This is a genomic window from Arthrobacter sp. NPDC093128 (assembly GCF_040683875.1).
GTDB lineage: Bacteria > Actinomycetota > Actinomycetes > Actinomycetales > Micrococcaceae > Arthrobacter.
This window is the reverse complement of the sequence record NZ_JBFBEY010000002.1, coordinates 288,358-344,958: the sequence shown is the minus strand read 5'-3', so window position 1 is coordinate 344,958 and position 56,601 is coordinate 288,358. Positions and strand designations below refer to the sequence as shown.

The 56,601-nt window shown below is 67.2% G+C and carries 48 protein-coding genes, 1 pseudogene and 2 riboswitches (2 of these 51 cut by a window edge); of the genes and pseudogenes, 15 read left to right on the top strand and 34 right to left on the bottom strand.

The window, feature by feature from the left end; genetic code table 11:
• On the bottom strand, positions 1–882 hold the 5' portion of the coding sequence (locus AB0N24_RS03410) for a YibE/F family protein (protein WP_364120417.1). Its footprint begins 696 nt before the window's first position; the window shows 882 of its 1,578 coding nt (coding positions 1–882); it begins with the start codon at positions 880–882; its stop codon lies beyond the left edge, outside the window.
• Positions 883–908: 26 nt separating this feature from the next.
• Entirely contained in the window at positions 909–2,282 is a 1,374-nt protein-coding gene (locus tag AB0N24_RS03405; protein WP_364120414.1) for an FAD-dependent oxidoreductase, read from the bottom strand.
• A 282-nt stretch (positions 2,283–2,564) separates the two neighbouring features.
• Here AB0N24_RS03405 and AB0N24_RS03400 point away from each other — a divergent pair, with 282 nt between their 5' ends.
• The 4 genes from AB0N24_RS03400 (at position 2,565) to AB0N24_RS03385 (ending at position 6,495) form a co-directional block, all read left to right on the top strand.
• Complete coding sequence (locus tag AB0N24_RS03400; protein ID WP_364120411.1) at positions 2,565–3,296, top strand: alpha/beta fold hydrolase; 732 nt, start codon at positions 2,565–2,567, stop codon at positions 3,294–3,296.
• Between the two features lie 2 nt (positions 3,297–3,298).
• Entirely contained in the window at positions 3,299–4,111 is an 813-nt protein-coding gene (locus AB0N24_RS03395) for a DUF1295 domain-containing protein (RefSeq protein ID WP_364120408.1), read from the top strand.
• Between the two features lies 1 nt (position 4,112).
• Positions 4,113–4,985 carry a lysophospholipid acyltransferase family protein gene (locus AB0N24_RS03390; RefSeq protein ID WP_364120405.1) on the top strand — a complete coding sequence of 291 codons (873 nt, stop codon included), beginning with the start codon at positions 4,113–4,115 and terminating at the stop codon, positions 4,983–4,985.
• A gap of 73 nt (positions 4,986–5,058) precedes the next feature.
• On the top strand, positions 5,059–6,495 hold the full coding sequence (locus AB0N24_RS03385) for a TIGR00366 family protein (RefSeq protein WP_364120403.1): 1,437 nt from the start codon (positions 5,059–5,061) through the stop codon (positions 6,493–6,495).
• A gap of 64 nt (positions 6,496–6,559) precedes the next feature.
• Here the strand turns inward: AB0N24_RS03385 and AB0N24_RS03380 are convergent, their stop codons facing one another.
• From AB0N24_RS03380 to AB0N24_RS03370, 3 genes are all read right to left on the bottom strand, one after another.
• Positions 6,560–7,567, bottom strand: a complete 1,008-nt coding sequence (locus tag AB0N24_RS03380) for a GNAT family N-acetyltransferase (RefSeq protein WP_364120400.1) — start codon at positions 7,565–7,567, stop codon at positions 6,560–6,562.
• Positions 7,568–7,569: 2 nt separating this feature from the next.
• Positions 7,570–8,955, bottom strand: coding sequence for a glycine--tRNA ligase (locus tag AB0N24_RS03375; RefSeq protein ID WP_214953395.1), 1,386 nt, complete (start codon positions 8,953–8,955; stop codon positions 7,570–7,572).
• Positions 8,956–9,079: 124 nt separating this feature from the next.
• Positions 9,080–10,084, bottom strand: a complete 1,005-nt coding sequence (locus AB0N24_RS03370; RefSeq protein ID WP_364120397.1) for a DMT family transporter — start codon at positions 10,082–10,084, stop codon at positions 9,080–9,082.
• A gap of 33 nt (positions 10,085–10,117) precedes the next feature.
• Between AB0N24_RS03370 and AB0N24_RS03365 the strand changes: the two genes are divergently transcribed.
• Positions 10,118–10,354: an RNA-binding S4 domain-containing protein gene (locus tag AB0N24_RS03365; RefSeq protein ID WP_104172593.1), complete on the top strand. Its 237-nt coding sequence runs from the start codon at positions 10,118–10,120 to the stop codon at positions 10,352–10,354.
• A gap of 40 nt (positions 10,355–10,394) precedes the next feature.
• Here the strand turns inward: AB0N24_RS03365 and AB0N24_RS03360 are convergent, their stop codons facing one another.
• Positions 10,395–11,045 (bottom strand): alpha/beta fold hydrolase, encoded by a 651-nt coding sequence (locus AB0N24_RS03360; protein WP_364120393.1) that lies wholly within the window; start codon positions 11,043–11,045, stop codon positions 10,395–10,397.
• 148 nt (positions 11,046–11,193) lie between these two features.
• Between AB0N24_RS03360 and AB0N24_RS03355 the strand changes: the two genes are divergently transcribed.
• The 3 genes from AB0N24_RS03355 to AB0N24_RS03345 all read left to right on the top strand — a co-directional run bounded on the left by AB0N24_RS03355 (position 11,194) and on the right by AB0N24_RS03345 (position 13,757).
• Positions 11,194–11,985, top strand: coding sequence for an SGNH/GDSL hydrolase family protein (locus AB0N24_RS03355; RefSeq protein ID WP_364120648.1), 792 nt, complete (start codon positions 11,194–11,196; stop codon positions 11,983–11,985).
• Positions 11,986–11,992: 7 nt separating this feature from the next.
• A complete protein-coding gene (locus AB0N24_RS03350) occupies positions 11,993–13,111 on the top strand; it encodes a winged helix DNA-binding domain-containing protein (protein ID WP_364120390.1) in 1,119 nt (372 codons plus the stop codon).
• A gap of 112 nt (positions 13,112–13,223) precedes the next feature.
• The gene (locus AB0N24_RS03345; RefSeq protein WP_364120645.1) at positions 13,224–13,757 is read left to right on the top strand and encodes a hypothetical protein; all 534 of its coding nucleotides are present in this window, start codon (positions 13,224–13,226) and stop codon (positions 13,755–13,757) included.
• A gap of 19 nt (positions 13,758–13,776) precedes the next feature.
• Here the strand turns inward: AB0N24_RS03345 and AB0N24_RS03340 are convergent, their stop codons facing one another.
• The 4 genes and pseudogenes from AB0N24_RS03340 to mmsB form a co-directional block, all read right to left on the bottom strand.
• Positions 13,777–14,115 (bottom strand): transcription initiation protein, encoded by a 339-nt coding sequence (locus tag AB0N24_RS03340; protein WP_364120387.1) that lies wholly within the window; start codon positions 14,113–14,115, stop codon positions 13,777–13,779.
• A gap of 64 nt (positions 14,116–14,179) precedes the next feature.
• Positions 14,180–15,511: pseudogene (locus AB0N24_RS03335) on the bottom strand (DUF222 domain-containing protein).
• Positions 15,512–15,580: 69 nt separating this feature from the next.
• Positions 15,581–17,065 carry a CoA-acylating methylmalonate-semialdehyde dehydrogenase gene (locus tag AB0N24_RS03330; protein WP_364120384.1) on the bottom strand — a complete coding sequence of 495 codons (1,485 nt, stop codon included), beginning with the start codon at positions 17,063–17,065 and terminating at the stop codon, positions 15,581–15,583.
• A 31-nt stretch (positions 17,066–17,096) separates the two neighbouring features.
• Complete coding sequence (gene mmsB, locus AB0N24_RS03325) at positions 17,097–17,999, bottom strand: 3-hydroxyisobutyrate dehydrogenase (protein WP_364120381.1); 903 nt, start codon at positions 17,997–17,999, stop codon at positions 17,097–17,099.
• 141 nt (positions 18,000–18,140) lie between these two features.
• Here mmsB and AB0N24_RS03320 point away from each other — a divergent pair, with 141 nt between their 5' ends.
• Positions 18,141–19,046 carry a LysR family transcriptional regulator gene (locus AB0N24_RS03320; protein WP_364120378.1) on the top strand — a complete coding sequence of 302 codons (906 nt, stop codon included), beginning with the start codon at positions 18,141–18,143 and terminating at the stop codon, positions 19,044–19,046.
• Between the two features lie 2 nt (positions 19,047–19,048).
• On the opposite strand, the gene AB0N24_RS03315 is transcribed toward AB0N24_RS03320, so the two are convergent.
• The 4 genes from AB0N24_RS03315 to AB0N24_RS03300 all read right to left on the bottom strand — a co-directional run bounded on the left by AB0N24_RS03315 (position 19,049) and on the right by AB0N24_RS03300 (position 24,473).
• On the bottom strand, positions 19,049–20,167 hold the full coding sequence (locus AB0N24_RS03315; protein WP_364120375.1) for a zinc-dependent alcohol dehydrogenase family protein: 1,119 nt from the start codon (positions 20,165–20,167) through the stop codon (positions 19,049–19,051).
• A 19-nt stretch (positions 20,168–20,186) separates the two neighbouring features.
• Positions 20,187–21,569: an MFS transporter gene (locus AB0N24_RS03310; RefSeq protein WP_364120372.1), complete on the bottom strand. Its 1,383-nt coding sequence runs from the start codon at positions 21,567–21,569 to the stop codon at positions 20,187–20,189.
• Positions 21,570–21,739: 170 nt separating this feature from the next.
• On the bottom strand, positions 21,740–22,891 hold the full coding sequence (locus AB0N24_RS03305) for a homoserine O-acetyltransferase (protein WP_364120369.1): 1,152 nt from the start codon (positions 22,889–22,891) through the stop codon (positions 21,740–21,742).
• 12 nt (positions 22,892–22,903) lie between these two features.
• A riboswitch (SAM riboswitch) is annotated at positions 22,904–23,019 on the bottom strand.
• 137 nt (positions 23,020–23,156) lie between these two features.
• Complete coding sequence (locus AB0N24_RS03300; RefSeq protein ID WP_364120366.1) at positions 23,157–24,473, bottom strand: bifunctional o-acetylhomoserine/o-acetylserine sulfhydrylase; 1,317 nt, start codon at positions 24,471–24,473, stop codon at positions 23,157–23,159.
• A gap of 62 nt (positions 24,474–24,535) precedes the next feature.
• Positions 24,536–24,651, bottom strand: a riboswitch (SAM riboswitch).
• Positions 24,652–24,812: 161 nt separating this feature from the next.
• Between AB0N24_RS03300 and AB0N24_RS03295 the strand changes: the two genes are divergently transcribed.
• On the top strand, positions 24,813–25,451 hold the full coding sequence (locus tag AB0N24_RS03295) for a VOC family protein (RefSeq protein ID WP_364120363.1): 639 nt from the start codon (positions 24,813–24,815) through the stop codon (positions 25,449–25,451).
• Between the two features lie 122 nt (positions 25,452–25,573).
• On the opposite strand, the gene AB0N24_RS03290 is transcribed toward AB0N24_RS03295, so the two are convergent.
• Entirely contained in the window at positions 25,574–26,341 is a 768-nt protein-coding gene (locus AB0N24_RS03290) for a CPBP family intramembrane glutamic endopeptidase (protein ID WP_364120360.1), read from the bottom strand.
• A 118-nt stretch (positions 26,342–26,459) separates the two neighbouring features.
• On the opposite strand from AB0N24_RS03290, the gene AB0N24_RS03285 reads away from it, so the two are divergent.
• Positions 26,460–27,116: a histidine phosphatase family protein gene (locus AB0N24_RS03285; protein ID WP_364120357.1), complete on the top strand. Its 657-nt coding sequence runs from the start codon at positions 26,460–26,462 to the stop codon at positions 27,114–27,116.
• Positions 27,117–27,142: 26 nt separating this feature from the next.
• On the opposite strand, the gene hutI is transcribed toward AB0N24_RS03285, so the two are convergent.
• From hutI to tdh, 4 genes are all read right to left on the bottom strand, one after another.
• Positions 27,143–28,345, bottom strand: a complete 1,203-nt coding sequence (gene hutI / locus AB0N24_RS03280) for an imidazolonepropionase (protein WP_364120354.1) — start codon at positions 28,343–28,345, stop codon at positions 27,143–27,145.
• 11 nt (positions 28,346–28,356) lie between these two features.
• Positions 28,357–29,484, bottom strand: a complete 1,128-nt coding sequence (locus tag AB0N24_RS03275; RefSeq protein ID WP_214953427.1) for an FAD-dependent oxidoreductase — start codon at positions 29,482–29,484, stop codon at positions 28,357–28,359.
• Between the two features lie 40 nt (positions 29,485–29,524).
• Entirely contained in the window at positions 29,525–30,733 is a 1,209-nt protein-coding gene (locus AB0N24_RS03270) for a glycine C-acetyltransferase (protein ID WP_364120351.1), read from the bottom strand.
• Between the two features lie 68 nt (positions 30,734–30,801).
• Positions 30,802–31,848 carry an L-threonine 3-dehydrogenase gene (gene tdh, locus AB0N24_RS03265; RefSeq protein ID WP_364120348.1) on the bottom strand — a complete coding sequence of 349 codons (1,047 nt, stop codon included), beginning with the start codon at positions 31,846–31,848 and terminating at the stop codon, positions 30,802–30,804.
• 120 nt (positions 31,849–31,968) lie between these two features.
• On the opposite strand from tdh, the gene AB0N24_RS03260 reads away from it, so the two are divergent.
• Entirely contained in the window at positions 31,969–32,877 is a 909-nt protein-coding gene (locus AB0N24_RS03260; RefSeq protein ID WP_214953433.1) for a LysR family transcriptional regulator, read from the top strand.
• A gap of 80 nt (positions 32,878–32,957) precedes the next feature.
• Here the strand turns inward: AB0N24_RS03260 and AB0N24_RS03255 are convergent, their stop codons facing one another.
• The 5 genes from AB0N24_RS03255 to AB0N24_RS03235 all read right to left on the bottom strand — a co-directional run bounded on the left by AB0N24_RS03255 (position 32,958) and on the right by AB0N24_RS03235 (position 38,758).
• Positions 32,958–33,554 (bottom strand): hypothetical protein, encoded by a 597-nt coding sequence (locus tag AB0N24_RS03255; protein ID WP_364120345.1) that lies wholly within the window; start codon positions 33,552–33,554, stop codon positions 32,958–32,960.
• Positions 33,555–33,747: 193 nt separating this feature from the next.
• Complete coding sequence (gene gatB / locus AB0N24_RS03250; protein WP_364120342.1) at positions 33,748–35,256, bottom strand: Asp-tRNA(Asn)/Glu-tRNA(Gln) amidotransferase subunit GatB; 1,509 nt, start codon at positions 35,254–35,256, stop codon at positions 33,748–33,750.
• Positions 35,256–36,836: an Asp-tRNA(Asn)/Glu-tRNA(Gln) amidotransferase subunit GatA gene (gene gatA / locus AB0N24_RS03245; RefSeq protein ID WP_364120340.1), complete on the bottom strand. Its 1,581-nt coding sequence runs from the start codon at positions 36,834–36,836 to the stop codon at positions 35,256–35,258. Before gatA ends, gatB begins: the two co-directional genes overlap by 1 nt.
• Positions 36,837–36,839: 3 nt before the next feature.
• Positions 36,840–37,136, bottom strand: coding sequence for an Asp-tRNA(Asn)/Glu-tRNA(Gln) amidotransferase subunit GatC (gene gatC / locus AB0N24_RS03240; protein ID WP_028272567.1), 297 nt, complete (start codon positions 37,134–37,136; stop codon positions 36,840–36,842).
• Between the two features lie 128 nt (positions 37,137–37,264).
• Complete coding sequence (locus AB0N24_RS03235; RefSeq protein ID WP_364120337.1) at positions 37,265–38,758, bottom strand: CitMHS family transporter; 1,494 nt, start codon at positions 38,756–38,758, stop codon at positions 37,265–37,267.
• Between the two features lie 168 nt (positions 38,759–38,926).
• Between AB0N24_RS03235 and AB0N24_RS03230 the strand changes: the two genes are divergently transcribed.
• Together AB0N24_RS03230 and AB0N24_RS03225 are read left to right on the top strand one after the other, a co-directional pair.
• Positions 38,927–40,669, top strand: coding sequence for an ATP-binding protein (locus AB0N24_RS03230; protein WP_364120334.1), 1,743 nt, complete (start codon positions 38,927–38,929; stop codon positions 40,667–40,669).
• The gene (locus tag AB0N24_RS03225) at positions 40,662–41,324 is read left to right on the top strand and encodes a response regulator (RefSeq protein WP_364120331.1); all 663 of its coding nucleotides are present in this window, start codon (positions 40,662–40,664) and stop codon (positions 41,322–41,324) included. Before AB0N24_RS03230 ends, AB0N24_RS03225 begins: the two co-directional genes overlap by 8 nt.
• Here the strand turns inward: AB0N24_RS03225 and AB0N24_RS03220 are convergent.
• Entirely contained in the window at positions 41,321–41,704 is a 384-nt protein-coding gene (locus tag AB0N24_RS03220) for a RidA family protein (protein ID WP_104172618.1), read from the bottom strand. The two genes, AB0N24_RS03225 and AB0N24_RS03220, sit on opposite strands and share 4 nt — an antisense overlap.
• A gap of 46 nt (positions 41,705–41,750) precedes the next feature.
• Positions 41,751–42,254, bottom strand: a complete 504-nt coding sequence (locus AB0N24_RS03215; RefSeq protein ID WP_364120328.1) for a GNAT family N-acetyltransferase — start codon at positions 42,252–42,254, stop codon at positions 41,751–41,753.
• A gap of 271 nt (positions 42,255–42,525) precedes the next feature.
• Here AB0N24_RS03215 and AB0N24_RS03210 point away from each other — a divergent pair, with 271 nt between their 5' ends.
• Positions 42,526–43,881 (top strand): LLM class flavin-dependent oxidoreductase, encoded by a 1,356-nt coding sequence (locus AB0N24_RS03210; RefSeq protein ID WP_364120325.1) that lies wholly within the window; start codon positions 42,526–42,528, stop codon positions 43,879–43,881.
• 46 nt (positions 43,882–43,927) lie between these two features.
• On the opposite strand, the gene AB0N24_RS03205 is transcribed toward AB0N24_RS03210, so the two are convergent.
• The 8 genes from AB0N24_RS03205 to AB0N24_RS03170 form a co-directional block, all read right to left on the bottom strand.
• Positions 43,928–44,740, bottom strand: a complete 813-nt coding sequence (locus tag AB0N24_RS03205) for an inositol monophosphatase family protein (RefSeq protein WP_364120322.1) — start codon at positions 44,738–44,740, stop codon at positions 43,928–43,930.
• Entirely contained in the window at positions 44,737–47,091 is a 2,355-nt protein-coding gene (gene ligA, locus AB0N24_RS03200) for an NAD-dependent DNA ligase LigA (RefSeq protein ID WP_364120319.1), read from the bottom strand. Before ligA ends, AB0N24_RS03205 begins: the two co-directional genes overlap by 4 nt.
• Before the next feature lie 90 nt (positions 47,092–47,181).
• Positions 47,182–47,445 (bottom strand): hypothetical protein, encoded by a 264-nt coding sequence (locus tag AB0N24_RS03195; RefSeq protein ID WP_104172623.1) that lies wholly within the window; start codon positions 47,443–47,445, stop codon positions 47,182–47,184.
• A 134-nt stretch (positions 47,446–47,579) separates the two neighbouring features.
• Positions 47,580–52,061: an FtsK/SpoIIIE domain-containing protein gene (locus AB0N24_RS03190; RefSeq protein WP_364120316.1), complete on the bottom strand. Its 4,482-nt coding sequence runs from the start codon at positions 52,059–52,061 to the stop codon at positions 47,580–47,582.
• The gene (locus AB0N24_RS03185) at positions 52,058–52,762 is read right to left on the bottom strand and encodes a hypothetical protein (RefSeq protein ID WP_364120313.1); all 705 of its coding nucleotides are present in this window, start codon (positions 52,760–52,762) and stop codon (positions 52,058–52,060) included. Before AB0N24_RS03185 ends, AB0N24_RS03190 begins: the two co-directional genes overlap by 4 nt.
• 45 nt (positions 52,763–52,807) lie before the next feature.
• Positions 52,808–54,553: a serine/threonine-protein kinase gene (locus AB0N24_RS03180; protein WP_364120310.1), complete on the bottom strand. Its 1,746-nt coding sequence runs from the start codon at positions 54,551–54,553 to the stop codon at positions 52,808–52,810.
• Complete coding sequence (locus tag AB0N24_RS03175; RefSeq protein ID WP_364120307.1) at positions 54,550–56,427, bottom strand: FHA domain-containing protein; 1,878 nt, start codon at positions 56,425–56,427, stop codon at positions 54,550–54,552. The genes AB0N24_RS03180 and AB0N24_RS03175 overlap by 4 nt, the downstream gene beginning before the upstream one ends.
• Positions 56,414–56,601 carry the 3' portion of a protein phosphatase 2C domain-containing protein gene (locus tag AB0N24_RS03170; protein ID WP_364120305.1) on the bottom strand. It continues 808 nt past the right edge of the window, so the window shows 188 of its 996 coding nt (coding positions 809–996); the start codon falls outside the window, past its right edge; its stop codon occupies positions 56,414–56,416. The genes AB0N24_RS03175 and AB0N24_RS03170 overlap by 14 nt, the downstream gene beginning before the upstream one ends.

Below are 56,601 nucleotides of genomic sequence, written 5' to 3'. Positions count from 1 at the left end.
GGCCCATGCCGCCAGCAGCGCCGTGATGCCCAGACCGAACATCGTGCCGAGCAGCGCCGTGGAGGTGCGCGCCGAGAATCCGTGGGCGAAGTAGAGGACCCCGATCATGATCACCGTGGATCCCACCAGCGCCAGCAGTAACGGCGGTTTTCCCTCCACCAGCCCGGGCAGCATGAAGGACACCAGCACCGCATAGGCGCCGAGCAGGCCGATCAGTGCCCGCAGCCCGCGCCAGCGCGCCACGGCGATCACCACCACGGCGTAGAGGATGGCCAGCAGGATGATCGGCATGGTGCGGACGAAGTCCACGAAGATATAGCCCGGGGCGCCCTGGCCGGCGGACGCGCCCTGGGCGTTGGAGAGGTTCAGGTAGCGGATGTTGTCCCCGACCTTGACGCCGTGCGATTTCACCACGTCCGGGTTGATCACCACTTTGACGGGGTTGCCGCCCTTGTCCGGCTCGGTGAAGGCGAAGGTGCAGTTGCTCCCCTGCCCGGCGGCGCCTTCCTGGCCAGTGCCTTCCTGACCTGTGCCTTCCTGGCCCGTGCCTTCCTGGCCCGTGCCGGGCTGTGCGCCCTGCTGTGGTGTGGCGCCCTGCTGTGGTGTGGCGCCCTGGGCGGTCCCCTGGATGCAGCTTTCCACCACCACGCGCTGGATCTTGCCGGTATCGAAAGTCACACCCGGTGCCGCCGCATACGGGCTGGCCAGCTTCAGGTCCGCCTTGTTCCCGGACGGCCACAGCATGGCCATAGCCGCCAGGGTCAGGAGCGTCAGCGGAATCAGCACCGCCGCGAGAAGCCAGTTGGCCCGTTTGCGGGCGGCGAGAGCCCGGGGTGTCGGATCCGAATCGTCTGTGTGACCGTGGGAGTGTCCGGCACCCATCAGCAGTTAAACCTCATGCCTGCACTTTACTGGGGCTTGATGTTCTGGTTCACATGGAACAGGTTGCCCGGATCGTACTTGCCCTTGATCGAGGCGAGCCGTGCATAGTTCGGTCCGTAGTTCTCCGCGACCCTGGACAAATCATCGGTGTCCTGGAAGTTGATGTAGCCCGCGGTCTCCGAGTAAGGCTGCAGCGCCGCCGCGTAATCCCGCACCCAGGCGATGTTCGCCTCGGAATCCCCGGGGTCCTCCCAATGGCATGCGATGACCGGAGAGAATTTGGCGTTGCGGTTGGGGAACGCCGTGTCCGTGACGCCCACACGGTGCACTGCGCCGTCAATCGGGTAGATGTGCACTGCGGTCTGCACGGTGGGCACCCGTCTCCCGTACTCGAGGTGGGCGTTGATGGCACCGTCGCTGAGCTCGGACAGGAAGGCCGCCTTCCAGTAGGCCAGGAGCCCCTTGGGGTACATCCCGTCGAAGGCCGAATTCAGGGCCGGATAGGGCATCGGCCCCACCATGGACCCTGCCACCGGTGCGGCGTCGAGGAACGGCTGCCAGCGGGCCGGCCCTTCGGCGGGGTCGCCCGTCCACATTCCGACCACAATGCAGACCGGTTTCCCATGCCATTCCTCCGGAAGGAACGGAACCGGCGGCCCCTGGTGGAAGGCCAGGAAAGCGCCCAGCTCCTCGGGGGCTGACGCCAGGTGCTCGCGGTAGAACTTCGCGACGGTTTCTGCGTGCTCCAGCGGGTAGATGATGATGCCGGCGTGGACCATGTCCACGGGATGCAGGCGGTATTCCAGCGAGGTCACGACGCCGAAGTTCCCGCCACCGCCGCGCAGCGCCCAGAAAAGATCCTCGTTCTCGTTTTCGCTGGCGGTGAGGAATTTCCCGTCCGCGGTGACGACGTCGGCCGAGAGGAGGTTGTCGCAGCTGAGTCCGTATTTCCGGTCCAGGTAGCCAATACCACCGCCGAGGGTCAGCCCCGAAACACCGGTCGAACCTACGATGCCGCCGGTGGTCGCCAGCCCGAAAGCGTGCGTGGCGTGGTTGAAGTCGGCCCACGTTGCGCCGGCCTCGCTCCTGGCTGTCTGGCCGGCCGGATCGACCCGGACCCCGCGGGTGTTGGCAAAGTCGATGACCAGCGCATTATCCGCCGTCCCAAACCCCGGCCCGCTGTGTCCGCCTCCCCGGATCGCGAGGTCCATGGCGTTGTCCCTGGCGTAGTTGACCGCGGCGATGACGTCCGCCACCTGGGAAACCCGCAGCACCGCGGCAGGCCGCTTGTCAATCATTCCGTTGTGGACGGCGCGTGCAGAGTCGTAGTCCGTGTCATCAGGTGTGATCACTTGCCCGCGCACCTGTTCCCTTAGGGCGTCGTGCGTTTTTGCGTTCATATCCAGTACCGCCGATCCTTTTCGACTTCGGATCCGGACCGTCGCGTGCGCCTCCATCGGATCTAACGACCGGAGCTTACGGGTCAGGGATACACCCGCCCCGCGGGCACCGTCAAGGAGTTTCGGGGCCGGGCACGGCGCAGCAATCGGTGGGCGTCGCGGCTCCGAATGTCCTGTATGACCGCGGGAATGTCCGGCGCCTTGGCAGTCCCGGCTCCGCCCGGAACTAAACGCCGGCATCCCGGGGTTTATAACTGTAGGACGAGGAGTCTGGAGGCCCGCATGGGTAATCGCAGGAATGACGAAGTCAGCACCAGGCCTGTGCTGACCGTGAGGGAGCCTGCAGGCACCACCCGCGGCGTGGCCCTGGTGCTCCACGGCGGGCGCTCGCACAGCTACGAGCCTGTGGAAGCGCGCCACCTGAGCCCCGCCCGCATGGTGCCCTTCGCAAGGCACCTGCACCGCGCCGGCCGCAAGTACGGACTCGCGGTCTGGACGCTCCGGAACAGTGTCCGCGGCTGGAACGGCCCGGACATGTCACCGCTGCAGGATGCCCGGTGGGCGCTCGCCCGGATCCATGAACAGCACCCTGGGGTGCCCGTGTACCTGCTGGGGCATTCGATGGGCGGACTCACCGCCATTTGTGTGGCCGACGATCCGCTCGTTGACGCCGTGGTGTCACTGGCCCCGTGGCTGAGCGCCGGGACACCCGCCGGGACCGTTGCCGGCCGCAAAGTGCTCATTGTGCATGGCACCGCGGACCGATGGACGAGCCCGGCCGAATCGCTGAAATTTGCACAGCGCGCCGCTGCCCTGGCTGGCGAGCTGCGCTACGTGTCCCTGGCCGGGGCGGGCCATTTCATGTTCCGCAGGGTCCGCCTGTGGCACGCCCTGGCCACCGGCTTTGTCCTCAAGGCCTTCGGTGAAGCCGCGGGCGCGGAAATCGGGGGCGGTCCGGCACGCTTTGATGCCCTGCTGCCAGCGACAGCGCCGGGCATCCCGGTGGTGCTGTGACCATGGCCACATTTCCAATAAACGGCTTCCTGGCGGGCCTGCCGTGGACAGCCCTTGCCGTGGCCGGCGTCCTGGCGGTCACTTTCGCCGTGGCCGTCGCCCAGCGGCGGCACTCGGTCATGGACGTTGCATGGGGACCCGGCTTCGTGGCCGTTGCCGCAGTGTCGTGGCTGCTGTCCGCCGGAACGGGCGACGACGGCAGGCGCCTCCTGCTCCTGCTGCTGACGGGCGTGTGGGGCCTCCGCCTCGGTACGCACATCGGTTGGCGCGCCCGCGGCGGCCATGAGGACCCCCGCTACGAGGCAATGCTCAGTACGGCACCCGGCTCACGCAATGCCTACGCGCTGCGCCGTGTCTACCTGCCCCAGGGCATGGTGATGTTCTTCGTTTCGCTCACCGTGCAGGCCGGGATGTTCGCTACCGGTGCCTTGGGCTGGGTGGCGGTCCTCGGAGTGCTGCTGTGGGTCATCGGCTTCGTATTCGAAACGGTGGGTGACTGGCAGCTCGCACAGTTCAAGAAGGACCCCGCCAACAAGGGAACCGTACTGAACACGGGGCTGTGGCGTTACACCAGGCACCCCAACTACTTTGGCGACGCCGCCGCCTGGACCGGCCTGTTCCTGATTTCCGCAGACTCCTGGCCCGGAATCCTCACAGTCCTTTCCCCAGCCCTGATGGTGTGGGCCCTCGCAGGCAAAACCGGGAAGCCGCTGACGGAGAAGGCGATGTCCGCCCGGCCGGGCTACAAGGAATATGTGGAGTCGACGTCGGGCTTTATCCCCTTGCCGCCGCGCCGGCCGGCGGGCAGGCACTGAGATGGCGTGGCGGCCGCAGCCGAATGACCGCTTCTACCGCTTCATTGTCCGCACAGGACTCGCACTGCGGTGGCTCTTCCGGATCCGCGTCATCATCACGGGCAGGGAGCACCTCCCGCCATCCGGACGCCTCAACGGCCCGTCCCGGCAAGCGGTGCCGGGTGCGGGAGCCGTCGTCGCCATCACCCACTTCGGGTACCTCGATTTCGCCTTTGCCGAGCTGCTCCTGTGGCGGCACAGCCGGGCCCAGATGCGCTACCTGATCACCCAGGGCGCGGCCGACCACTGGTTTGCGGGTCCTGCCATCAGCGCTGCCGGGCAGGTTGTGGTGGGCTATGAGTCCGGTTCGGGCGCCTACGACGCCGCCGTCGCAAAACTCCGCGCGGGCGAATACATCGCCATCCTTCCGGAGGCGGGCGTCAGCCGCAGTTTCACGGTCCGGGAGTGCAAAACGGGGGCCGTACGCATGGCGGCCGAGGCTGGTGTGCCGATCATTCCCGTCTCCGTGTGGGGGTCGCACCGGCTGCTGACCCGCCATCACGCGTTCTCCCCGCGCCGCGCCTTGCGCGCGCCGGTGCGGATCCATGTGGGCGAACCTCTCCGGCCGGGCTCCGGCCGGCTGGGCGCCGATGCTGACGTACTGGCAGCCACGGCGCGGCTCCGGGCCGTGCTGCAGGACGGCATCGACACGGCCATCGCGGACTTCCCGCTCACACCCCGGCCCGGAGCATGGTGGATGCCCGCACATCTGGGCGGCGGTGCGCCCACGGATGTGGAACGGCGGCGGCTGGACGAGGAGGAGGGGCCGCGGCGCGCCGGCGGCTGGCGCGCGGGCCGACGGCGCGCGGGCGGACGGCGCGCTTCGGCCGGCTAACGCACGCTGTGGCTAGGCTCCATGGGTACGCACGCACACATTCGCACGCACTCAATGGAGAGGGATCGTTCCTGTGGCAGACACAGTCCTGACAAGAAGCGAGATCGACGAACGCGGCCTGGCGCGCCTGGCCCAGCGGCTGGCGGCGTGGACCGAAAAGTGGTTCCCGGATGCCTACATCTTCGCGCTGGCCGGGGTGGTCCTCATTGCCGTGGCCGCCCTCGCCATCGGCGCCTCGCCGCAGTCCATCGCCGATTCATTCGGCAACGGATTCTGGGACCTCACCGCGTTCACCCTGCAGATGGCCATGGTGGTGCTCACCGGCTACGTCGTGGCCACGTCCCCGCCGGTGGCAAGGCTCATCAGCCGGCTCGCGCTTGTCCCGTCGACGGCCCGGACCGCCGTCAGTTTCGTGGCAATGCTTTCCATGTCCGTGTCGTTCCTGAACTGGGGCCTCAGCCTCATCTTCGGCGGACTCCTGGCGCGCGCCATCGCGCGCCGCAAGGACCTGTCAGTGGACTACCGCGCGCTGGGGGCGGCTGCTTTCATGGGCCTCGGCGCCGTGTGGGCACTGGGGCTGTCATCCTCGGCCGCCCAGCTGCAGGCCACGGCCGCATCGCTGCCGCCTGCCCTGCTCAAGATCACCGGGGTCCTGGACTTCGGCACGACGATTTTCACGTGGCAGTCGCTGCTCACCCTGGCCATCCTGATGGCGCTCACCACGGTGATCGCCCATTTCTCGGCGCCGCGCGGTGCCGCCGTGCGGACTGCCGAGGACCTCGGGGTGGATCTCGACGACGAACCCAGCGAACCGGCGCCGCGGTCCCGGCCCGGCGAATGGCTGGAATACAGCATGATCCTGCCGGTCCTCGCCGGGGTCCTGACCCTGGGCTGGCTGGTGTCGCAGTTCCTCTCCAAGCCGTTCCTGGCAGTGGTGAGCAGCCTCAACGGATACCTGCTGGTGTTCCTTATCCTGGGCCTGGTGCTGCACCGGACTCCGCGGAACTTCCTGCAGGCCGTGACCAAGGCCGTGCCCGCGACTGCCGGCATCCTCGTGCAGTTTCCGCTCTATGCGGCCATGGCCGCCATCCTCACGAAGGCCACCGGACACGGCGGGATGTCCCTCTCGGCGCACCTGGCCGAATTCTTCTCGGACATCGGCGGCGGCGGTGCGTTCGCCGTCGTCATTGCCCTCTATACCGCCGTGCTGGGGCTGTTCGTTCCCTCCGGCGGCGGCAAATGGCTGGTGGAGGCGCCGTACGTGATGCAGGCTGCGACGGACGTGAACATGAACCTGGGCTGGACCGTCCAGATCTACAACATCGCCGAGGCCCTGCCCAACCTGATCAACCCGTTCTTTATGCTGCCGCTGCTCGCGGTGCTCCGGCTGCGGGCCCGGGACCTAGTGGGTTTCACGTTCCTGCAGTTCGTGTTCCACCTGCCCGTGGTGCTCCTGCTCGTGTGGCTGCTGGGGATGACGTTCGAGTTCGTTCCGCCGGTGATCCCTTAAACCACACTGACCCGCAGCAGGTGCCGTTGAGACGGCATCCGTTGCGGGTCAGCAGGGTCAAGGGCTAGGCGGGGTCGGAAACCACCAGGGTTTCGGTACCGCGCACGCGGGCCTTGCCGCTCTCCAGCAAAGGTTCGACGACGGCGCACAGCGCAGCCATCGAGTCGTCCAGTTCCAGCACCACGGGGTGTTGGAACGCGATGAGCGCCAACAGGTCGCGGACGGCGGAGCGGGCTTCATCCTCGGACAGCTTCGGCTCATGGCCGACGAATACGTCCGTGGGCTGGCTAGCCGCGGACCCATCGCCGCCCGCCGCGTTCTCCCCGCCGGGGGCAAGCTCCGCGTAGCTGATCGCGAACGCCTCGAGCCGGCCCTTCCTGCTGGCCGGGACGCCCTGGCCGAAGGCGCTGGCCTTCGGGGACCGCAGCACAATGGCGCCGTGCGCCCCGCTGAGCTCGTCGAGGAACAGCCGCTGCACGGTGCCGATGCCCAGTTCGCCCGGGCTGTCCCAGCCGTGAACGGCCGTGTAATACCGGCCCACTACGTCGCTGAGCTCCACGGAGCCGGTGGCAAGATCCTCGATCTGTTCCGAGGCTGCGGCCTCGGAACCGTCGCCGAAGACCGGCAGCTTGAGCGCCCCCGGCTCCACGACAACAAGGCGTGAACGCTGGATGGGAGCCAGGCCGGCAGCTTGGGCGAAAGCGGCGCCGGGCGTGCCCGGTTCCACCTTGGTCCGGAGCCTGGAAACGCCCGACGGCGCCTGGCCGGCCTCGTGCCGGAGCATCGTCAGCAGGGTGGAGCCGACGCCGGCGCGGCGGTGATCCCGCGCCACCTCGATGTAGGCCCAGAGCCGCTCCGGGTGCAGGGAGGCCTCGTGGACCACGGCCGCACCGATCGGGATGGCAACACCGTCCACGACGTCCTCGGCCACGATGCAGCGTCGCCACGGCGAGTTGCCCGAAGGCGCCAGGGTGCCGCGGAACTGCCGGGCCTGTTCGGTCTCCGGGCCGCCCCAAAGCTCCAGCAGCGCCAGGTCGTCGCCCTCGCGCCATTCACGGTATTCGATTGGCATGCTCAGGCGCCGATCAGCCGTGCGGCCAGGTAGCCCTCCACCTTGTCCAGGGAGACACGTTCCTGGCTCATGGTGTCGCGTTCACGGATGGTGACGGCCTGGTCCTCGAGGGTGTCGAAGTCCACGGTGATGCAGAACGGCGTGCCGATCTCATCCTGGCGGCGGTAGCGGCGGCCGATGGCGCCGGCGTCGTCGAAGTCGATGTTCCAGTTCTTGCGCAGCTGGGTGCCCAGGGCCTTGGCCTTCGGGGACAGGTCCTCGTTGCGGCTCAGCGGCAGCACGGCGGCCTTGACGGGGGCAAGGCGCGGGTCCAGTTTCAGCACGGTGCGGACGTCCACGCCGCCCTTGGCGTTGGGGGCCTCGTCCTCGGTGTATGCGTCGATGAGGAACGCCATGAAGGAACGCGTCAGACCGGCGGCGGGCTCGATCACGTACGGGGTGTAGCGCTCGTTGGTGGCCTGGTTGAAGTAGCTCAGGTCATGGCCCGAGGCCTTGGAGTGTGTGGAGAGGTCGAAGTCCGTGCGGTTGGCTATGCCTTCCAGCTCGCCCCACTCGGAGCCCTGGAAACCGAAGCGGTATTCGATGTCCGTGGTGCCCTTGGAGTAGTGGCTCAGCTTCTCCAGCGGGTGCTCGAAGAAGCGCAGGTTATCGGCCTTGAGGCCCAGGCCGGTGTACCAGTCCATCCGTTCCTGCATCCAGTACTGGTGCCACTGCTCGTCCGTGCCCGGCTCGACGAAGAATTCCATTTCCATCTGCTCGAATTCACGGGTGCGGAAAATGAAGTTTCCGGGCGTGATCTCGTTGCGGAAGGACTTGCCGATCTGGCCGATGCCGAACGGCGGCTTCTTCCGCGAAGTGGTGAGCACGTTGTTGAAGTTCACGAAGATGCCCTGCGCGGTTTCCGGGCGCAGGTAGTGCATGCCTTCCTCGTTGGCCACCGGGCCAAGGAAGGTCTTGAGCAGGCCGGAGAATTCCTGCGGCTCGGTCCATTCGCCGCGGGTGCCGCAATTGGCGCACGCGATGTCCTTCAGGCCGTTCTCGGCCGGACGGCCCTTCTTTTCCTCGTACTCTTCTTCGAGGTGGTCGGCGCGGTAGCGCTTGTGGCAGGAGAGGCACTCCACCAGGGGATCGGAGAAGACCTCCACGTGGCCGGAGGCTTCCCAGACCTGGCGGGGAAGGATCACCGAGGAGTCGAGGCCCACCACGTCCTCGCGGCCGCGGACCACCGACTGCCACCACTGGCGCTTGATGTTTTCCTTCAGCTCGGCGCCGAGGGGCCCGTAGTCCCAGGCAGAACGGGAGCCACCATAGATTTCACCGGCCTGGAAAACGAAGCCCCTCCTCTTGGAGAGCGAGATGACCTGGTCGAGAACGGATTTTGCTGCCATGGGGAACTCCAATTTCTACAGGGCCGCTGGGTGCGGTCCGCGCGGTTTCTAGGCCCCAGTACCCGGCTGGTTGCCGGGCGGGGCGGTACGAAGGAAAGATGTGCAGGAAGCTGCGTGTCCTAGCCTACCGGCCCGGCTGCCGCTTGAGGGCGCCGCGCGGCCACGGCAGGGTGGCCAGGACAATCGCGCCAAGGGTAAGGACCGTGCCGAGGACGGTGGGCAGGGCAACCACCGTGCCCGGGGCGGGAAGCACCAGGTCGAGGCCCAGCGAACCCAGCAGCTGGCCGGCAATCATGCCCAGCCCGGTGACCAGCACGCCGAGGCTCCGGACCAGCAGTGCGCCCAGGCCGATGAACGCGCACCCCATGGGTCCGCCCAGGTAGTACCACCATTCAGAGGGCAGGCCGGTGCCGGCTCCGGCGACAGCGAGTTTGATCAACCAGACGAGCCACAGCACGGTGGCGCCGGAGATGAAGTTCACCAGGGTCGCCGCGATGGGCGTGCCGTAGTGCACTGTGGCCATCCCGTTCATGGCCTGCTGGAAACTCATCAGGAAGCCCGCGATGACGGGCAGGAGCACCGGCAGAAGCAGCTGGGCAGGGTCCGCGCCGCCTTCCCCTGCGCCGCCGGCCCCAGCGCCGCCGAACCGCGGGGACACGGCCCAGGCGACGGCGGCTATGGTCAGCACAGTGCCGAGGACCCGGATTCCGGTGACGGACTTCTTGCCGGCGGGGCCGATGCCGAGCCGGTCCACCAGCAACCCGCTTAGCGTCTGGCCCGTAACCGTGGCCACGGTAAACAGCGCCACGCCGAGCAGGCCCACGGTAAAGGATTGGGCAAAAACGAAGAACGCGCCGATGCCGCCGGCAATCACATAGACCGGCGGGAACCGGCGTTCCCGGAGGGCAGGCAGGATCTGGGCCAGCCCGCGGCGTCCCCTCGGCAGGACCAGCGAAACCACGATCATCACGGCCAGTCCCGTGGTGAAGCTCACCACGGCCGCGGCTATGCCATCGTTCAATCGGGCGCCCAGCGCACCGTTGATCCGGCCCTGGACGGGAATGGCGAGTCCGGCGGCTACGGCCAGCGGCAGTCCTGCAATGAGTGGGATTCGGGGTGCGTGGGTCACTGGATTCACCTTACGTCAGGCATCATTGCTTGTATGAGCAACCCGGAAATCGAAGAGATCCCCATCCGCGACGACATGATCCGCCTGGGTCAGCTCCTGAAGCTGGCCAGCCTGGTCGAGGACGGCGTAGAGGCCACGGAGCTGATCAAAAACGGGCTGGTCAAGGTCAACGGCGAAATCGACGATCGCCGCGGGCGGCAGCTCCACCACGGCGACACGGTCACCGTGAATGGCAGGACCGTGCGGATTTCGACCCCCGCCGGTTCCTGACTATCCCAGGCCGGCCGCGCCCCGCGGCCGGCTCCTGAAGTTACTTCTTCAGTACCTCGTGGGTGAGGAACTCGGACACGTGGCCGATCTCCTGCTGGTTGATCCCGTGCCACATCCCCGTGTAGAGGACCTTCGTCAGTTTCACGTGGTTCCGCACCCAGCCCATGGTGTATTCGATCTTGTCCTGGGTGATGACCGGGTCCTGCTGGTCGCGGCCCCAGAACAGCGGCACGTTGCCGTTAAGTTCGTCGTCGCGGAAGCTCGGATCCCCGCCGGCATTCACCACAAACCCCGAAAGTCCGACGACGGCGGCGAAGTCCGCCGGGCGCTGCCTCAGCAGCGTGGTGGCCATCGACATGCCCATGGAGAACCCGAGCAGGGTGACGGAGGGGTGGTCGCCCTTGACGCCGTCGAGCCAGTCCAGCACGAAGCTGGCGGCAGTCTTGACCGCGTCCAGGGAATAGTCCGCGGAATCCGTCAGGGGGAACCAGGTGAAGCCCGGGCCCATCGCGATGGGGGCACGCACGGATGCCACCGCGAAATCGCCGGGCAGCAGATCAGCCAGGCTGAGCAGATCCTGTTCGTTGGCACCGTAACCGTGCAACAGGACCAGCAAGGGCTTTCCCGAGCGCGCTGCGCCAGGAGTGGACCACAGGACAACAGGGGCAGTGGATACGTCGGCTTCAGTCATGGATCCATTCTTGCAGTTACCCTCGGGTAACAAGCTACGGTGGCGTAGCTTGAGGCTAACGAGGCAGGATGGAAACGTGAGCGAAACTGAAGCCATTCCCAATCCGCAGGACACTGTTGATGCCCACCCCTGGGGCCGCTATGTAGCCATGGGCGACTCCTTCACGGAAGGCATTGGGGACCCGGAGCCCGGAAGCCCTGGCGGGCACCGCGGCTGGGCCGACCGGGTGGCCGAGGAACTGAGCCGTGGCCACGCTGACTTCGCTTACGCGAACCTGGCCGTACGCGGGCGGCTCCTGGAACAGATCGTGGATCAGCAGCTGGCACCGTGCCTGGCCCTCAAACCGGACCTGGTGACACTCTCCGCAGGAGGCAACGACCTCATCCGGCCCGGCGGCGACCCCGATGCGCTGGCGGAAAAGCTCGATTCGGTGGTGCATATCCTCAGCCTTGGCGGCGCCACCGTTGTGCTGTTCAACGGCCCGGACACCGGATCCTCCGTCCTCGGCAGGCTCCGCAGCAAGATCGCCATCTACAACGAGAACCTGCGCACCGTGGCGGCACGGCACGACGCCGTCATTGCCGACATGTGGTCGCTGCGCCAGCTCAGCGACCCGCAGATGTGGGACCAGGACCGCCTGCACTTCTCGCCGCTGGGCCACCACACCATCGCGGCCATGGTGCTGGATTCCCTCAACATCCAGCACACCCTGGAGCCGCTCTCCCCCAAACCCCTGCCCCAGCGGACCTGGCGCGAGGCGCGGTCCGGTGATCTGGTGTGGGCACGCGAATACTTCGTTCCGTGGGTTGTCCGCCGGCTGCGCCACCAGTCCTCCGGGGACGGCGTCACCGCCAAACGGCCTACCCCGGGTCCGGTTTTCGGTCCCGGCATGCCGTTGGGTTCAGGCGAGGTCCCCGGACTAGAGCCCGGACGGAGGTAGGCCCCGGGTGGACGCCGACGACGTCGTGAGGCTGCGACTAAGAAGGCAGCAACTGCGCGCGCCCCATGCGGATACGCCCGAAGCCGCACTGAAGAACCTCCTGGCCGTGCAGTCCCAGGAATTCCCCTACGCCCGCTGGTCCCTGGCGCAACGCACGGCAGGAGCGTCCGCTGCCGACGTCGAACAGGCGGTGGCCGACGGCCGGATCCTCAGGACCCACATCCTCCGGCCCACCTGGCACTTTGTGCACCGCGACGACCTCCGCTGGCTGTCGGCGCTGTCCGCACCACGGCTGCATCAGGGAAACCAGGGGATGTACCGGCAGACGGGCATCGACGCCGCGGTGGCGTCCCGGAGCGCCCGGGTCCTCGCCCGTGCCGTGGCCGGCGGCGCGCACAAGACCCGGGAGGAGCTCGCCGCGGAACTGCAGCGCAGCGGTTTTACGGGCAAGGGCCTGGAGCTGGCGTACCTGATTATGCACGCGGAGATCAGCGGGGTGCTGACCAGTGGAACCCCCGTCCGCAGCAAAGGCGGCGCGCTGCGCCAGACCTATGCCCTCTTTGATGAGCGCGTTCCGGCAGCACCAACCGGCCCGGCCGACCGCCCGGTGGCCCTGGCCGAGCTGGTCCGGCGCTATTTCCAAAGCCGCGGACCCGCCACCGCCAAGGACTGCGCCGACTGGTCCGGGCTTACCGTCACGGACGTCCGGCTCGGGCTGGCACTGGCGCTGGAAATTGACCCCGGTGCGCTCGAGACCGCCGCGCTGGACGGCACGGAGGTTCATTTCAAACCGGACTCGCAGCACGAGCCTGCGGCAGGTGGGACGGCCCGGATCGACCTCATCCAGTGCTACGACGAGTACGTCATGGGCTATTCCCGTACGCGGCACTTCCTGGGCGGCACGGCTCCGGCATTGCCCGAGCGGGACACTCCCATGCATGTGGTGCTGAGGGATGGCCGCATGATCGGTTCCTGGCGCCATGTCCTGACCGGCGGCAGCTGCGAGCTGGACATCCGTACCGGACCTGAACCCGGCGATGCCGCCACTCCAGGCACCGACCGTGCGGTCGACGAGGCAGTTGAGGCCTATGGAAAGTTCCTGGAAATGCCGGTGGTCCGGAAATAAGTGGCCCGGAAGTTACCGGGCCGGGGTGCCGCCGGCGACGGACAGGGCCGGGCTTGGCAGCCGGGGGTTAAACTGAAGGGACACTTCTGAGAGGCCGTCCACCGTGAGCAACATGTTCTTCTGGATCATCATTCTGTCGTTCCTGATTCCCTTTGCCATGCGCATGTACCGGAAGTCCGTCCGGGGCAGGAACCAAAACCAAGGATTCAATGGACAGTACCCGGGCCAGTTTCCCGGGCAGCAGCCGGACCGCCCGAACAACCAGCCGCGCGACGGTTACACCCAGCAGGACTACTTCGGCGGCGGGTTCCGCCAACTCGGCGGACAGCAGCAGCCCCCATTGGACCAGCCGTACCAGAACCCGGACTACCCGACCGGCGGCTACCAGAACCCCGGTTACCCGCCCGCCGGGTATCCGGCCCCGGGCGGCCCGGGACAGGTGCCGTACGAAGACAGCCCCGGCTATCCGGCCAACCAGTCACGCCAGGAACCGCAGCAGCCGTCCGCTCCGGCCACTCCGCCGCCGCCGTCGGCTCCGCAGGGTTTCCGTGCGCGAAAACTGGCCGAGCTGGACCAGCAGTACAGCAACGGCGAGATCGCCATGGAGGAATACATGACCCGGCGCGACGAGATCATGAAGGGCTAGTTGTACTCGGCCAGGATTGCTAGCTCGCCGGGTCATACCCGAACTCGCGGAGCTCCTGCGAGCAACGGCAGGCCACCGCGATCTTCCTCGCCCACTCGACCGCGTCCTCGCGCGTCGGCAGCTCCAGCACGAGGAACCCACCCGTGAGCTCGGAGCCCGGATAGATTTCGGTGCTCACCGACCCGTCGGCGGAGACCAGCACCGGAGCGGCTTCCTCCTTGATCCCACCGCCGAATACATAGACGCCGGCGGCCTTCGCCTCCTCGATCACAGCGTGGGATTCGGCGGAGACGATCGGGAACTCCTCGTCGGTGAGCACCATGGCTTCGCTCGGGAAGGAAATGAGGTATTTGGTCATGTCTCGATGGTGCCCCGCGGGCGGGCCGGATAGCAACGGTTGTGGTCAGGCCGCCCGGTTCTTGTCAGGCCGCCAACGAGTTATTGACGCGGGTACGTTTCAGGACTTTGGCACGGTGGAGTAGTTCGCGTCTCCGGCGGCGGCTGACGGACAGCATCGACCCGGGCAGCCCCGAGCCCGCCGGCTCCATCCCAAGTCCCGGCGTCCCCGGCAGTGGCGGTGTCCCCGGCAATGGCGGCGCGGTGGATTGGTAGGTATGACCGGTCGGAGTGTGGATTTGCAGCGTGTGTCGGGGTCCGGGGCGTGGTTCGGAGCGCCAGCCGGGTGATTCCCGGGTGATTCCTTGGTGTGGTTGCAGGATTCGCAGAGTCCGCTGCCGTTGCTGTGGCTGGTGGGACCACCGATGCGCCACGCGACGATGTGGTCGTGGTGGCGGATCGGCGCATCGCAATACGGTGTGCGGCAGGTGTCATCCCGGGCCTGGATGAAACGGCGCAGCCCGGGCGGGAAGAGCCGCGCCCGGGAATCCATCGCCATCAGGTCACCGGTCCCCGGGGGCCGTGTAGAGCCGGCGCAGCCATGCCGAACACCCGCCTGCGCTAGACCCCGCCGCGTCAGACCCCGCCGAGTGAGACCCACCCGAGGAGTCCGTGTCGCCGCTTGGGCCTTCCTCAAACAGTGTGACTGCCGCTCTTGCCCAGGACGCCGGGACGACGCCATATCCCGGGAGGCGGGCTGGTTCGCTGTCGCCTTGGAAGAGGGTGCGGTCGGTCATGATGAGCTGGATTTCAATGCCGGCGATCCCGCCGGCGGTGCCCGTGATCCTTTCAACCAGGTCATCGGCCATGATCTGTCCGCGGGAGCGGCCATCTCCGCCCGAGCGCAGGGTGTCAGCCTGCCGGCTGAGCGCCGCGTGGACGGCCACGCCGGCGGTAACCGGGAGCAGGGCAGTCAGATAGGTCATGGTGTCCGGTGCCGGGCGCAGGCTCACGTGCCGGTCGGCCACTGCGTTCCGGGCACGGTTGACGACGGAGCGCGGATCCAGCCGATAGGCCGCCGCCCGTGCCGCAGCGACAATGGTCCGGTCACCGGCGCCCGCCAGCGCTCCGGAGTCCGCGGCGAGCTGTTCATCGACCGCGCACCGGCCCGCCGCGGACAAGCACGCTGTTTCCTTTACCAGGAGCGTGGCGCGCCATTCATTCAGCTGCCCGGTCTGCAGGGCAGCCAGGGTGTGGGGCATTTCGGTTACGAGGGCTTTGGCCAGTCCCAGCAGCCGGCCGCCGCGGGCCGGGGATTCACGCCGGGCCAAGGCGATCTGCGCGGCAACCCCCTTGCCCAGTTCATCGGCTGGGATTCCGGCTTCAGCCTGGAGGCTTCGCTGCAGGCCATCGAACACGCCCGCCGTTGCCTTCCATGGCTGAAGTCTGCCGGGAGGCTCTGACAAAATAGGGGCCCTGCCTGGCGCCTAGTCGACCTGCGGGAAGCCGAGGTCAATCACGGAGGTGGAGGGATCCGGCCAGCGCGTGGTCACCACCTTGCCGCGGGTGTAGAAGCGGATGCTGTCCGGGCCGTACATGTGGGTGTCGCCGAACAGCGAGTTCTTCCATCCGCCGAAGGAGAACGTCCCCACCGGCACCGGAATGGGCACGTTGACGCCCACCATGCCGGCCTCGACGTCGAACTCGAACTGGCGGGCCGCCCCGCCGTCGCGCGTGAAGATGGCCACGCCGTTGCCGAACTCATTATCGTTGACCAGCCTGACGGCGTCGCTGTAGCTGTCCGCGCGGACCACCGAGAGCACGGGACCGAAGATTTCGTCGTCGTACACCTTCATGCCGGGCTTGACGTGGTCTACGAGGCTGACTCCGATGAAGAAGCCGTCCGAGTCGAACGCCTGCTCGCGGCCGTCCACCACTACGGTGGCGCCTTCGTTGGCGGCGCCGGCAACGTAGGAGGCCACCCTGTCCCGGTGTTCCTTGGTGATGAGGGGACCCATCTGCGAGGCCGGGTCCGTGCCGGGGCCGATCTTGAGGTCAGCCATCCGGGTGGAAATTGCCTCCACCAGGTCGTCGGCAATGTTGCCCACCGCCACGAGCACGGAGACGGCCATGCACCGCTCCCCCGCGGAGCCGTACGCTGCTGAGACGGCGGCGTCTGCCGCCATGTTCAGGTCCGCGTCCGGCAGGACCACCATGTGGTTCTTGGCGCCGCCCAGCGCCTGGACGCGCTTGCCATGGTCGGCCGCCCGCTTGTAGATGGACTGCGCGATGGGAGTGGATCCGACGAAACTGACAGCCTTCACGCCCGGGTGCTCCAGCAGGACGTCCACGGCCTCCTTGTCACCGTGGACAACGTTCAGGACTCCCGGCGGCAGGCCCGCCTCGGCGAAGACTTCAGCGATGAAAACGGCCGACGACGGGTCCTTCTCGCTGGGTTTGAGGAGCACGGTGTTGCCGCAGGCCAGCGCACTGCCGATCATCCAGAGCGGCACCATCGCGGGGAAATTGAACGGGGTGATGCAGGCGACCACGCCCACGGGCTGGCGCACCGAGTGGACGTCCACGCCGCTGGAAACCTGCTCTGAGCGTTCGCCCTTGAGCATGTGCGAAAGCCCGGTGGCGAACTCGATGTTTTCCAGGCCGCGCGAGATTTCGCCCTCGGCGTCGGAGAGCACCTTGCCGTGTTCGCTGGTCAGGATGGCTGCCAGCTCGGACTTGCGCTGTGTCAGGATTTCGCGGACTCGGAAGAAGATGTTGGTGCGCTTGGCCAGGCTGGTGGCCCGCCAGCCCGGCAGGGCGGCCTGTGCGGCGGCGATGGCTTCCTCCACGCGGGCGGCGGAGGCCAGGGCCACTTCCTTTTCCTGGGCGCCGGTGGCGGGGTTGAAAACGGGGCCGAAGCGGTCGGCGTCGCTGATCAGGGCGCCGTTGATGAAGTGCGGAATGCGTTGCATGGGAATGTCCTGTTCGTAAGGCCGGCTGGGGCTAGTTGGAGGTCTCGAGGGAGCCGTCGACGAGTTTGATGATCATCGAGCAGTCCTTGCCGGACTGGCCGGAATCGATGAGGCGCTGGAACAGGGTCTGCACGTGCTCGCCGATTTCCAGCGGGGTGCCGGTGTCGCGGGCGGCGCTGATGGCCAGGCCGATGTCCTTGTTGGCGAGCTCGGTGGTGAAAGTGGGGGCGAAGCCGTTGTTGGAGGCGGCGGTGGGAACCACACCGCCTACCGGATACCAGGTCCGCAGGGCCCAGCTGTCACCCGAGGACACCGAGGCGATGTCCCAGAAAACCTGTTTGTCCAGGCCCAGGCGCTCGGCGAGGACGGCTCCCTCGGCGGTGGAGGCAAGGTTGATGAAGAGCATCAGGTTGTTGCAGATTTTCGCTGCCTGCCCCGTGGTGGCGCCGCCGGTGGGTATGACGTTGGCGGCCATGGGGCGGATGTATTCGGTGGCGTCGGCCACGGCGCCCGCCTCGCCGCCGATCATGAAGGTGAGTGTTCCGGCTTTTGCGCCGCTCATGCCGCCCGAGACCGGGGCGTCCACGAACCGGAAGCCGGCGGCAGCGGCGGCGTCGTGCAGCGCCTGGGCGGAGGCAATATCAATGGTGGAGGAATCCACCAGCAGCGTACGGGTATCGGCATGGGCAAGGACGCCGTCCTCGCCCAGGTACACGGCACGGGCGTGCTCGCCCTTCGGCAGCATGGTGAATACGACGTCGGCCCCGTCCACCGCAGCGGCAAGGCTAGCCACGGGCTTCACGCCGGCCGCCTCGGCAGCGGCCACCGTCTCGGGATTGAGGTCGAATCCGCGGACGTCATGCCCGGCCTTGACCAGGTTTGCCGACATGGACCCACCCATGTTCCCGAGACCGATCCAAGCGACTACTGCCATGGCGAAAGCTCCTTTGCTTCGTGTGCCGGCCGATGCGGCCGATGTTCCGTGTCCACCATCACACCCTGCTACAGTGCAATCAAGGGGAAAAATTACAGACGGCATGTGCATTGATGCACACTGATCCGAAAAGGCTGAACCATGGATTTGAACCGGCTGCCGAGTCCGGATGACCTGCTGATCCTGCTGACCGTTGCCCGGCTGGGCCGGTTCAACGCCGTCGCGGAGACGCTGGGCACCACGCACACCACGATTTCCCGCCGGATCCTGGCGCTGGACAAGCAGCTGGGCGGACGGACCCTGGAGCGCAGCCCGCACGGCTGGGAACTGACCGAACTCGGCAGCCAGGCCGTTGCAGCCGCCGAGGCGATCGAGTCGACGCTGGGGTCGCTGGCCGGAGCCCTCAGCAACGGCGACGCATCGCTCTCCGGCCTGGTCCGGATCAGCACCTCCGACGGATTCGGGGCGGAATTCGTCGCGCCGGCGCTGGTCCGCCTGCAGCAGGCCAATCCCCTGCTGAACGTCGAGATGCTCAGCGCCACCCGCAAGGTCAGCCAGAACCGGTCCGGAGTGGACCTGGAAGTGGTGGTGGGCCGGATGGAAGTCACCAACGCGCAGCCCATCTTCCTCACCAACTATTTCCTGCGGCTCTACGCCAGCCCGCACTATGTCCGGTCCCGCGGGCTGCCGGCGGCCCTGGACGACGTGCGGGATCACGGCTTTGTGTCCTACGTGGAGTCGGCGCTACAGGTCGCGGAGCTGGGGCACCGGTCTTCGCAGCTGCCCGCGCCCAAGTCCAGCTTCCAGGCCACCAGCGTGTTCGCCCAGGTGGAGGCTGTCCGCTGCGGCGCGGGCATCGGCCTGCTGCCGAACTTCATGGTGGCGGACAACCCGGACTTCGTGCCGGTGCTGCCCGAGCTGTTCCAGCGCCAGCTCCCCATCTGGGCGGTGGCGCGTCCGGAGTCGCTGCGCTCGGCTTCCGTCCGGGCCGTGGTGGATGCGCTCAAGGCCGAAGTGTCAGGCCGCCAGGAAATCCTGGCAGCCTGACACTAGGCCTGGAACAGCCGGCGCACCACTTCGCCGGCTGCCAGTGCATCGAGGCCTTCGTTGATTTCGGCCAGCGGCCTGGTGTCCGTGTGCAACAGTTCCACGGGGAGCCGCCCGCCCCGCCAGTGGTCAAGATACAGCGGAATGTCCCGTTCCGGGACGGCATCTCCCATGTAGGAACCGAGCAGCCGTTTCCCGGCACCGGCAAACTGCAAGGCCCCCACCGTCAGTTCCGCGGACGGTTTCGGCAGGCCGACGGAGACGACGGCGCCGCCGCGCGTTACGAGGTCCAGGCACGATGCGATCACCCCGGCGGACCCCACGGCCTCGACGGCGACGTCCACGCCGTCGCCGGTCGCCTCAGCGACCAGCCGCGCGGCGTCGCCCGGGGTGCCCACGGCCGTAGCACCGCAGTCCAGGGCGAGCTGGTGCTTGCCTTCGTTGGGGTCGATGGCAATGACGGCGGCGGCACCGGCCAAGGACGCCGCCATCACGGCGGAGAGCCCGACGGCGCCGAGTCCGAAAACGGCCACCGATTGCCCCGCGGTGACCGCCGCAGTGTTCAGCACGGCTCCCATTCCGGTGAGCACGGCGCAGCCGAACATGGCCGCAACGGTGTCCGGGACGTCGTCGCCGATCACCACGACGGATTCCCGGGCCACCACGGCATAGTCCGCAAAGGCCGACACCCCGAGGTGGTGGTTGATCCGCTCCCCCGCCGGTGTCCGCAGCAGCGCCTCACCGTGCAGGAGGTCACCTGAGCCGTTGACCTCCGCGGCGCGGTGGCACAGGGCCGGGCGGCCCGCGCGGCACGCCCGGCAGTTTCCGCAGCTGGGGACGAAGACCAGCACCACGTGGTCGCCTTCGGAGACGTCGTCGACGCCCTCGCCGACGGACACCACCCGCCCCACGGCCTCATGGCCGAGCGCCATCGGCAGTGGCCTGACGCGGGAGCCGTCCACCACCGAAAGGTCCGAGTGGCACAGGCTGGAGTAGGTGATGGTGACGCCGAGCTCGCCCGGCCGCGGTTCGGGCCGGTCCAGTTCCTGGATCAGCAGCGGACGGGCTTCGGTGTAGCCGGTTCCGGCGGGAACCGTGGAGTAGAGGACTGCTGCTCGCATGGAGGCTGTTTCCTTGCTCTTACTTTTTGCCGGCGGCAAGGAGGTCCGCCGTGCCCTGGGCGTCCGCGGCGTCGACGTCGTGGAGGGAAATGCCGCGCGTCTCCTTGAGGAAGTACACGGAAATCGCCGTCACGATGCAGGCGCCCAGCAGGTACAGCGCCACCGGGGTGGAGGACTTGAAGCTGCTGAGCAGTGCGGTGGCGATGATCGGCGCCAGCGAACCGGCCACGATCGAGGTGACCTGGTAGCCCAGTGATACGCCCGAATACCGCATCCGGGTGGGGAACATCTCGGCCATAATGGACGGCTGCCCGGCGTACATCAGTGCGTGGAACAGGAGTCCGATGGTGATGGCCGCGAGGATGACCAGGTCATTGGCGGTGTCCATCATGGGGAAGGCGAAGAAGCCCCAGGTGCCGCCGAGGATCGCTCCGGCCATGTATACCGGGCGGCGGCCGAAGGCGTCCGACAGTTTTCCGACCATCGGCACGGCGCAGAAGTGGATGAAGTGGGCCACGAGCAGGAGCAGCAGGATCCTGGACGTGTCTGTCTGGACCACGACCTTCAGGTAGGTGATGGAGAACGTGACCACGAGATAGTACAGGATGTTTTCCGCGAAGCGCAGGCCCATGGCAGTGAACACACCGCGCGGGTAACGGCGGAAGACTTCGGCCACGCCGTAGCCCTTCTTTTCCACGGTGACTTCCTTGCGGGCCTCGAGGAAGATGGGGGCATCCTGGACCTTGGTGCGGATGTAGTAGCCCACGATGACGATCACTGCGGACAGCCAGAAGGCCACGCGCCAGCCCCAGCCGAGGAAGTCGGCGGAGGACAGCGTCGAGGAAAGCGTGAACAGCACGCCGGTGGCCAGGAGGTTGCCCATGGGAACGGCGGACTGCGGCCAGCTGGACCAGAATCCGCGCGACTTACTGGGGCTGTGTTCGGCCACGAGCAGCACTGCGCCGCCCCATTCACCGCCGACCGCGAAGCCCTGCACGAAGCGCAGGAACACCAGCAGGGCCGGAGCCCAGTAGCCGATCTGGGCGAAGCTGGGCAGGCAGCCCATGGCGAAGGTAGAGACGCCCACCAGGATGATGCTCAGCTGGAGGAGCTGCTTGCGGCCGAACTTGTCGCCGAAGTGGCCGAAGACGATGCCGCCGATGGGGCGGGCCACGAAGCCCACCGCGTACGTGACGAAGGCGGCAATGATCCCGTCCAGTTCCGTGCCGGAATTGGGGAAGAACATCTTGCCGAAGACCAGGGTGGCCGCGGACGCGTAGAGGAAGAACTCATACCATTCAACAACGGTGCCGGCCATCGAGGCCGTTACCACCTTCTTCAGCCCGGAGGCCTTGACGTCAGTCTCATCCGTGCGCCCTGCGGCAGAGTTTTGTGTGCTCATTGTGAACTCCTTCGGCGTCTCCGTCGACACCATGTGGACCATTCCGTAGCGGACGCGTGTGATGTGCACCACCAACGCGCCGGTCCCCTAGAGTATGGGCTCACATTGCCGCAGGCTCAACGCCATTTTCTGCAGGACAGCTCTGCATAAATGCACATTGGGCCGACGGGCTACGCGAAGAAGTTCTGACGAAGCTGGGTGTTGAGCTGGCCGATCTCGGTCAGGAATCCGTCGTGGCCAATGGGTGCCTCGATCACGTGGACCGGCACTTCACCCGGGAGCGCAGCCGCCAGTTCGTGGGACTGGGCGGGGAAATACAGCCGGTCAGTGTCCACGGCGGCAATGAAGAATTCCGCCGTGGACTGTGCCAGCGCTTCCTTGAGCGAGCCGCGGCCCCGGACCACGTCGTGGCTCATGAGCGCTTCCGTGATGGCGATGTAGCTGTTGGCATCGAACCGCCGGACCAGCTTGGTGCCCTGGTGGTCCAGGTAGCTCTCCACCTGGTAACGGCCGCGATCCCCCAGCGAGACTGCCTGGAGCGGTGCTTCGCCGCCCTGGGCACTGCGGCCGAAGCGGGTCTCGAACTCGTTCGCGGAGCGGTACGTGATGTGCGCAATCCTGCGGGCAAGGGCCAGGCCGGCTTCCGGCTCGGGGCCGCCGTAGTAGTCGCCGCCGTTGAAGTTGACGTCCTGGCGGATGGCGAGGGTCTGCGCCTGGGCAAAGGCGATCTGCTCGGCGGTGCTGCTGGCGCCAATGGAAATCACGCCGCAGCGCCGGACCCGGTCCGGGAAGCTGACAGCCCATTCCAGGGCACGGGCTCCGCCCATCGATCCGCCCAGCACCGCGTACCAGCTCCCGATGCCCAGGGCGTCTGCCAGCCGGGCCTCGGCCGCCGTCGTGTCCCGCAGGGTGACCAGTGGAAAGCGTGAGCCCCACGGCTTCCCGTCCGGGGCAGGAGTGGAGGGGCCGGTGGAGCCGTAGCAGCCGCCCACGATGTTAATGGAGATCACGAAGTACTTGTCCGTATCAACCGGCGCGCCCGGACCGGCCAGCTGCTCCCACCAGCCTTCCTCGTCGCCGGCCCCCCTTGTCACGTGGGTGCTGCCGGTCAGCGCGTGCTGCACCAGCACGGCGTTGGAGCGGTCCGGGTTCAGCGTGCCCCACGTTTCGTAGGCGAGGGTGACGTCGGGCAGGTGCCCTCCCGCTTCGAGGTCAAGGCCGCCGATGCTCAGGAACTTGACCGTGCCATCAGGAACTGCGTTGGTTTTCACTTCGTGAACGTCTGTTTCGGGTACACCGCTGCGGGTGACGGCAATCGTCATCTGAGGACCTCTTCTTCGCGCTTGCCCGCCGCCAACTGGCTGGCAGGCCAGGTCTTCACCCGGGGCACCCCGCCGCGTAAGGAGGGTTGCCGGCCAGCAAGCCGGGGCTGTCGCTGGCACTCATGACCTGTAGTGAGTCTACGAAATGCGTCCCGGCAATGGCGAAGATTGTGACACCAATATGACTCCCGGCGTCGAGGCGCCGGGAGTCATACGGGGTCAGCACCGCGGCGGCAGGCCCTCCCGGGCAGCCGCCGCCGCTCCCTTAGGCGCCTTTGGCGGCGCGGAAACCGGCGTCGAGGTCGGCGATGATGTCATCGATGTGCTCCAGCCCCACGGAGAGCCGGACCAGACCCGGCGTCACGCCCGCCACGGCCTGCTGTTCGGCTGTCAGCTGGCTGTGCGTGGTCGACGCCGGGTGGATGACCAGGGAGCGCACGTCACCGATGTTCGCCACATGGGAGTGAAGTTCCAGGGCGTCCACGAACCGCTTGCCGGCCTCGGCCCCGCCGGCGATGTTGAACGAGACGATGGCGCCGGTCCCCTTGGGCCCGTACTTGCGGCCGCGCTCGAACCAGGGGCTGGACGGCAGCCCCGCATAGGCGACGGATTCGACGTCGGACCGGGCTTCGAGCCATTCGGCGACGCTCACTGCGTTGGCAACGTGACGCTCAACGCGCAGGCTGAGGGTTTCCAGGCCCTGGGCGATGAGGAAGGCGTTAAACGGGGAAACGGCCGAGCCCAGGTCGCGCAGCAACTGGACGCGCGCCTTGAGGATGTAGGAGAGGTTCGCCCCCAGGGCACCCTCCGCCCCGAGGTCCCGCGCGTACACGAGTCCGTTGTAGGTGGGATCCGGGGTGTTGAAGCCCGGAAACCTGTCCGGGTCCTTGCCGAAGTCGAAGTTGCCCGAGTCCACGATCACTCCGGCAATCGCACTGCCGTGGCCGCCAAGGTACTTCGTCGCCGAGTGGACCACGATGTCCGCGCCCCACTCCAGCGGCCGGATGAGGTACGGCGTGGACAGCGTGTTGTCCACGATCAGCGGCACGCCGGCTTCATGGGCGGTGCGCGAGACCCCCTCGATGTCCAGGACGTCCTGGCGGGGGTTGGACACCACCTCGGCGAAGAACAGCTTGGTGTTGGGCCGGACTGCGTCCTTCCACTGCTGCAGGTTGTCCGGATCCTCCACGAACGTCACGGAGATGCCGAACTTCTTCAGGGTGTGGGCCAGCAGGTTGTACGTGCCGCCGTAGAGGCTGGGGCTGGCCACCACGTGGTCGCCGGCTTCGGCGACGTTGAGGATGGCGAACGTTTCGGCAGCCTGACCCGAGCTGAGCAGCAGGGCTGCCAGGCCACCTTCGAGGCTGGCCACGCGCTGTTCAACGGCGTCCTGGGTGGGGTTGCCGATCCGCGTGTAAATGGGCGCAAGCTCGGCCAGCGCAAAGCGGTTGGCTGCACTTTCGGCGCTCGGAAACACGAACGACGTCGTCTGGTAGATCGGCAGTGCCCTGGCACCGGTGGCACTGTCCGGTTCCTGGCCGGCGTGGATCTGGCGGGTTTCGAATGACCAGGCGTTGGACATCGGGAAGCTCCTTCGTGAAAAGGGCACCTGTGCCGGAGGCAGGACATGCCCTGGCAGGACCGGTGCCGCGCTTGCCGCCCGGCGGATGCCGGAGGGCCAGGTCTTCACCCGGGGCACCCCACCGCGGAACGAGGGTTGCCGGCCAGCAAGCCGGGGCTTGATGCTGGCGCTCATGACCTGGGCCCAGTCTAGGAACGCGAAGATGCACCTGAACAGCTTTGTGACGAAGGACGTCAGCCGTGTGATTTTCGTGGGCTTCAGGCTGGCCCGGCGGGACATCCCATCAAGGTTAGGGGAACCTTAGCTGAGAGCTCCATCACAAAGTGCCAAGATGATGGCATGCGCATGGATCACGTCTCTTACGCCTGTGAACAGGATGGCTTGGCAGCCACCACCGAACGTATTTCGTCCGCCCTCGGCGTCGAAGCCGTAAAGGGCGGGGTGCACCCCCGTTTCGGCACCCGCAACATGATTATCCCGCTCGCCGGGCACAAATACCTGGAGGTCGTGGAGGTCCTGGACCACCCGGCTTCCGACAAGGCTCCCTTCGGACAGGCTGTCCGGGCCCGCTCGGCAGCAGGCGGCGGTTGGATGGGCTGGTGCGTCGAAGTGGACGACCTGGCACCGTTCGAAGAACGCCTCGGCCGTTCGGCCGTCAACGGCAACCGCAAGTTCCCCGACGGCCGCGAACTCGTCTGGAAGCAGATCGGCATCCTGGGCCTCATTGCAGACCCGCAGGTGCCGTACATGCTCAAGTGGGAAGGCGATCCGGGCCTTCACCCGTCCAACGCCTACGCAAGCAACGTCAAGATGTCCAGCCTCACCATTGCCGGCTCTGCGGAGCGGGTCACGGAGTGGCTGGGCGAACCGGTGGAAAGGCCGCTGGAGGATGTTGCAGTGAACTGGGTCGCCCCGCACGGGACGCCGGGAATCCTCTCCGTCACTTTCGAAACCGCCTCCGGGGCAGTCATCATCTGATCCTGATCCACCGTGTGGTCCGTTTCGGGCCACGGGCAGTGTGCTGCCCCTGAACTTCGGCCGCTATCAGCGGGTGCCAAGGACGTCACCCACCGATAGCGGCCGAATCCTTTTAACGCACGCTAGCCCAGCCCGATGGCCTTGCCGAAGAGGCTGAAGCCGACGAAGGCCACGATATCCAGCAGCGCGTGGGCGATCACCAGCGGCATCACGCGGCGGGTCTTCGTGTAGATCCAGGCAAACACAGCACCCATCACGGCGTTGCCGATGAAGGGGCCGAAGCCCTGGTAAAGGTGATAGCTGCCCCGGAGCATCGAGCTGGCAAAGATGGCCAGTGGCATGCTCCAGCCGAATTTGCCGAGCCGGTCCAGCAGGTACCCCACCACGATGACTTCCTCGACGATGCCGTGCCGTACGGCGGACAGGATGAGCACGGGGATGGTCCACCAGTAGGCGTCCAGTGCGCTGGGAATGATGGCGGTGGTGATGCCCAGCGCCCGGCCCGCGGCGTAGAGCCCCAGGGACGGAATGCCGATCAGTGCGGCGAGGCCCAGCCCCTGCAGCAGGTCCTTGCCGGGACGGGCGAAGTTGAAACCCAGTCTGCGGAAGGCTGAGGCGCCGGACTCCCCTGCCGGCCGGTGCTCAGTGAGGAAGTAGATCACCAGCAGCACCGGCACCAGTGCGAACACAATGTCCAGCAGCTGGTACGTGAGGTCGAAGTATTCGCGGGTGCTCTGCGAGCGGTTCAGGGTGGACGTGCCCTCCGCCAGGGGTGCGCGCGTGAGCTTGTCCAGCAGTTGCACCACCGAATACACGGCGGACTGCCCCAGCGACAGACCCAGGACAATCCAGACTTCAATCCGCAGACGACGGCGGGAGGGAACCAGCATGTTCCTATCTTGCCTCCACTTTCTGGTTCTTTCCTGTCCGCGGCGTGCCGGCCCTCCGCGGCGGCTCCCCTGCCCGGGCCTATGCTTGGAATTTATGAGTGCGCCCGGGAAAATAATCATGATGCGGCACGGCCAGTCCGCCGCCAATGCCGACACCTCCATCTATAACCGGGTTCCCGACTACCGGATTCCGCTGACAGACCTTGGCCTGGAACAGGCGAAGGCCGCCGGTGAGCAGGTCCGGCGGGCACTGGACGGCCAGCAGGTGTGTGTTTACGTCTCGCGCTACCTCCGGGCCTACCAGACCCTCGAGGCACTCAACCTGGGATCCCTCGTGGAGCGGGTCATCGAGGAACCCCGGCTCCGCGAACAGGACTGGGCGAACTTCCAGATCGCCGGGGACATCGAGGACCAGAAGGAACTCCGCAACGCGTACGGCCATTTCTTCTACAGGTTCCGTGAAGGCGAATCCGGCTCCGATGTCTACGACCGGATCTCCTCCTTTATGGAAACGCTCCACCGGCACTGGGCACGGCCGGACTACGCCGCCAACGCGCTGTTCGTGACGCACGGGCTCACCATGCGCCTGTTCTGCATGCGCTGGTTCCACTGGTCCGTGGAGTATTTCGAGTCCCTCAACAACCCGGACAATGCCGAAGTGCGTACCCTGGTGCGCACCGACGTCGGCAAGTATGAGCTGGACAAGCCGTTCAGCCAGTGGGTGGACCGCCGCGTGGACGAGACGGTCCTGGACGCCCCGCCCATGGTCTTCTAGCGCCGCCGGCGTCGGGGGCCCTCAAATCAGCGGGCCCGGACGCCCGCCCGCCAGACGGCGTGGGTCAGCGGGATGCCCGGCCGGTAGGCCAGGTGCGTGGCGGAGGGGGCGTTGAGCAGGTGCAGGTCCGCGCGGTGGCCGACGGCGACCGAACCCACCGCCCGTTCGCCGTCGGCGTCGTTCCCCACTTCCCGCCGCAGCGCAAGCGCGCCGCCGAAGGTCGCGGCCCGGACGGCCTCGTGGACGCTGAGCCGCATCTGCAGCACGGCGGTGGTGACGCAGAACGCCATCGAGCTGGTGTAGGAGGTGCCGGGGTTGCAGTTGGAGGCCAGGGCTATCGGCACCCCGGCGTCGAGGAGTTCGCGGCCGGGGGCAAGCGGCTGGCGCGTGGAGAGGTCGCAGGCCGGCAGGCACGTGGCCACGGTTCCCCGCGTTCCGGCATCCTGCCACCCGGCCCAGCTGGCGGCCAGCGCTTCGATGTCCGCGGCGGACAGGTAGTTCACGTGGTCCACGCTGGCCGCACCGAACTCCACGGCCAGCTGCACGCCGGGGCCCTCGCCGAGCTGGTTGCCGTGCACGCGCAGGCCCAGGCCGGCGTCCTTGCAGGCCTGCAGGACGCGGCGGGATTGCCCTTCGTTGAAAGCCCCCTGCTCGCAGAACACGTCCGCCCAGCTGACATAGGGCCGGACGGCCGCCAGCATGGGTCCGCAGACCAGGTCAGTGTAGTCGTCGGCATCGGCGCCGGCCGGGACCAGGTGGGCGCCGAGGTAGGTCACTTCGTCAGCCACCGTGGAGGCAATCCGGGCACTCCGCGCCTCGTTCTCCAGGTCCAGGCCGTAGCCGGTCTTGGTTTCCAGGTAGGTGGTTCCCTGCGAGACGGCCTCGGCCACCCGGCCCAGGGCCAGCCGGGTGAGGTCGAAGTCGCTTGTGCTCCGGGTGGCTCCCGTGGTCACGGCAATCCCGCCCGCGCTGTAGCTCTCCCCCGCCATCCGGGCCTCGAACTCCGCGGTCCTGTCGCCGGCGAAGATCAGGTGCGTGTGCGAATCCACCCAGCCCGGGAGCAGCGCCCGGCCGCCGGCGTCCACGGCGTCGTCGGCTGCCGGTGCGGCGGCGGCCGGTCCGATCCAGGAGATGCGTTCGCCTTCGATCACAACGGCGGCGTCGTTGAGGACGCGGTGTTCCGCGTCCTGGGTCATCAGCTCGGCAATATTGGTGATGAGGGTGCTCATGAGTCCATTCTTCAGTGCCGGATGGACCAGCGGGTCGCGGCCAGGGCCGCCGCTGTCCGGGATGCCGGACTTAGCCCGGTTTCCTCGTCCCAGGCACGCTGCCCCACGGACGGGCCGGCCAGGATCAGTTCCGCAGCCAGTTCCGCAATGCCGGACGAGGTCTGGAAACCGTAACCGCCCTGACCGGCGAGCCAGAAGAACCCGGTGGCTTCGGCGTCGAACCCCACCACCGGGACGCCGTCGGCGGCTTCCGTGCGGAGGCCGGTCCACGCAGACTTCACGCCCCTGATGCCCATCGTGGTCACCGCGTTGAGCCGCGCCACCAGCGCCTCGACGTCGCCGGGGTAGGGTTTCGCATCCTCCGGACCGCTCGGTACCGATTCCGACGGCGAAATCAGCACGTCGTCCCCTTCCTTGCGGAAGTAGAAGGACTCGTCGGCAGCCGCCACCATGGGACAGGCGTCGGGGAGGGAACGCTCGACGTCGACAATCGCCGCCGTGCGGCGGTACGGCTGGAGTCCGAGCTTCTCCACGCCGCTGATCACGGCGAGTTCATCTGCCCAGGCCCCGGCCGCGTTGACCACGATGCCTGCCTGGAAGGCCTCCTGGCCGGCGCCCAGCTCCCAGCCGGATCCGAGCCGCTGGGCGGAATGGACCTTGGCCCCGGTGATGATGTCCACCCCGCCGGCTTCGGCCCGCTGCCGGTGGTCCTCCAGCAGCACGGGGGCGTTGCAGGCGAACGAACCGGTGTCCAGGCCGGCGGCGGTGAAGAATCCGGGATCGAGCACCGGGCACAGCTCCAGGGCCTCGGCATGCGGGATCCGGTGCATGTGGCCGCTGGCTTCCTCCCGCACTGTGTCCTCGTCGCCGATCAGCATGAAGCTGCGCGGCGACAGGACGGGCTCCGGCAGCTCCGCGTCCCGTGCCGCGATCAGCCCGAGCGTGCGGAGGGTCAGCTCCTGCACCACCACGGGCCCGTAGCTGGGGATCAGTTGCCGGGCCGACCGGGCTGAGGTGTGGTAGGCCAGGGACTGTTCGGCCTCGACGAGCGCCACACTGCATTTACCGGCCAGGGCGGAGGCGAGGGACAGCCCGGCAATGCCGCCGCCCACAATCACCACATCGTAATTTGCTGACATGCCTCCATCCTTGCACCCGTCAGGACGTCACGTCAGTATCTTAGGACCCCACCGCGTTGCGGCTGTCGACGAACGCCCGGACGCAGGCTTCGACGTCGTCCGCGCTGTGCGCCGCGGAGAGCTGGACCCGGATCCGGGCGGCGCCCTTGGGCACCACCGGGTAGCTGAACGCGGTCACGAACACACCGTGGTGGAGCATCCGGTCGGCCACCTTCGCGGCCATCACGGCATCGCCGAACATCACCGGCACGATGGCGTGCTCGCCGTCGAGAAGCTCAAAGCCTTCCGCCGCCATCCGGCTCCGGAACTGCCCGGCGTTGGCGAAGAGCTTCGAACGCAGCTCGGCGGAGTTCTCCACCAGGTCCAGGGCCTTCAGCGTGGCGGCCACGATGGCAGGCGCGAGCGAGTTGGAGAACAGGTAGGGGCGCGCCTTCTGGCGGAGCATGGCCACCACTTCGGCGCGGCCGGAGACGTAGCCGCCGGAGGCGCCGCCCAGCGCCTTGCCGAACGTGCCGGTGTAGATGTCCACCCGGTGGCTGACGCCGGCGTGCTCGGGGGTGCCCGCGCCGGTGGAACCCATGAAGCCCACGGCGTGTGAGTCGTCCACCATCACCAGGGCATCGTACTTTTCGGCCAGGTTGCAGATCGCCTCGAGCGGAGCCAGGTAGCCGTCCATGGAGAAGACCCCGTCCGTCACGATGATCTTCCGGCGGGCCGGTTTCTCCTGCGTGGTGGCCTCGATCAGTTTCGCTTCGAGGTCCGCCATGTCGCGGTTGGCGTAGCGGAACCGCTGTGCTTTGCAGAGCCTGATGCCGTCGATGATGGACGCGTGGTTCAGTGCGTCGGAGATGATGGCGTCCTCGGGACCGAAGAGGGACTCGAACACGCCCCCGTTGGCGTCGAAGCAGCTGGAGAACAGGATGGTGTCCTCGGTGCCCAGGAATTTCGAGACACGCGCCTCCAGCGCCAGGTGCAGGTCCTGGGTGCCGCAGATGAAGCGCACGCTGGCCATGCCGAAGCCGCGCTCGTCCATGGCTTCCTTCGCGGCGGCAATGATGTCCGGGTGGTCCGCGAGTCCCAGGTAGTTGTTGGCGCAGAAGTTCAGTACTTTGGCGCCCGCCTCGCCGATCTGGCCGGCCGTGATGTGGCTGGCCTGCGGCGAGTCGATGTGGCGTTCGGTCTTGAACAGGCCCGCGGTGCGGATCTCGTCCAGCTCGTTCTGCAGCTGGTCCTTGATGGCTGAATACATGGGGTGCGCTCCTCAGCGGAAGTGGAAGTATGCGGGTGGTGGCGGTACGGCGGCCGGTGGCGGAACGGCTAGAAGACGGTCCAGTCGAGGACAACCTTGCCGCCCACGCCGGCGCGGGCAACCTCGAAGCCCTTCTCCCAGTCCGTGGCGGGCAGGGTGTCCGTCACCACTGCGGAGATGTTGGCGTGCAACACCGGGTTGGAGGACAGCATGGCGCTCATGGCGTACCAGGTTTCGAACATTTCGCGGCCGTAGATGCCCTTCATGGTCAGCATATGCGTGACCACCTTGCCCCAGTCGATGTCGATGGACTGGCTCGGCAGGCCCAGCATGGCGATCCGGCCGCCGTGGTTCATGTTGTCGATCATCTCCGGCAGGGCGGTGGGGTGCCCGGACATTTCCATGCCGATGTCGAAGCCCTCGCGCATGCCCAGTTCGCGCTGGGCATCCTTGACGCGCATCTTTGACACGTCGATGGCGAGGTCCACGCCGAGCCGGCGGGCAAGTGCCAGGCGCGGTGCCGAAACATCCGTGATGGCGATCTTCCGGGCGCCGGCGTGGCGGGCCACGGCAATGGCCATGAGTCCGATGGGCCCGGCGCCGGTGATCAGCACGTCCTCGCCCACCAGCGGGAAGCTCAGGGCGGTGTGGACGGCGTTGCCGAACGGATCGAAGATGGCTCCGAGTTCGGGAGTGACCGAAGGGTCCTGATGGACCCAGACGTTGGTCTCGGGGATGACAACGTATTCGGCGAAGGCACCGTCACGCTGGACGCCGACGCTGACGGTGTGGATGCACATCTGCTTGCGCCCCGCACGGCAGTTCCGGCAGATGCCGCAGACGATGTGCCCTTCCCCGGAGACGCGGTCGCCCACTTTGACGTCCATGACGTCCTCGCCGGTTTCCACCACTTCGCCATAGAATTCGTGGCCGGCAATCAGGGGTGCCTGGATGATGCCCTGCGCCCACGCGTCCCAGGACTGGATGTGGAGGTCGGTGCCGCAGATCCCGGTGGTCATCACGCGGATCTTCACGTCGCCGGGGCCGGTTTCCGGCTCGGGGCGGTCCACCAGCTCAAATCCGGCGTGTGCGCCGGCCTTGTACAGAGCCTTCATTGGCTTCCTTACTCTCGGTGTTGCGGGTGACTCCCTTCATTAGAACCACAAAGAAGCATTAGCACAACCGAATTTTTCTCAATCGACGATTTAGCGATTTCTAAGCAATAGACTCGGTGCATGGAAATCCATCAGCTCGAAATGCTTCGGGAACTCGGCGCCCTCGGCAGCGTCAAGGCGGTCGCCGAAACACTCCTGGTCACGCCCTCGGCCGTATCCCAGCAACTGGCGGCCCTGCAGCGAAGCGTCGACGTGCCGCTGACCCGCAAGGAGGGGCGGAATTTGGTGCTTACCGAGGCCGGCCAGGCACTGGCCGACGCCGGGGCCGCCGTCGTGAGCGCCATGGCGGACGCCCGGATGGCGATCGGTGCGTACCACGGCTCCACGGTGGCCCCCGTGACGGTGAGCGGCTTCCACAGCGCCGGGCAGGCACTGTTTGCACCGCTGGCCCGGCTGCTGGACTCACCCGACAAACCCCGGGTGCTGCTCTCGGACGAGGATGTGGCCCAGCAGGACTTCCCGGCGCTCACTGCGCGCTACGATCTGGTGCTGGCACACCGCATGGACCACAGCCCACGGTGGCCGGAGGAGCGGGTGGCCGTCATCCCGCTGGCGCACGAGCCGCTGGACGTGGCGTTGTCCGCCGGGCACCGGCTGGCGGGCAAGGAAATCCTGACGGCGCACGACGTCGTCGGCGAACCGTGGGTGACCAGCCACACCGGCTACTCCCCCGCGGATGTGCTGTCCGCCGTCGCGGCCGTGTCCAGCAGGGAACTGAACATTGTCCACCGGATCAACGACTACTCCACCGTGGCGGGACTGGTGGCAACCGGCAGCGTGATCGGGCTGCTGCCGCGGCATACCGCACGGCCGGTGCTGAATCCGGAGATTGTCCTGCGGCCGCTGCAGGGCATCAGCACCCGCCGCCGCATCGACATCCTGGCCCGCCCGGAAAACCTCAAGCGGACCTCGGTGATGATGGTCTGCGAGGCCCTGGAGGACATCATGGCCGGACTGGTGTCCCCTTAACCCAACTGACGCTGCGCGCCCGGCCCAACTGACTCGCATTTAACGTCGCCATTCCGCGTTTTGACGACGTTAACTGCCAGCTACTTGGGGAATCGCTTACCGTGCCCCTTGGCGAGGCCCTTGCCGTGGCCTTTCCCCAAGCCCAGGCCCGGGCCGGTTCCCGCTCCCTTGACGATCTGCCGGGCGGTGACCTCGGTGCCATTTTTCCCGCCGGAAACCCGGACGGCGTCACCGGTGGCGATTTCCGCCATGGTGACCGCCGACGGCTTCCGCCGCTTGCCGTCGTCGCCCGTTGCGGCTGAACCGTCAGCGGCAGGAGCAGGGAACTTGATGATTTTCGTGTCCGCATTGACTGCGTAGCTCTGCGTGAAGCCGTCCTCGCTTTTCACGGTGACAGACGTCGGGCTGACGGCGTCCACGGTGCCTTGCTGGCTCAGGATCGTTTCGAACGTTCCGTCGGCCTTCTTCACCACGCTTTCGCTGTGCAGGTGCTGCGGGCGCTGGGCCTTGTCCTGCTTCCTGTCCTGCTTCCCGGGGGCGGTCTCCGACGGAGAGGGCGACGGGGACGGCGAGTCCGTGGCCGACCAGGCAATCGCGACGCCTGTGCCGGTCAGCGCCAGCGCAACCACGCCGGCCAGCAAGGCCTTGCGGATTCTCAACGGTTCTCGGACCGACATGGCCATACCTCCACAGCACGGGCAGGGCACCTGTGCCCTGGAGCTTCAGTCTAGAACCGGGAAGCACCGCTGACCACGGGTAGTTGGGCACCGCCGGGATGTGAGTAGTCCTTAAAGCCAAACTGGGTCGCAGTAGATGTCGTTACGTTCTAAACGACATGAACTGCGACCCAGTTGGGTTAAAACGCGTGCGTCAGCCTTCGACGCCGAGCTTCTGCAGGATCAGTTCCTTGACGCGGCCGGCGTCGGCCTGGCCGCGGGTGGCCTTCATAACGCCGCCCACGATGGCGCCGATGGCCTGCAGCTTGCCGGCGCGGATCTTGTCCGCGACGTCGGGCTGCGCGGCGAGTGCCGCGTCGATGGCTTCCAGCAGGGGGCCGTCGTCGGAGACCACGGCCAGGCCGCGCTTCTCCACGATCTCCGCCGGGGTGCCTTCGCCGGCAAGGACGCCGTCGAGGACTTCGGCGGCCATCTTGTTGTTGATCTTGCCGGCCTCGACCATCTTGTTCAGTTCCACGATGGTTTCGGGCTTGACGCCCAGCTGGCCGGGGTCGACGTCCGCGTTCTTGGCGCGGCCGACGATCTCGCCCATCCACCACTTGCGGGCCACCGTAGCGGCGGCGCCGGCGGCGATGGTTTCCTCGATCTCGTCCATCACACCGGCGTTGACCACGTCGCGGAATTCCAGGTCCGAATAGCCCCAGTCGGCCTGCAGGCGCTTGCGGCGCTCGGCCGGCGGCTCGGGCAGCGTGGCGCGCAGTTCCTCGACCCATTCGCGGGAAGCGACGATCGGCACGAGGTCCGGTTCCGGGAAGTAGCGGTAGTCGTCGGCGTCGGACTTTGCCCGGCCCGACGTCGTCGAGCGGGTGTCCTCGTGCCAGTGGCGCGTTTCCTGGATGACCGGCTCGCCGGAGTCCAGGACGGCGGCGTGGCGCTGGATCTCGTAGCGGACGGCATGTTCGACGGCGCGCAGCGAGTTGACGTTCTTCGTTTCCGAACGGATGCCGAAGCGTTCGCGGCCGTGCGGGCGCAGCGATACGTTGGCGTCGCAGCGGACGTTGCCGCGTTCCATCTTCGCGTCCGAGACGCCAAGGTTCTTCACGATCTCGCGCACCGCGGCCACGTAGGCCTTGGCCAGTTCCGGGGCACGGCTGCCGGCGCCCTGGATCGGCTTGGTGACGATCTCCACCAGCGGAACGCCGGACCGGTTGTAGTCCACCAGCGAGTAGTCGGCACCCTGGATGCGGCCTGCGGAGCCGCCCATGTGCGTCAGCTTGCCGGCGTCCTCCTCCATGTGGGCGCGCTCGATTTCGACGCGGAACACGGTGCCGTCCGACAGTTCGATGTCCAGGTAGCCGTCGTACGCGATCGGTTCGTCGTACTGGGAGGTCTGGAAGTTCTTCGGGGTGTCCGGGTAGAAGTAGTTCTTCCGGGCGAAGCGGCACGTCTCGGCGATCGTGCAATTCAGGGCGAGGCCGATCTTGATGGAGGACTCGATCGCCGTCCGGTTCACCACCGGCAGGACGCCCGGCATGCCCAGGTCCACCTCGTTGACGTTCGTGTTCGGCTCGTCGCCGAAGACGTTCGGGGCGGAGGAGAACATCTTGGTCTTGGTGTTGAGTTCCACGTGGACCTCGAACCCCAGGACGGGATCGTACTTCTCCATGGCCTCTTCGAAGCTCAGGGTTGCGTCAACGCTCATTATTTTGCCTCCTGGGCTTCGACAAGGCTCTCGACAGGCCCGTCCACCGAGGTGGCCAGAGCCGGGGCCTGGGCCAGGAGCGGTCCGCCCCATTTGGCCTCGAGCAGGGATTCAAGGACAGCGCCCACGCGGTACAGGCGCGCATCCTGGCGGGCCGGGGCCAGGAGCTGGATGCCGACCGGCAGGCCGTCCTCATCCGCCAGGCCGCCCGGCAGGGACAGGCCCGGAACCCCGGCCATGTTGGCCGGAATCGTGGCGACGTCGTTGAGGTACATGGCCAGGGGGTCGTTCAGCTTCTCGCCCAGCTTGAAGGCCGTGGTGGGGGCCGTCGGGGAAATCAGCACGTCGGCCTGGGCGAACGCGGCCTCGAAGTCCCGCTGAATCAGCGTGCGGACCTTCTGGGCCGAGCCGTAGTAGGCGTCGTAGTAGCCGGCGCTGAGCGCGTAGGTGCCCAGGATGATGCGGCGCTTCACTTCGTCGCCGAAGCCTGCGGCTCGGGTGGCACCCATCACGCGTTCGATGGTGAGCGGCGCATCCTTGGGCAGGACCCGCAGGCCGTACCGGACGCCGTCGAACTTGGCCAGGTTGGAGGAAGCCTCCGACGGCATGATCAGGTAGTAGGCGCCCAGCGCGTACTTGAAGTTGGGGCAGGACACCTCAACGATTTCCGCGCCGGCCTGCTTGAGCAGCTCCAGCGATTCGTTGAAGCGGTTCTCGACGCCGGCCTGGTAGCCCTCGCCGTGGAGTTCCTTGATGATGCCGATCTTCATCCCGTCCACGTTGCCCAGCCGCGCTGCGGCCACCAGATCCTCAAGGGGGTCCGGGAGGGAAGTGGAGTCATAGGGGTCGTGGCCGCCGATGACCTGATGCAGGAGTGCCGAGTCCAAAACCGTGCGGGAGACCGGGCCGATCTGGTCCAGCGAGGAGGCCATCGCAATGGCGCCGTAGCGGGAAACGCTGCCATAGGTGGGCTTGACGCCCACGGTGCCGGTGACGGCGCCGGGCTGGCGGATGGATCCGCCGGTGTCCGTGCCCAGGGCCAGCGGTGCTTCAAAGGCGGCGACGGCGGCAGCCGAGCCGCCGCCGGAGCCGCCCGGGATGCGGTCCAGGTCCCACGGGTTGCGGGTGGGGCCGTAGGCCGAGTGCTCCGTGGAGGAGCCCATGGCGAATTCGTCCAGGTTGGTCTTGCCCAAAATGGGCATCTTGGCGTCGCGCAGCCGCTTGACCACCGTGGCGTCGTACGGGCTGTACCAGCCTTCGAGGATCTTGGAGCCGGCCGTGGTGGGCTGGCCGATGGTGACGATGAGGTCCTTGACGGCGATGGGAACGCCGGCGAGTTCATGGAGTTCCGCTGCCGGGGCGCCGCCGGCGGCGCGGATGGCGTCCACCTCCGCGGCGACGGCGAGCGCCTCCTCCGTGTTGACGTGCAGGAAGGCGTGCACTCCCCGAGGGCCGCCGTCGACCGCTGCGATGCGGTCCAGGTACGCCTGGGTGACCTCAACGGAGGTGACCTCGCCGGCTGCGAGCTTTTCGGCGAGCGCGGATGCGGAGAGGCGGATCAGAACGTTGTTCTCAGTCATTTATCAGTCCTCATCCAGGATGGCCGGAACCTTGAAGCGGCCCTCGTATGCGTCGGGTGCACCGCTCAGGGACTGCTCGGCTGTGAAGGTGTGGCCCACAACGTCCTCGCGGAACACATTCGTCAGCGGGATCGGGTGGGACGTGGCCGGGACATCATCACCGGCGGCTTCACTTACGGACTTCACTGAATCGACGATGACGGCCAGTTCGCCGGCCATCCGGTCCAGCTCTTCAGCACTCATCTCGATGTGCGCGAGACGCGCGAGATGCGCGACGTCGTCGCGGTTGATCGCAGCCATGGATCTCCCCTGCAATGTAGTTTTGGTTTCCCCAATAGTCTACGTTGCAACAGTGTGCCCGCCTGACGACCCCCAGCGGGCGTCAGACGGGCAGCACCGGCCCACGGCTAGCCGCAGGCAGCTTTACCCTAGCCGATCCCGATGGCTCCCGTCAGCACTCCGACACCCAGCATGACGAGCGAGATGACGGCCGTGCGCCACAGCACCTTTTTGTGGTGGTCGCCGAGGTCCACCTTGGCCAGCGAAACGAGCAGCAGGATGGCGGGCACCAGCGGGCTCTGCAGGTGGAACGGCTGGCCGGTGATGGAGGCCCGCGCCATGTCGGCGGCGCTGACGCCGTAGTGGGCAGCGGTCTCGCTCAGTACAGGGAGGACACCGAAATAGAAGGCGTCGTTGCTCATGAAGAACGTCATGGGGATGCTGAGGACGCCGGTGATCACGGCCATGAACGGGCCCATGCTGGTGGGGATGATCTGGACGAGCCACGCGGACATGGCCTCGACCATGCCAGTGCCTTTCAGGACGCCGGTGAGGACCGCTGCGGCCATGACCATGCTGACCACGGCGACGATGGACGGGGCGTGGGCGATCAGCTGGGCACCCTGGTCCTTGACCTTGGGGAAGTTGACCAGCAGGGCGATGGCGGAGCCCACCATAAAGACGAACGGCAGCGGCACCAGGTCCGCCACGAGCATGACCATGACGGCGACGGTCAGGCCCAGGTTGAACCAGAACAGCTTGGGGCGCAGGGTCTTGCGGTTGGGGTCCAGGGCGGTGTCGGCCATGGCGGTGTCGCGTTCGTCAACTGTTCCGTCAACCAAGGTGCCGGTGCGTTCCAGCACGGCAACGGAGGATCCCTCCGGGGAGAGGCCTGCGGGGCCGCCCGTTGCGGGAACAGGAGCGGTGCCGCTGCCGGAACCGCGGCGGGAGGTGCCGCCGGCGCTGCCGGACGTGCCGCCGTCGAACGGTTCTGCAGAATCCGGCACACCCCAGATTTCCGGTGCGGTGGCGCGGAGGCGGTTGCGTTCCTGCAGGCCCAGCAGCCAGGCGAAGACGAAGACCACAACGAGGCCGGCGATCAGCGACGGGACCATCGGGACGAAGACGTCGTTGACATCGATCTTCAGAGCGGTGGCGGCGCGGGCGGTGGGGCCGCCCCAGGGCAGGATGTTCATGGTGCCGTTGGCGAGGCCCGCCACGCAGGTCAGGACGACGGGGCTCATCTTGAGCCGCAGGTAGACAGGCAGCATTGCCGCCGTCGTGAGGATGAAGGTGGTGGAGCCGTCGCCGTCCAGGGACACTGCGGCGGCCAGGATGGCGGTGCCCAGCACCACCTTGGCCGGGTCATTGCCCAGCTTGCGGAGGATGAACCGCACCAGCGGGTCGAACAGCCCGACGTCGATCATCAGGCCAAAGTAGATGATGGCGAACATCAGCAGGGCTGCGGTGGAGGTCATGGACTTCATCGAGTCCAGCACCATGTCCCCGATGCCCAGCCCCGCCCCGGCGAACAGCCCGAAGACGGTGGGAACAATGATCAGCGCCAGTACTGGCGTCAACTTCTTCGTCATGATCAGCACCATGAATACCGCGATCATGGCGAATCCAAGTAATACCAGCACGGCCGGCTCCTTTGTCAGTCAATCGGCACCACTCCGGTGTGATGCGCACTACAGACGTTAGAGTGGCCCGCGTCACGGCAGTGCCTTTGGCTCAATTGATTGGCATACTGCTTATTGGGAGCATTTTGCTCATTTAGCTCAGCAGGCCAAAACCCCGTCAGGAGGGCAATGAAGCGTCCGGCGCCGCGGCAGCCCCTACGGTTTTCCACTCAGACCCTCCTGCTCCAGCTGGCAGTGGTTTTGCTCGTTGTGCTGCTCAGCGGTGCCGTGCATGCCTGGCTGACGTACGAACGGCTTGGCCGGGAAGCGGAAAACCAGGCGCTCACCCTGGCCCGCACCGTGGCCTCGGATCCGGCGGTCCGCCGGGAGGTCCTGGCCATCAGCCGCGGGGCGGGCACTCCTCCGGCCTCGGTGCTGCTGGCCGGCCCGCTGATGGCGGTGGCCGAAGGGGCCCGGACCCGCACCGGGGCGCTGTTCGTGGTGATCACTGATGAAACAGGCCTGCGGCTCGCGCACCCGGACGCCGACCGGCTCGGCGAAAAAGTCAGCACGGATCCCTCCGAAGCCCTCTCGGGCAAGGAGGTAACCACCCGGAACACCGGAACGCTGGGACCCTCGGCGGGAGCCAAGGTGCCCGTCTTCGGCCCGGACTCGGACACTGTGGTGGGCGAGGTCAGCGTGGGGTATTCCACCGAGAGCATCGTCCAGAGCCTGGCCCGGGACATCACGCCCATCGCACTGACCGCGGCCGGTTCGCTGGTGGCCGGTGCCCTGGCCTCGTTCCTCCTGCGCCGTCGCCTGCAGCGGCTGACGCTGGGCCTGGAACCTGAGGAGATCAGCACCCTGGTCCATGACCAGGTGGCGGTCCTCCAGGGCGTAGACGACGGCGTGATCGGCGTAGCGGCCGACGGCCGGATCAGCGTCTTTAATGCCGCCGCGCAGAGGCTCCTCGGCCAGCCCGATCTCACCGGCACACCGTGGGAGCAGGCTCCGGTCCCGGAGCAGCTTAAGGCCCTGACGCGGCCGGACGCGGCAGAAGCAGACGCCGTCGAAATCATCGCCGGCGCCCGTGTGCTGGTGGCCAGCGCCCGCAAGGCGCTGCACCGGCGGGAGGACCTGGGCTGGGTGGTGATGCTCCGCGACCGCACCGAACTGCAGCACCTCACGCGCCAGCTCGATGCCGTGGGCACCATGTCCACCGCGCTGCGCGCCCAGCGCCACGAGTTCGCCAACCAGCTGCACACCATTGCCGGTTTCATGAGCATCGGGCAGCACCAGCAGGCCCGCGACTACCTGGCGCGCCTGGCGGCCACCGGCCCGCTCAAGTTCCCGGTGGACCAGGCCGAGCTCCTGCAGGACCCGTACCTGCAGGCTTTCGTCGGCGCCAAGGGCGTGGAGGCGGACGAACGCGGCGTGGCACTGCGCATCGGCCCGGAAACGCTGGTGCGCGGCCAGGTGACCGAACCGCAGGACGTCACCACGGTGCTGGGGAACCTGATCGACAACGCCGTGAACGCCGCCGTCGCCGGCTCCGCGGCGGACCGCTGGGTGGAAGTGGAACTGCTGGACGAGCCGGGGCCCGACGGCGGGACGCTGCACGTCGTCGTCGCTGACTCCGGCGACGGACTGGCTGCCGAAACGGCGGCAGGCGGGGCGGAGGCGGTGTTCGCCGAAGGATTCACGACGGCGGCACAGCCGGCACGTACCGCCGGCGGGCAGGGCCTGGGGTTGGCACTTGCCCGGCAGCTGGCGCGGCGCCGCGGCGGGGACGTCCGGGTCCTGGAGCCCGGCTCCCCCGGCGGCCCCGGCGCAGTCTTCATGGCAACGCTGCCGCGGACCACAGCCGACCTGCCCGGAAAGGACAAGCCCATCAGGAACGACAGTTTTGCCGGAAAGGACACCGATGTCTGAGGATTTCAGGGTGCTGATTGTGGACGACGACTTCCACGTCGCCAAGCTGCACGCGGCCTACGTTGATTCGGTGGCCGGCTTCCTCGCGCTGCCGCCTGCGGGTTCGGCGTCCCAGGCGCTGCAGGCCATCCACAGCCTGCGCCCGGATCTGGTGCTGCTGGATGTGTACCTGCCCGACGGCTCGGGCCTGGACCTGCTCCGCCAGCTGGATGTGGACACCATGATCCTGAGCGCGGCGTCGGACGCCGTTTCGCTGCGCGCCGCCTTCCGACGCGGCGCCCTGGGGTACCTGCTGAAGCCGTTCACGGCCGAGTCGTTGTCCCAGCAGCTCCGTTCCTATGCCCGGTACCGGCGGATCCTGGCCCAGCCCGGCGCGCTGGACCAAGACACGGTGGAGCGGGCCAAACGGTCCTTGATTCCCGGGGACGTCACGGTATCGGCCAGGCCGCGCTCCGCCACCGAGGCGGCAGTGCTGGAATCCCTGGTGCCCGGGGAACAGTATTCGGCGGCCGAGGTGGCGGGGCGGGTCGGTGTTTCCCGGGCCACTGCCCAGCGGTACCTGTCCTCGCTGGCGGATGACGGCGCGGTCGACATCCAGCTCCGCTACGGAACCACCGGCCGCCCGGAACACCGCTACGGCCTCCCGGCAAGTTAGCTGGCGCTCTTCTGGGCCACGAGTTCGATCTCCACGAGCATCTTCGGGTCGAGGAACGGCAGCACATGGACCAGGGACAGGGTGGGCCGGATCTCGCCGAACACTTCACCGTGGGCGCGGCCGGCGTCTTCCCACTTGCTGATGTCCGTCAGGTATAGCTTGGACTGCACCACGTCGCCGTATTCGAACCCTGCCTCGGCAAGGACTGCGCCCAGCTTTTCCAGGATGAACTTGGTCTGGGCATAGAAATCCTCGCCTACGATTCCGTCCTCACCGCTGGCGGCGGTGGCGGAAATGTACAGGGTGTTGTCCACCTGCACCGCACGGGAATAGCCGAGGGTCTGCTCCCATGTGGAGCCGGAGCCGAATGTCTTGCGCATGGTGTGCCTTTCGATGGTGCCTTGAGTCGGCACCACTTTAGGGTGGCTAGACGTCCAGCCGGTAAACCAGCAGCTTTATGTCGGTATCCGGCACGAACCAGTCGCGCTCGGGTACGCGCTGGAAGCCAATCTTGCGGTACAGCCCGTGCGCGCTTTCCCACGTGAGGCCTGTCGTGAGGGCCACGGCATTGATACCGTCCAGAGCCTTGGCATGGGCAATAATCGCGTCGACCATGGCCCTGCCCGCGCCACTGCGCTGGACCGCGGGGTCCACCACGAGCATGCGGAATTCGAGTTCGTCCGCCAGTGCGATGTCCGCGAAAGACTCACCGGCGACGGCGAGTGTCACGGAACCGACGACGCGGCCCGCCCGCTCGGCAACCCAGACGGTGGCCTGGGCCGCCCGCTCGGCCACATCCTGGATCTGCAGCATGTACGGGTGGTCGGCATCCGTGAAGTAGCCCGCGGCAAGGTAGGCGTCCCGCGTAATGCGGGCCACGGCGTCGTAGTCTGCCGGGACGGCGGGGCGAATGAGGATCTGCGGATGCACTTATCCATGCTAGGTGCGCGCGCGTCCCGCAGCCGACGAAAAGGCTGTTTCCGTGACTGAACTATCACTAGGCGCCGGTTGCGTTGTGTTGCGCCGCGTGTCCGGGCGTTGCCCTGTGTGTCCGGGCGTTGCCCGCTGTTTCCGCGCATTTCCCGCTGTTTCGCGCCGTTTCTCCAGTGGTCGGCGGGGCTGGCAGCGGCCGGTGCGGCTGTGGTTGATTTACACCACCGACACGCCGCCCGAACAACAACCCGACCGACAGGATCACACCATGGCACCGTCCCAGCGCACCCTGCACCTTAACGCTTTCCTCATGAGCACCGGCCACCACGAAGCCTCGTGGCGGCTGCCCGAGAGCAACCCCCAGGCCAGCACGGACATCAGCCACTACCGCAACCTGGCACAGATAGCCGAGCGCGGCACGTTCGATTCCATCTTCTTCGCGGACTCTCCCGTGATTTTCGGCAACGTGGGCCGCCGGCCGGCCGGAAAACTCGAACCGACGGTGCTGCTGACCGCCATCGCCGCCGCCACCGAGAAGATCGGCCTGATTGCCACGGCCTCCACCACCTACAACGATCCGTTCAACCTTGCCCGCCGCTTCGCCTCCGTCGATTTCGTCAGCGGCGGCCGTGCCGGCTGGAACGTGGTCACCACTGCAGGGCCCGACGCCGCGCGGAACTTCGGCGTCGATGACCAGCCGGCGCACGCCACCCGTTATGAACGGGCGGCGGAGTTCCTGGACGTCGCCGGCAAGCTCTGGGACAGCTGGGATGACGACGCCGTGGTGGCGGACAAGGAGGCCGGCGTCTGGGCGGATGCGGACAAGGTCAGGCCGATCGACCACGTCGGCAAGCATTTCAGGGTCCGCGGTCCGCTGAATGTACCGCGGTCGCCGCAGGGCTACCCGCTGATCGTCCAGGCCGGATCCTCCGAAAACGGCAAGGGCCTGGCGGCGCGCTACGCGGAGGCTGTGTTCACAGCTCAGCAGACGCTCGAAGACGCGCAGGGTTTCTACACCGACCTCAAGGCCCGCACCGCAGCCGCCGGACGCGACCCGGAGGGCATCAAGATCCTGCCCGGCATTGTGCCCGTGCTGGCCGGCACGGAAGCCGAGGCCAAGAAACTGGAACGCGAACTCGACGATCTGATCCGGCCCAAGTACGCGCGCATCGAACTCGCGAAGACCCTGGGCGTCAGCCCGGACGACCTGCCCCTGGACAGGCAACTGCCGGCAGACCTTCCGGATGAGGACTCCGTCCAGGGCGCCAAGAGCCGCTACACCCTGATCGTGGAGCTTGCCCGCCGCGAACAGCTCACGGTGCGCCAGCTGATCGGACGGCTGGGCGGCGGCCGCGGCCACCGCACGTTCTCGGGAACGCCCGAGCAGGTAGCCGATGCCATTCAGCTCTGGTTCGAGAGCGGTGCCGCGGACGGCTTCAACATCATGCCCGCAGTGCTCCCCTCAGGGCTGGAGGCGTTCGTGGACCACGTGGTGCCTGTCCTTCGGCGGCGCGGCCTGTTCCGCACGGAGTACACGGCAGATACGTTGCGCGGTCATTACGGGCTGGAGCGGCCGCTCAACCGCTACTCCGGTGCCGCCGGGCTGGCTGCCGCGCACGCCTGAGCGCTGCCTGAGCCCCCGGCGCCCGCCGCCCGTCAGCCGGCGCCCGTCAGAGCGGAAACTTCCCCGACAGCTCGAGCGTCCCGGCGCATGTCCACGCGGCGAGGCGTTCCTCGTCCGAGGGTCCGCCGTCGAGCGGGCTGGTGAGGCGGGGGCGGCGGACCCAGCATCCCGCCTCCTCGGCGATCAGGGCGCCGGCGGAGAAATCATGCTCATTGAGACCGCGTTCGCCGAAGGCGTCGTGGGTTCCGTCCGCCACAAGGCACAGGTCCAGGGCAGCGGACCCCAGCCGGCGCACATCGGCGAAACCGTCCATGAAACCGCCGAGGGCCTCGGCCTGCTCGGCACGGACATTGGGATCGTAGCTGAAGCCGGTGGCCAGGATCTGCCCGGCGCGGCCTGGAACGGGACCGGTGAGCTGGGTCCGCTGTCCGCGTTCCTCCAGCCACGCGCCCTGCCCGCGGGATGCGTAATAGACGCGGCCAAGGGCGGGGGCATTGACGACGCCGGCCAGCCAGGCGCCGTCGGGATCCGCCACTGCCACGGACGTGCCGTAGTAGACGATGTTCCGGATGAAGTTAGTTGTGCCGTCCAGCGGGTCGATTGACCAGCGGTACCCGCTGGGATCGTCCCGGCTGAGCGTGCCGTGTTCCTCGCCGGTCACGGTGTCCTGCGGCCGGGCGCGGGCAATGACGGCACGCACGGCGTTCTCGGCGGCGACGTCGAACGCCGTGACCCAGTCCCCGGCGTCTCCCTTGTTGCTGATGTCCAGTTCCGCGGCGTTCCGGGTGGCGAGCACCGCCGCCCCGGCTGCGGCGGCCTCCTTGGCCACCTCGAGCAGGTCTTCCGGTGTGACGCTCATTCCCGCAGCTCTTCCTGGTGGTCTTCGGCAACGTCTCCGTTGGTGGCGGCTTCATCCGGCGCGTCCTCAGGAGCACTGTCGGACCCGCTGGCGGGTCCGTTGGCCAGGAGCTCCCGGAAGCCATCCTCGTCCAGCACCGGAAGGCCCAGCTGCTCGGCCTTGTCCAGTTTTGTTCCGGCGTTCTCACCCGCCACGACGTAGCTGGTGTTCTTGGAGACGGACCCGGCGGCCTTGCCGCCACGGATAAGGATGGCTTCCTTGGCCTCGTCCCGGCTGAAGTTCGGCAGCGATCCGGTGACCACGATGGTGAGTCCTTCCAGGGTCCGCGGGGTGGATTCGTCCCGCTCGTCCGCCATCCGCACGCCGTCCTCGGCCCAGGTGTCCACGATTTCCCGGTGCCAGTCCTCGGCGAACCATTCCTTCAGCGCCGCGGCGATCACCGGTCCCACGCCGTCGACGTGGGCCAGGTCCTCCTCCGAGGCCTGCCGGATGGCATCCATCGAGCCGAAGGCCGTGGCAAGCGCGCGCGAAGCCCGCGGTCCGACGTGCCGGATGGACAGTGCCACCAGGACCCGCCACAGCGGCTGGGTCTTGGCCTTCTCCAGTTCGGTGAAGAGTTTTTCGGTGGTGGCTGTCGGCTTCGATGGGGACTTGGCCGTGCCCTTGCTGTAGAAATACGGCACGAGTTCGAATTCGCCGGTGCCCACGCCCTTGGACCTCTTCTCGCGGCGGATCCTGACTCCGGCAAGGTCCTCGCGGGCGAGCCGGAACAGGGTTGCCTCGCTGGTCAGCGGCGGGGTTTCCGGCTCGGCCGGCTGGGTCAGGGCGATGGCGGCTTCCCAGCCGAGGGCTTCAATATCGAAGGCGCCGCGGCTGGCCACGTGGAAGATGCGTTCACGGAGCTGTGCCGGGCAGGAGCGCGCATTGGGGCAGCGGATGTCGACATCTCCCTCCTTCCCGGGAGCCAGCGGCGTCCCGCAGGAGGGGCATTCCGTGGGCATGACGAAATCCCGTACCGGCGGGTCCTGCTGGTCCCGGAGCGCAAGCACCGGGCCAACAATCTCCGGGATGACATCCCCGGCTTTCCGGAGCACCACGATGTCGCCGATCTTCACACCCTTGGCCTTGACGACGTCCTGGTTGTGCAGGGTGGCCATACCCACCGTGGAACCCGCTACCTTCACCGGCTCCATCACCCCGTACGGGGTGACCCGGCCGGTACGCCCCACGTTCACGGCAATGTCCAGCAGCTTGGTGTGGACTTCCTCCGGCGGGTACTTGTAGGCGACAGCCCAGCGCGGCACCCGGGAGGTGTACCCGAGTGCGCGCTGCGTGGCGAAGTCGTCCACTTTGACCACGATACCGTCAATCTCATGCGTGAGGCTGTGCCGCTTGTCGCCGTAGCGCTTGATGAAGGCCAGCACTTCCGTGATGCTGCCAAGGAGCTCAAAGTACGGGCTCGTTGGCAGGCCCCAGGCTGCCAGCTGGCGGTAGGTGTCCGACTGGCTGGCCGTTTCCAACCCTTCGCGGGCACCGATGCCGTGCACGTACATGCGCAGCGGGCGCTTGGCCGTTTCTGCCGGGTCCTTCTGGCGGAGCGAGCCGGCCGCGGCGTTGCGCGGGTTGGCCAGCGGCGCCTTGCCGGCCTCGATGAGCGCCTCGTTGAATTCGGCGAAGGCCTGCGACGGAATGAAGACCTCGCCGCGGACCTCCATTTCGGCCGGGAAGTTCTCGCCGGTCAGCTGCTGCGGGATTTCCTTGATGGTCAGGACGTTGTGGGTGATGTCCTCGCCTGTGTAGCCGTCCCCGCGGGTGGCGGCCCGGACCAGTTTGCCGTCGCGGTAGAGGAGGTTGACCGCCAGGCCGTCGATCTTGAGCTCCGTGAGCCAGGTGGGACCTGCGGCGCCGTTGCCGAGCTTGGCGACGCCTGCCTCGGCCTTGGCGATCCAGGCCTCGAGTTCCTCGAGGGAAAAGACGTCCTCGAGGCTGTACATCCGCTGGAGATGTTCGACGGCGGCAAACGCGGCGGACACCTCGCCGCCCACCTCCTGGGTGGGTGAATCGTTGGACACCAGTTCGGGGTGCATTGCTTCGATCGTTTCGAGGCGCCGGAAGAGTTCGTCGAACTCGGCGTCCGAAATGGTCGGCGCGTCCTCCTGGTAGTAGGCAAAGCGGTGTTTGCGCACCTCTTCCACCAGGTTTTCGTATTCCTCCCGCACGGCGCCGGAGGGCACCCGCCCCCCTGCGGCGCCGGCCTGATTTGTGCTGTCTGTTTCGGTGTCTGCTGCCGTGTTCCCTGTGCTCACAGACCTATCCTGCCTTAGATCACTGACATTGTCTGGCACCCTCAAAGGCGAATGCCGGGTTAACAGCCGGATGCCCCGGACGCTGTGTGGCGTCCGGGGCATCCGGCATGCTGTCCCCGACGGGACGAGGCCTTCCTAGCGGGAAGCCTCTTCCTGCTGGGAAGCGTTCTTGGTTGCCTGCTTGCCCGCTTCCTGCAGCGCCTGTGCCACCTTGGCCAGGGCCGTCACATGCGAACCGGACCACTCGCTGCGGAACTTGTCCGCGTCCGGGCCCTTCCAGTCAGTGCCGTCAAGAGCCTTCGACAGCTGCGACTTCTGCTTCTCAATCTCGGACGAACCAGCCTGCAGCTTGGTTCCGAGCGCCTTGAGCTGAGCAATGTCTGCACCCCAAATAGCCATTAGTTATCTCCTTTAGTCAACGGACCCGATCCGATCGGCTCCCCAGCGGCCCCCGGCTCATCCGGAAGATCCATTACCTAGAACCTATCCCGCGGTCCAACCCACGTCGATGGGCACCGCTCCCCATGCACCACTCACCGTGCCGCTCCCACGCGGCCCAGGTCCGGTTCGGTCTGGTTGCGGTTCTCAGGAGGCAGCGCGATTTGCAGCTTGCGGACCTTGCCCCGGCCCACAATGTAACCGCGTCCTGGAATGAAGTCCGAACTGATCTTGCCCAGTGAGGTGTTGAGCAGGCTGTCGCCTTCGATGTCGCCGGGGTTGATCAGCAGTCCCCGCCGGCCGGATTTGAACGGCTGCGACAAGGACCAGGCGGAGGACCAGGTGGAGGTTTCAGACTCTCCCACCACCCACTGATCGGACTTGATGGACGTGGTGACAAGCCGCTCGATGCCGGACTCGGCGCCGGTGTCCGTGAACTCGGTGAGACCCTCGATGAAGATGGCAAGCCTGCCGGGGTTCTCCGCGGAGTAGTCCACCAGTCCGTCAATGGCCTCTTCGACGTCATCAGCGCCGACGAGCGACCGGTTCCATACCTTCAGCGACGCCACGGCGGACCGGCGGGAGCCGATGTAGATCAGTTCGGCGCCGGGGTTGGACCGGCGCAGGGCGTAGGCCATGGTGACCAGGGCAACTGTCCGGCCGGCGCCTGGCGGACCGGCAACGAGCAGCGGGCCCTTGGCCATGATCTCGGCCGGCTGGAGCGTTTCGTCGTCCACACCGATGACCGGAAGGTCCTGGCTGCCGGCCGGAAGGATGTCCAGGTCAACCTGTTCGGGCAGCCGTTCGATCTGCGGCGCCTTCTCCACGCCTTGGCGCAGCATGGCCTCGCTGAGCTTGTGCACCTCGCGCGCCTGCAGGGCCAGGTTCGAGTCACCGCCGAGCACGGCAAGCTGGACCTCATGGGCTCCGAGCAGGCCGCGGCCCGGGGGTGACGACTGGCCCAGGACGTCCTTCGGTACATCCAGCGAAATGTAATCGTCTTCGGACGAGAGCCGCAGCACCAGGCGCCGCTGGATCGACGCCAGCAGCGAGGCCGGGACGGAATTGGGCCGGTCGCCGGTGACTACCAGGTGGATGCCCAACGGCCGGCCGTCCGTGGCCAGCTGCAGGAAAATGTCCCACAGCGCGGACAGGCGGCTGTACTCGTAGGCTTCGCGGAAGCTGGACATACCGTCCACCAGGATGAAGATCCGCTTCTCTTCCGGATCGTTGGCCAGCTTCCGGTATTCCACGATGGTGGAGGCACGGACTTCGGAATAGCGGGCGGCGCGGTCGTCGGCCACGTCGCGCAGCCAACGGAGCAGCCTTCCGACGCGTTCGACGTCGTCGCCATTGATGATCTCGCCCACGTGCGGCAGGCCGTCGAGCATCTTCAGTCCGGAGGAACCGCAGTCGATGCCGTAGACGTGGACCGGGCCTCCCCGCGGAGTGATTGCCGCAGCGATGGCGATGCCCCGCAGGGCGGCTGACTTGCCCGATCCGCCCGTTCCGTAGATGGCCATGTTGCCGTCTTTGTCCGGCTCGTAGAAGACGGTGGGCTGGTCCTGGTGGGCGGGGTCGTCGGCCACACCCAGGAGGAGGCGTTCGTCCGTCCTGGGGTTGGGCAGCTTGGAGAAATCGTAGGTCTTGGCCAGCTCGTTCAGCCACGGTTTACGTGGCGGCTCGATGGAAAGCACCTCGGCTGCCTTGATGATGTTGGCCGTCATCCGCGCAATGTCGTTGGGGCCGGCAGGTTCCTCCCGCACAGGCTTCTCAGGCGCGGGCGCGGCCCAGTTGGGCCCCGATCCGAACGCCATTTCCACGATGTCCATCTGCGGAGCCTGCGGCTTTTCCGTGGTCCAGCCGCCGGCGTAACCGGTCTGGAAGCCCTGGATCCGGCCGGGGCCGGTCTTCGCGGCACCGCGGCCCGGGATCGACGGGTCGAAGTAGGCCGCGGTGGGAACGCCGAGAATGTCCGTGGCATCCTCCTCGTCGGCCATGCGGAGCGCCACCCGCAGGTTGGTGTTGGCGCGCAGGCTGTCCTTGATGACGCCGGCGGGCCGCTGGGTGGCGAGGATCAGGTGGAGGCCCAGGGAACGGCCGCGGGCTGCCACATCCACCACACCGTCCACGAACTCGGGGACTTCGGTGGCGAGGGCCGCGAACTCGTCCACGATGATGATGAGGTACGGCGGGGCCTCGGGATCCGCCTCGCGCTGGAGGCCCAGCAGGTCCTTTGCCTTCTTCCGGTTGAGCAGGTGCTCCCGGTAGTGCAGTTCGGCCCGGAGGGAGGTCAGGGCTCGGCGCACCAGGTGCTGCGAGAGATCGGTGACCAGGCCCACCGTATGGGGCAGGTGCAGGCAGTCGGCAAAGGCGGCACCGCCCTTGTAGTCCACGAACAGGAAGCTCACCCGGTCCGGGCTGTACGCGGCCGCCATGCCCATGACCCAGGACTGCAGGAATTCGGATTTTCCGGCGCCCGTGGTTCCACCCACGAGTGCGTGCGGGCCCTCGTTCTTCAGGTCGAGGTACAGCGGTTCGACGCCCTTCGATCCGACCAGGGCACGGAGCGTGCCGTTGTCCTTGCGGTTGGCAACTGCTGTGGCACGGACCGAGTTGTTCTCTTTCCAGCGGTCCGCCACTGCCTGAGGGTTGTCCATGAAGTCCTTGCCGATCAGGCTGACGTAGGACACAGCACGGGGCAGGTCGGAGTCGTCGTCAACGGGCTTGCCCACATCCACCACCGGGGAGAGCATCCGGGCCAGCTGGGCGGCCAGTTCGGCGTCGAGGCTTTCGCAGCTGACCGGGTAGGTGTGGCGGCCCAGCCGGACCTGGCCGGTGGTGGTTCCGTGGTCGCCGTCGACCACCATGAAGTCGCGGCACGCGGCCGGAAGCGACTGGACGCTGGTGGCCACCCACATGACGTGGACGCCGGAATCCGGCCCGCGTTCCACGAGCCGTGTCAGCCGGCCGCGGTCAACGGGAGCATCGTCTTCGACGATCACCAGCACGGACGGGAGGACGGGGGCAGGGATGTCGCCGTTCTCGCTGTCGACGCCTGGCCGGGGCGCGGGACGCGGCGACTGCGCGCCCGCTTCGCGCTGGTCAACGAGGTCCTCAAGCCGGGCGAGCAGTGAGGACCCGCCGGCCGGTCCGGCCGCCAGGTGGTCGCCGCTGAGCGGGCTGTGCCCCGAGCCGACGTGGGGCAGCCACTGGAGCCAGTTCCAGCGTTCCCTGGACTGGGCGGAGGTGATTGCCGTAACCACCACTTCGGCCGGGGAATGCAGCCCCACCGTCTGCAGCACCATGCCGCGCGCCACATCGTCCACCAGGCCGCGCCCGCCTGCAAGCCCGAAGGCGCCGGAGGAGCGGAGCTGGGACACGATGGGAACGCCTTCGATGTCCTGGAACTGTTTGAGGCAGGATTGGATTTCCTGCATGTACTCGGCTTCGGTTTCGTTGTTGCCGGGCTCTTCGAACGCAATGCGCGACGGCGCCGTACCCAGCCCGAAACGCAGGCCCAGAAACCCCTTGTGCTCGGGCCGGTGCGTCCAGAGCAGGGGTCCCAGCTTGTAGATCGAATCCACCGTGTCGCTGACGGAGGGGGCCTCCTGGAGGCGCACGGAGCGCTCGATGTGCTGAAGTTCCGTGATGTCCTTGCGGAACACTGCCATCGCTTCGCGGAACTGCTTCAGCTGCTCCTTGCGTTCCCGTTTGCTTTGCATCTTGTGGTCCACGTAGTGGCCGATGATGAACAGCGGCATCATCATCATGAACAGCACCGACAGCACGTTGCCCGTGACGGCAAACAAAATAGCGCCCATCATGAGCGGCGCGATCAGCATGATGTAGGGGAACGGGTGGTGGTCCTGGCGTTTGGGTCCGGCCGGGAGCACGCGCTTGGGCGGGGCGAAGCGCGGCACGACGCGGGGCGAACGGTTGAAGTCCACCAACGGCGACGTCGGCGCACCCCCGTGGTGGCCAAGCCCCACAACGGAAACGGTCGTGTCGCCCAGCGTCACGGTGTCCGAGGAGTTCAGGGTTGCCCGGGTGACCGGCAGCCCGTCCATGATCAGCCCGTTGGCGGAATTCGTGTCCACGATTTCCACGGTTTCCCCCACCGTGATGCGGGCGTGCCGCTTAGACGTCATGGGGTCCGACAGCCGGATGTCCACGTCGCGGTCCCGGCCGATGTAGCTGGTGCCGGACGGCAGCGAAAATTCCTGCCCGACGTCGGGCCCGGACAAAACACGGAGTGTCGCCGCGGCGGGTCCGCGGCTCGCTCCGGGTGCGGCAAACTGCTCGCTGACCTGTGTCAGCGAAACGATGGACCCCGGCCGGAGCCCCGATTCGAGCAGGTTGTCCGCGCGGTTGAGGATGTTGCCGCGCATTCCGCCGGCCACGAATGCCTCATCAATGCAGAGCGACAGGTTCTCCGGCGGCTGGGTGCCGCGCCGTTCGGGATCGGCGGCCCACAGCTGGGTGGCGATGTCCGCCACGGTTGCCAGGCCGTCAACGGTGACGGCGAGATCCTTGGCCTCGGCCGGATCCCGGCGCAGTGTCAGTCGGATTTTCACCCTTCGTCGACCCCCCTCATTTGCTCGATCAGGTACAGGTCGTCCGCCGTCACCAGGTGCGACGTCACGGCGTGTTCAACCAGCCGCGCGCGCCGGTTGGTGGCCAGCTTCCCGCCTCCCCCGCGGAGCCCGGCCACACCGACGCGGTCCAGTTTGTCGCACACGTTGTCCAGCTTTCTGTTGAACCGGGTCAGTGCCCAGCCCAGGGTCTTGGCGGCGGCGGCCGACGACGGGATGGCACTGAAGCCGGTGCCGTCGCGTCGAAGCATGGGCTCGGCGAGCGCAACGATGAGCGCTTTTTGGGAATCGGTGAAGACAACGGGTCCGATGGTGGTGTCCCCGCCGCTCTCGTCACCGGGGACCTCCTGGCGGAAAGAGGGCGTCTTGAGGTGGACGGCAAACTCGTAGGTGGTGGGGCCCGCGGTGAAGATCACGTTGGTGTGGCTGAAGACGAGCGGAATCCGTGCACCGGGTGATAGCCAGGCCTGCATCCCGCCGGTTCCGTCCGCCACCGTGGCGGAGAGCATGCTTCCGACGTTGCTGAGCCACCAGATGCCGTCGTACCGGGCGATCTGGAGGAAACGTCGATGCAGGTACGGGTTGTCGTCGACTTCGAGGTCACCCTCGCGTCCGATGCTGAAGACGTCCTCGTCCGACGGGTCGTACCACTCGCCACAGAAATCTATTGCTAGATCCCCCATTTTCCGTGCCTCCTCAGTCGGCTGTCCATTTGTTCCATGTGGCGGCTACGAGCCAAAGCAAGCAATGGAGTCAGGCCCTCCCGGTGAAGCGGCACCGTCGGCGCGGACAATGATGACCTGGACGCAGACCGGCGGGTTAAGCCCGGAAACAACGATGTTCCTCGCACGCTCGGTCTCATAGGGGCCGTCGGATTGGGCGGTCTTGATTCGCCACTTGTACGTGTCGCCGTCCTTGGGCTGCGGGTTCGTCCACCTGAAGACGATGAGTCGCCCTTCCGGGTCATCACGCGCCGCGGTCAGGCCTTCGACGTCTGGAACAGTACCGCTGTCCAGCGGATCCGCGGGCGGTTTGCTCACCGTTTCGGTCGGCACCGTTTTCGGCACGGCGGAATTTGCCAGGACAATGCCGATGACGACGGCGACGGCCAGCACCGCAGCGCCCGCCACCGACAGCCAGAGGTTCCGCTTGGTGTGATCAACGGGGGCCTCCGCAGGTACCTCACGCACCGGCTGCGGCCTGTTGACCGTGGCGGCGATGTCGGCGTCGCTGCGGTTGTCCCGGCCCGCCGGACCGCCCTGCCAGCCTCCCTGTTTCCCTGCGGAACCCCGGTGGACCGTCGCGTCGTCGGTGGCATCATCTCCGGCGCCGGCCGGCGGTGCTGCCGCGATGCTGCCCCGCAGCATGGTGCCCTGCGCCCAGTCATCGTGTTGATCCGGGCGTGCGGCCGGCCCCGGAACCGGCCCCGAAGGTACGGGCGGTGCCGAAGGCATGACGGGGGTGAACCCGGAAGGCGACACAGGACGTGCCCTGGCCGGGAATGTCGGGGCGTGTCCTGTCTGGTCCGGATCCACGGAGGCGATGCTCCGCACCCTGGTTTCCTCGAAGCCGTCGTCCGGGTGGCTGTCGTCGCCGTGAGCCTCCTCCAGGACCTCGAAGGGGGTGACTGAAAGGTTGAGCTCCGCCTGCGTGCGCTGCAATGCCAGGGCGAAGGCATGGGCCGAGGAGTACCGGGAGGCGGCCGACTTGGCCATCGCCGTCGAGAGCGCCAGCTCCAGAGACTCTGGGACGTCCGCACGCCCCAGCCGGGGCACCGGTGAGTTGGTGATCCGGGAAATCAGTTCGCGCTGCGAATTGTCGGCACCCGGCAGGACGAACGGCGACCGTCCGGCCAGAAGCGTGTACAGCGTGGCGCCGAGCGCCCAGACGTCCACCATCACGCCGTCCACGGGGCCGTCCCGGAACTGTTCGGGCGGGGACCACGGAATCGACATCCCGGCGTCCTCGTCCGCATCGCTGCCGAGGGTGCCGGAGATGCCGAAGTCCGTCAGCGCCGGACGGTTGTAGTCGGTGACCAGGATGTTGGCCGGTTTGATGTCCCGGTGGACAATGCCGGCCCGGTGGGCGGTCTCGACGGCGGATGCCACCTGGATCCCGACTGCCAGGACTTCATCCACGCTGAACCGCTGCCGCCGGTAGCGGACGTCCAGGCTTGGCCGGGAGCAGTACTCCATGGCCAGGTAGGAATGGCCGTCCCCGGTGACTTCGGCTTCGAAGATGGTGACGATGTACGGGTGCGAGGACAGCTGGGCCATGAGGTTCGCTTCGGATTCGAAGCGGCGCCGGGCACCCTCGGTCTTCAGGTCGGACAGGAGCACCTTGACGGCAACCTTGCGCCGCGGCCTGTCCTGTTCGTACAGATAGACGTCGGAGAACCCGCCCGAACCGAGCAGGCTGATGTACGTGAAGCCGGGAATGGGCGGCGGCGGGGCTACGGGCCGCTTGGAACTCATAGAATCTCCTCGAACCGCAGCGATACATCGTCGCCGAGTTCTGCAATATCTCCGTCTAGAAGGATGGCCATCTCGTTCTGGGCAAGACGCCGGGGCGGCTGGCCTTCCCGGACCAGGACGGTGCCGTTGGTGGCCTTGAGGTCGCACAGCATCACGTGCCAGCCTTCAAGGCGCACTTCAACATGTGACCGGGAAATGTCGCCGCTGGGGCTGGCCACCTGGACGAGCCGCGGCATGCCGCCGCCCTGGACCCGGGACACGGAAGGCTGGCGGCCGATCACGAGCGACTGGTCCAGGTCGATCAGTTCACCGGTGGACACCCGGACGCGCCCCAGCCGTGGGCGCCGTACCTGCACGGCGTCGGAAGCCAGGGCCATACCGCAGCCGGTGCACTGCGCGTGCGTCGGCGGGTTCGCGTGGCCCTGCGCGCAGACACGTGCCAGGACCATGGGGCCGGTGGCCGGGCCGCTACCGGCGGCAGGGGCCGGCACCTGCGGGGCGGTTCCGAGCCCGAGGTCGCTTTTCATGATCGTTTCGCCGTCGTGGTCGCCTTCCGGCGCGGGCACAGCTGACGGGATTTGCCAGTCCGGCGTTTCGCCTGACGACGGCGGAACGAACGACTCGGGAACGAACGACGGCGGCCCGGCCGGCCGGGCCGGCATGTCGCCGCCGGTGTTCCACGGGACGGAGTCGATCAGCCCGCCCTGCTGGGCGGGGATCAGGGGCGAAGCAGGCATGCTTGGGTGTGCGGGCACGGGCAGCTGTGCACGAAAGGACGGCTGGGCGTCGACTTGCGCGGGTTCCTCCGCTGCTGCCTCCTGCTGATCGCCGTGCCCGTCGGCAGATTCCTCCGGGCCGGCCGGTTCCACGCTGGACTGGTCCCCCAGCTCCTCCTCGGGCTCATCCCGCACCGCGGCGTCCTCAATGCGCCGCATAACGGTCTTGTCCCACAGATGGTCGTAACTTCCCGTCAGCTCGTTCGCGGGAACCTCGGGGGCCTCCGTTCCGGAGGCGGCGTCGGCAACCTCCGTGCCGGCAACTTCCATGGCTGCATCTTCCGTGGCTGCATCTTCCGTGGCAGCCTCGTCTGTGGCAGCCTCGTCCGGCAGTCCGGCCGTTCCGTGGTTCGTGTACTCGAGGTCGTCATCGGGAAGACCCATCACGGTTACGGCGGACGCACCGTGTTCAGCAGACACCTCGCGGACGGGTTCGGGGGCGTGCACAGGGGCTTGCGCAGGTTCCACCGGCGCCAGGGCCGCCGGCACCTCAGCGGGTGGCTCTGCCACCGGGACCTCCGCCGCCGGGACTTGCTCTACGGATACTTCCACCACCGGGACTTCCGCGACGGGAAGTTCAGAGAGTGGGACTTCCGCCGGCCCGCCCGGTTCCGTTCCGGACGTTTCCGGCATCTCCGGCATCGGCGCCAGGGCCGCGGCGACGCGTCCCACGGTGAGGCTCTGCAACAGCACAACGCCCTCAGCCAGCGGGAGTTCGGCTGCCCCGGCGGCGTCGCCGGGAACCGAGACCTTATACGATTCCGGTGCGCTGAGCCTGCGCTCGGTCCAGGTGGTCACGTCGCTGCCGTTCAGCTCCACCGGTCCTGCGGCAAGCTGGGCTGTCAGCTCAATGTCACCGCGAAGGAACACCCGGAGGGAATCCCGGAACTCCACGATGCCGAACCACGGAATCTGTGCCAGCGAACCGGAGGAGGCACTGGTTACCGCGTGCAGTACTTCGTGGACCTCGGGCTCGCGGGCAAGAAGCTCCCAGAGCGAGTCCACGAGCGCAGGCGGCGTCGCGGGCGCCAGCAGCACAGCGGTCCCGGACCGGACCACCCCAAGCCAGGTTCCCGGGGTGTAGCTACTTGAGACCATCGTGGCGGTCCTCGTTTTCGTTTACGGCATCCGGAGCGTCCCCGGCCGAAGCCTGGTCCGCAGGGTCCGGCGCATCGGCAGGCTGTGCGGAACCGGGAACCTCGGGAAGTTCCTCCGTGTCCACCGCGGCGCTGTCGAGCACTTCGGTGCGCGGCAATGTGTCCTCGTCTTCGA

Coding starts and splice junctions, on each gene's coding strand:
- AB0N24_RS03305 (WP_364120369.1), bottom strand. CDS start 22,891: ATGACGATTGCCGTCACCCGCAGCGGTGTACCCGAAACAGACGTTCAC.
- AB0N24_RS03290 (WP_364120360.1), bottom strand. CDS start 26,341: ATGCTGGTTCCCTCCCGCCGTCGTCTGCGGATTGAAGTCTGGATTGTC.
- mmsB (WP_364120381.1), bottom strand. CDS start 17,999: ATGGCAGTAGTCGCTTGGATCGGTCTCGGGAACATGGGTGGGTCCATG.
- AB0N24_RS03380 (WP_364120400.1), bottom strand. CDS start 7,567: ATGCCAATCGAATACCGTGAATGGCGCGAGGGCGACGACCTGGCGCTG.
- AB0N24_RS03360 (WP_364120393.1), bottom strand. CDS start 11,045: ATGACTGAAGCCGACGTATCCACTGCCCCTGTTGTCCTGTGGTCCACT.
- AB0N24_RS03355 (WP_364120648.1), top strand. CDS start 11,194: ATGGGCGACTCCTTCACGGAAGGCATTGGGGACCCGGAGCCCGGAAGC.
- AB0N24_RS03180 (WP_364120310.1), bottom strand. CDS start 54,553: ATGAGTTCCAAGCGGCCCGTAGCCCCGCCGCCGCCCATTCCCGGCTTC.
- AB0N24_RS03295 (WP_364120363.1), top strand. CDS start 24,813: ATGCGCATGGATCACGTCTCTTACGCCTGTGAACAGGATGGCTTGGCA.
- gatA (WP_364120340.1), bottom strand. CDS start 36,836: ATGACTGAGAACAACGTTCTGATCCGCCTCTCCGCATCCGCGCTCGCC.
- AB0N24_RS03205 (WP_364120322.1), bottom strand. CDS start 44,740: ATGAGCGTCACACCGGAAGACCTGCTCGAGGTGGCCAAGGAGGCCGCC.
- gatC (WP_028272567.1), bottom strand. CDS start 37,136: ATGGCTGCGATCAACCGCGACGACGTCGCGCATCTCGCGCGTCTCGCG.
- AB0N24_RS03390 (WP_364120405.1), top strand. CDS start 4,113: ATGGCGTGGCGGCCGCAGCCGAATGACCGCTTCTACCGCTTCATTGTC.
- AB0N24_RS03175 (WP_364120307.1), bottom strand. CDS start 56,427: ATGGTCTCAAGTAGCTACACCCCGGGAACCTGGCTTGGGGTGGTCCGG.
- AB0N24_RS03230 (WP_364120334.1), top strand. CDS start 38,927: ATGAAGCGTCCGGCGCCGCGGCAGCCCCTACGGTTTTCCACTCAGACC.
- AB0N24_RS03285 (WP_364120357.1), top strand. CDS start 26,460: ATGATGCGGCACGGCCAGTCCGCCGCCAATGCCGACACCTCCATCTAT.
- AB0N24_RS03315 (WP_364120375.1), bottom strand. CDS start 20,167: ATGCGAGCAGCAGTCCTCTACTCCACGGTTCCCGCCGGAACCGGCTAC.
- gatB (WP_364120342.1), bottom strand. CDS start 35,256: ATGAGCGTTGACGCAACCCTGAGCTTCGAAGAGGCCATGGAGAAGTAC.
- AB0N24_RS03185 (WP_364120313.1), bottom strand. CDS start 52,762: ATGGGGGATCTAGCAATAGATTTCTGTGGCGAGTGGTACGACCCGTCG.
- hutI (WP_364120354.1), bottom strand. CDS start 28,345: ATGAGCACCCTCATCACCAATATTGCCGAGCTGATGACCCAGGACGCG.
- AB0N24_RS03400 (WP_364120411.1), top strand. CDS start 2,565: ATGGGTAATCGCAGGAATGACGAAGTCAGCACCAGGCCTGTGCTGACC.
- AB0N24_RS03275 (WP_214953427.1), bottom strand. CDS start 29,484: ATGTCAGCAAATTACGATGTGGTGATTGTGGGCGGCGGCATTGCCGGG.
- AB0N24_RS03330 (WP_364120384.1), bottom strand. CDS start 17,065: ATGCAACGCATTCCGCACTTCATCAACGGCGCCCTGATCAGCGACGCC.
- AB0N24_RS03300 (WP_364120366.1), bottom strand. CDS start 24,473: ATGTCCAACGCCTGGTCATTCGAAACCCGCCAGATCCACGCCGGCCAG.
- AB0N24_RS03375 (WP_214953395.1), bottom strand. CDS start 8,955: ATGGCAGCAAAATCCGTTCTCGACCAGGTCATCTCGCTCTCCAAGAGG.
- AB0N24_RS03255 (WP_364120345.1), bottom strand. CDS start 33,554: ATGTCGGTCCGAGAACCGTTGAGAATCCGCAAGGCCTTGCTGGCCGGC.
- AB0N24_RS03310 (WP_364120372.1), bottom strand. CDS start 21,569: ATGAGCACACAAAACTCTGCCGCAGGGCGCACGGATGAGACTGACGTC.
- AB0N24_RS03210 (WP_364120325.1), top strand. CDS start 42,526: ATGGCACCGTCCCAGCGCACCCTGCACCTTAACGCTTTCCTCATGAGC.
- AB0N24_RS03260 (WP_214953433.1), top strand. CDS start 31,969: ATGGAAATCCATCAGCTCGAAATGCTTCGGGAACTCGGCGCCCTCGGC.
- AB0N24_RS03195 (WP_104172623.1), bottom strand. CDS start 47,445: ATGGCTATTTGGGGTGCAGACATTGCTCAGCTCAAGGCGCTCGGAACC.
- AB0N24_RS03365 (WP_104172593.1), top strand. CDS start 10,118: ATGAGCAACCCGGAAATCGAAGAGATCCCCATCCGCGACGACATGATC.
- AB0N24_RS03405 (WP_364120414.1), bottom strand. CDS start 2,282: ATGAACGCAAAAACGCACGACGCCCTAAGGGAACAGGTGCGCGGGCAA.
- AB0N24_RS03395 (WP_364120408.1), top strand. CDS start 3,299: ATGGCCACATTTCCAATAAACGGCTTCCTGGCGGGCCTGCCGTGGACA.
- AB0N24_RS03340 (WP_364120387.1), bottom strand. CDS start 14,115: ATGACCAAATACCTCATTTCCTTCCCGAGCGAAGCCATGGTGCTCACC.
- AB0N24_RS03320 (WP_364120378.1), top strand. CDS start 18,141: ATGGATTTGAACCGGCTGCCGAGTCCGGATGACCTGCTGATCCTGCTG.
- AB0N24_RS03270 (WP_364120351.1), bottom strand. CDS start 30,733: ATGTATTCAGCCATCAAGGACCAGCTGCAGAACGAGCTGGACGAGATC.
- AB0N24_RS03345 (WP_364120645.1), top strand. CDS start 13,224: ATGTTCTTCTGGATCATCATTCTGTCGTTCCTGATTCCCTTTGCCATG.
- AB0N24_RS03220 (WP_104172618.1), bottom strand. CDS start 41,704: ATGCGCAAGACATTCGGCTCCGGCTCCACATGGGAGCAGACCCTCGGC.
- tdh (WP_364120348.1), bottom strand. CDS start 31,848: ATGAAGGCTCTGTACAAGGCCGGCGCACACGCCGGATTTGAGCTGGTG.
- AB0N24_RS03225 (WP_364120331.1), top strand. CDS start 40,662: ATGTCTGAGGATTTCAGGGTGCTGATTGTGGACGACGACTTCCACGTC.